Raw genomic sequence first — 57,272 nt, 5'->3', positions numbered from 1 at the left:
TCGACCCGTTGACCCTGGTCCATGCTCAGGCTGCCGGAGAGGCCGTCGATGCGGCTGTCTGGCAGTGCCTTGAGCTGGCCCAGGCGTGGCGCCAGGCGAAAGGCGTCGACACCCATGGCGTACAGGCGGCCCAGGCTGCCGGCGGCTTGTGGCCATTGCGCGGTCACCTGCTTGCGCAGCGGATCGTTGGCGTCCAGCAGCCACGGGGTTTCGCAGAAGCGAATGCCGTTCATGTCGTTGTACTGGTTGATGTCGCCGGTTGCACTGAACAGGTGAGAGGTGCCGTACACCGGTACGTCACCGGCGTACTGGAAGTTCAGGGTCGGTTTGATCTGCTGGGCCTGCTGCGGTGTGGCGGCAAGGAAGATGAACTCGATGTCCTGGCGACGCGAAGGCTGGGCGACAACCTGGCCACCCACGGTGCTTTGCAGGCTCTTGGCGCGACCTTCGCTCTGACGCAACTGGAACAGGTCGGCGATCTGTTGGGCCAGGGCTACCGGCTGGTCGACACGCTCGACACCGACCACGGTGCCGCCGTTGGCTTCCCAGTCCTGGCGGAAGGCCTTGAGTACGCGGTCGCCCCATTCACCTTTCGGCACCATGGCGGCAGCGCGGTGCAGGCCGTCGGCACGGGCGCGACGCGAAACTTCGCGGGCTTCGTCTTCGGCGGCGAGGCCGAACTGGAACAGTTGCGGCGGGTTCTGCGCGCTTTCGCTGTAGTTCAGTGCGAGGGTGGTGATCGGCAGTTGCGTACGAGCGCTGAGCTGCTTCACCAGGGGTTTTTCCAGCGGGCCGACGACCAGTTGCACGCCGGCGGCCTGGGCCTTGCGATAGAAATCGTCGAGGGAGGTCAGGCGCGAGCTGTCGTAGAACTCGATGGCCGGTGGCTTCTGTCCGGCTTGCTGGGCCTGGTACTGGGCCGCCATGAAACCCTCGCGCAGAGCCTTGCCGACCGAGGCCAGCTGGCCTTCGTTAGGCAGCAGCAGGGCGATCTTGTTCAGCGGCTGGCTGGCCAGTTCCTTGAGTTTCACCAGCGCCTGCGGCAGTTGCTGGGCTGCCGGGTGCTTGGGGTTCTGTGCCCGCCAGGTGTCGATCGCCGCCTGTTGCTGTTCCAGCGTGCCGGAAGTCTTCACCGCCAGGGCCAGGCCGAGCCAGCCGCTGAGGTCGTCGTTACCGCTGGGTTGCAACTGATCGGTCGGCAGTGCGGCGATCAGTGCCCAGATCGCTTCGTGGTTGGCGCGAGCGGCGTCGCCACTGAGCAGCGGGGCGATGAAGATGCGCTCGCGAGCGGCTGCCAGGGTCTGGCCGTCGGCTTCGAGGGCGCGGGCGCGAACGGTCTGGGTGCGGATCTGCTGGTCCACCGGCAATTCACCCAGGTGCTCCAGGCTCGGGTGGCTCAGGGCGGTGAGGGCCGCCTTCGGCTGATTGCGGGTCATCGCCAGTTCGGCGGCCAGTGTGCTGGCGAAAACCTGTTGGCCCGGCTTGAGCTGGTCCAGCTGCACCTGGGCAAGGATCTGCGCGGCGCGACCGGTGTCCTTCTGGCGGTAGGCCAGGTCGGCGGCGGTCAGGCGCAGCAGGGCGGCCTTGTCCGGTGTCTTGCTGGCGGAGGCCTGTTCGAGCAGTTGCTCGATGCTGGCATCCGGGGTCCGTGGGAGTTCGCCAAGGCTGGAAGAGGGCGAGCTGGCGCAGGCCGCCAGCAAGGCAGCGAGGCAGAGGGCAGAGAACAGCCGCAGGCAAGCGATCATGTAAGTGTTCCTGATACTCGATCAAATTAGCGTGGAATTGTACCCAAGCACTGGCCGGGGCGCGATGTCGCTGGCGTGAAACCGTCAATTTTGGTCGTACAAGGCGTGTCAGAGACCCGGCTCTTCGCGCCTGGGCGGGGTCATCGCGCCGTCGTGGAGCATATCGGCAGGGCTTCTACGCGCTACAATGGGTTTTTCGTTCTTCTTGAGGTGTGCGCTTTGACTGCTCCAGGTGCTTTGAATTCCGCGATGGGCTCGCTTTATGTGGTGGCGACGCCCATCGGCAACCTGGATGACATCAGTGCGCGAGCAATGAAGGTGCTGCGCGAGGTGGCGCTGATCGCGGCGGAGGACACCCGGCATTCGCTGCGGCTCTTGCAGCACTTCGGCATCAACACGCCACTGGCGGCCTGCCATGAGCATAACGAGCGTGACGAGGGCAGCCGTTTCATCGCCAAGCTGCAGGCGGGCGAGGATGTTGCCCTGATCTCCGATGCTGGCACGCCGCTGATTTCCGATCCGGGCTATCACCTGGTGCGCCAGGCGCGTGCCGCGGGGATCAAGGTGGTGCCGGTCCCGGGCGCCTGTGCGCTGATCGCGGCGCTGTCGGCGGCGGGTCTGCCATCCGACCGATTCATCTTCGAGGGCTTCCTGCCGGCCAAGGCGGCGGGGCGTCGTTCGCGTCTGGAACAACTGCGCGAAGAACCTCGGACGCTGATCTTCTATGAGGCGCCTCACCGCATCCTCGACTGTCTGCAGGACATGGAAGCGGTGTTCGGTGCCGAGCGCCCGGCGCTGCTGGCACGTGAGCTGACCAAGACCTTCGAGACGCTCAAGGGGCTGCCGCTGGCTGAATTGCGCAGCTTCGTCGAAGCCGACAGCAATCAGCAGCGTGGCGAGTGCGTGGTGCTGGTCGCCGGCTGGAGTGCCCCGGAAGGCGATGAGGCAGTCGGCGCCGAGGCCATGCGCATTCTCGACCTGCTGCTCAAGGAAATGCCGCTCAAGCGCGCCGCCGCCCTGGCGGCGGAAATCACCGGTGTACGCAAGAACCTGCTGTATCAGGTGGCGCTGGATAAGCAGAAAAATGACTGACGATTTTTTCGTGGGGCCATTCGGCTATTGATGTCGGAATGGTCCTGGGCGGCGCATCTTGTCCCGGCATGCCGGGGCGATGACGGCTTTAATGCTTGTCCTTCTGGCCATGTGCCGGTAACCTGCGCGGCGGAGAGTCGATTGGACAGTCGCTGCCCTTCATGAAAATTGGAGGGGGGAGGAAAGTCCGGGCTCCATAGGGCGGAGTGCCAGGTAATGCCTGGGGGGCGTGAGCCTACGGAAAGTGCCACAGAAAACAACCGCCTAAGCACTTCGGTGCCGGTAAGGGTGAAAAGGTGCGGTAAGAGCGCACCGCACGTCTGGTAACAGTTCGTGGCTAGGTAAACCCCACTCGGAGCAAGACCAAATAGGGTTCCAAGGCGTGGCCCGCGCTGGAACCGGGTAGGTTGCTAAAGATGTCCAGTGATGGCCATCGTAGAGGAATGACTGTCCTCGACAGAACCCGGCTTACAGATCGACTCTCCACTTTTTCCCCTCCCTGCCCGCAATCGCTGGCAGAAGCGCATTTGTAATATCGAAAAAATCTTAGTCTTAACAAACTACTTTAACTTCTGACCTCAAGTTTCTGAGGCGAGTCGAGTTTGCCCGGAAGAAACCTCTCCAAATTCTCGCAAAGTCTCCTTTTACGCTCCTAAATCTCCGTTCTGTAAGGGTTTTCCTTAAGACCGTGCCTTGACGGTGTGGTGGGCGCATTCCTATAGTGTGCGCAAGTGGAGGAAAGTGGCATGAAGTGGGTTTTTTGGACGTAAAACGCTAATATTTGGAGAAACGCAGCTGTGTTTCGCGGAGCCAACGCTATCAGTCTCGATGCCAAGGGCCGTCTCGCCATGCCGAGTCGGTACCGTGACGAGCTCGATTCGCGTAGTTCCGGACAACTGATCGTCACCATCGATGCGGTCGATCCCTGCTTATGTGTATATCCACTCGACGAGTGGGAACTGATTGAGACCAAGTTGCGTGCGCTGCCGTCGTTGCGGGAAGAGAACCGCCGTCTGCAGCGTTTGCTGATTGGTAATGCCGTCGATCTCGAACTCGATGGCAGTGGTCGTTTTCTGGTGCCGCCGCGCCTGCGTGAGTACGCGAAGCTGGACAAGCGCGCGATGCTGGTGGGCCAACTGAACAAGTTTCAACTGTGGGACGAGGACGCCTGGAATGCTGTTGCTGCAGCGGACCTGGCGGCCATTCAACAACCGGGCGCGATGCCTGATGAACTGCGTGATCTGATCCTGTGACTATTGATAGCGGCTTTAACCACATCACCGTACTGCTTGACGAAGCCGTCGAGGCTCTCGCCGTACGCCCTGATGGCTGCTATCTGGATGGCACCTTCGGTCGGGGCGGGCATAGCCGCCTGATTCTCAGCCGACTCGGACCTGATGGCCGACTTCTGGGTTTCGACAAGGATCCACAGGCGATTGCCACCGGGCAAGCGCTAGCGGCCGAAGACGGCCGCTTTGTCGTTGTGCAGCGCAGCTTTGCCGAGCTGGGGGCGGAGGTCGCCGAGCGGCAGATGGCGGGCAAGGTCAATGGCATCCTGCTCGACCTGGGCGTTTCCTCGCCACAGCTGGATGACCCGCAGCGCGGCTTCAGCTTCATGAATGACGGTCCGCTGGACATGCGCATGGACCCTTCGCGGGGGATCAGTGCCGCCGAGTTCATCGCCACCGCGCCGGTGGAGGAAATTGCCCGGGTCTTCAAGGAGTACGGCGAGGAGCGTTTCGCCGGTCGCATGGCCCGTGCCGTGGTCGAGCGTCGTGAAATCAGGCCTTTCGAGCGCACGGCCGATCTGGCCGAGGTGCTCAAGGTCGCCAACCCGGCCTGGGAGAAGGGCAAGAACCCGGCGACCCGGGCGTTCCAGGGCCTGCGCATTCACGTCAACAATGAGCTGGGCGATCTCGAAGCCGGCCTCGAAGCAGCGCTGGACGCCCTCGAAGTCGGCGGTCGCCTGGTGGTGATCAGCTTCCACTCGCTGGAAGACCGCATCGTCAAGCTGTTCATGCGCCGCCTGGTCAAGGGCGAGGAAGACAACCTGCCGCGTAACCTGCCGGTCCGCCACCAGGCATTCGAACCGCGCATCAAGGTGCACGGCAAGGCCCGGTTCGCCTCCGATGCCGAGCTCAAGGCCAACCCGCGTGCCCGTAGTGCCGTCATGCGTGTCGCGGAGAAATTGCGGTGAGCAAGCTCTACGCCAAGCCACTTCCGGGCGGAAGCTTTTTCATGTTCCTGCTATTTGTCGCCGTACTGGTGTCCGCCATCGGCGTGTCCTATAGCGCGCACTGGAACCGCCAACTGCTCAACTCGCTCTACAACGAGCTGAGCGTGCGGGACAAGGCCCAGGCCGAGTGGGGGCGACTGATCCTCGAACAGAGCACCTGGACCGCCCATAGCCGTATCGAGACCCTGGCCACCGAGCAACTGAAGATGCGCATTCCCAGCCCATCCGAGGTCAGGATGGTGGCGCCATGATGAAGCTCGAGGGCGCGCTCTATCCGTGGCGTTTCCGCGTCGTGCTCGGCGCGCTGGCGCTCATGGTCGGCTATATCAGCTGGAAGATCGTCGACCTGCAGGTCATCGATCGTGCGTTCCTGATCGGCCAGGGCGACGCGCGCAGCATGCGACACATTCCGATTCCCGCCCACCGCGGCCTGATCACCGACCGTAACGGCGAGCCCCTGGCCGTGAGCACGCCGGTGACCACGCTGTGGGCCAATGCCAAGGAAATGCAACTGGCCAAGGATCGCTGGCCGGCCCTGGCCCAGGCGCTTGGGCAGGATCCCAAGCTGCTGGCCGAGCGCCTGGAGCAGCAGGCCAACAAGGAGTTCATCTATCTGGTCCGCGGCCTGACCCCGGAGCAGGGCCAGGCCGTGCTCGATCTCAAGGTTCCCGGTGTCTACGGCATCGAGGAGTTCCGGCGTTTCTATCCGGCCGGTGAAGTGGCGGCGCACATGGTCGGTTTTACCGACATCGACGACCACGGGCGCGAAGGGGTGGAGCTGGCCTACGACGAGTGGCTGGCCGGGGTGCCCGGCAAGCGACAGGTGATCAAGGACCGGCGCGGCCGGCTGATCAAGGATGTCCAGGTAACCAAGAACGCCAAGGCCGGTAAGCCCTTGGCGTTGTCCATTGACCTGCGCCTGCAATACCTGGCCAACCGCGAACTGCGCAACGCCCTGGTGGAAAACGGCGCCAAGGCCGGCAGCCTGGTGATCATGGATGTGAAGACCGGCGAGATCCTCGCCATGGTCAACCAGCCGACCTACAACCCGAACAATCGTCGCAACCTGCAGCCGGCGATGATGCGCAACCGCGCGATGATCGACGTGTTCGAGCCGGGTTCGACCATGAAGCCGATCTCCATGAGTGCCGCCCTGGAAACCGGACGCTGGAAGCCCAGCGACACGGTCGAGGTCTATCCCGGCACCCTGCAGTTGGGCAAATACACCATCCGCGACGTTTCCAAAACCGAAGGTCCGGTGCTCGACCTGACCGGTATCCTGATCAACTCCAGTAACGTGGGGATGAGCAAGGTCGCCTTCGACATCGGTGGCGAGGCGATTTTCCGTGTCATGCAGAAAGTCGGCCTGGGCCAGGACACCGGTCTCGGCTTCCCCGGCGAGCGCGTCGGCAACCTGCCGAACTACCGTGAGTGGCGCAAGGCCGAAACCGCGACTCTGTCCTACGGCTATGGCCTGTCGGTGACCGCCATCCAGCTGGTGCACGCGTTCTCGGCCCTGGCCAACAACGGCAAGATCGTGCCGCTGACCCTGATCAAGACCGACAAGACGCCCGAAGGTACCCAGGTCATCCCGGAAAAGGTCGCCAAGACCATGCAGGGCATGTTGCAGCAGGTGATCGAGGCGCCGCGGGGTGTCTGGCGTGCCAAGGTCCCGGCCTATCATGTCGCCGGCAAGTCCGGTACCGCGCGCAAGACATCGGTCGGCACCAAGGGTTATGCCGAGAACTCCTATCGCTCGCTGTTCGCCGGTTTCGGCCCGATGAGCGATCCGCGTTACGCCATCGTGGTGGTGATCGACGAACCGAGCAAGGCCGGCTACTTCGGTGGCCTGGTTTCGGCGCCGGTCTTCAGCAAGGTGATGTCCGGCACTCTGCGGCTGATGAACGTCAGCCCGGATGACCTGTCGAGTATTCCGCAGCAGCAAGCCATCGCCGCGCCGGAACCTGTAAAAGGAGGGCGTGGTTAATGTCCCTGAGCCTGAACAAGATTTTCCCTCATGCCGGTCGCGATCTGCTGATTCGCGAGCTGGCGCTCGACAGCCGCAAGGTGCGCGCCGGTGACCTGTTCCTGGCGGTGCCGGGTGGCAAGGTCGACGGCCGTAACCATATCGCCGATGCGCTGCAGCGTGGGGCGGCGGCGGTTGCCTATGAAGCCCAGGGCGCTACCGTGCTGCCGATCACCGATGTCCCGCTGATTCCGGTCAAGGGCCTGGCGGCGCAGTTGTCGGAGATCGCCGGACGCTTCTATGGCGAGCCGAGCCGGCAACTGAACCTGGTGGGTGTCACCGGTACCAATGGCAAGACCAGCGTCAGCCAACTGGTGGCCCAGGCCCTCGACCTGCTTGGTCAGCGCTGCGGGATTCTCGGCACCCTGGGCAGCGGGTTTCATGGCGCGCTGAACAGCGGCATGCTGACCACGCCGGATCCGATCGCCGTGCAGGCGACCCTGGCCGACCTGAGGAACGCCGGTGCCAGGGCCGTGGCCATGGAGGTTTCCTCCCACGGCCTGGATCAGGGCCGGGTCAGTGCCCTGGCCTTCGACGTGGCGGTGCTGACCAATCTCTCGCGCGACCATCTCGATTATCACGGCACCATGGAAGCCTATGGTGCGGCCAAGGCCAAGCTGTTCGATTGGGCCAACCTGCGTTGCCGGGTGATCAACCTCGACGACGACTTCGGCCGGCGGTTGGCAACTGGCGAGCACGAATCGCGGTTGATCACCTACAGCCTGCAGGACAGCAGTGCCCACCTGTATTGCCGGGACGCCCAGTTCGGTGACGAGGGGGTGCGCGCGACGCTGGTGACCCCGCAGGGCGAACATCATTTGCGCAGCACGCTGCTCGGCCGCTTCAACCTGAGCAACGTCCTGGCAGCCGTGGGCGCCTTGCTAGGGCTGGATTACGCCCTGGATGAAATCCTGCGGGTGTTGCCGCAACTGGAAGGCCCGGCCGGCCGCATGCAGCGTCTGGGTGGCGGCACGCGCCCGCTGGTGGTGGTTGACTATGCACACACCCCGGATGCCCTGGAAAAGGTCCTGTTGGCCTTGCGCCCGCATGCCAAGGGGCAGTTGCGTTGCCTGTTTGGCTGTGGCGGCGACCGCGATCGCGGCAAGCGCCCGCTGATGGCCGAACTGGCCGAGCGTCTGGCCGACAGCGTGCTGGTGACCGACGACAACCCGCGCACCGAGGATCCCCAGCAGATCTTCGACGATATCCGTCCGGGCTTCAGTACCCCTGATGCCGTGCGTTTCGTGTCCGGTCGTGGCCTGGCGATTGCCGAGCTGATTGCCGCTGCCAGTGCCGACGACGTGCTCGTCCTGGCCGGCAAGGGGCATGAGGATTACCAGGAGATCAACGGCGTGCGCCACGCCTTCTCCGATCTGGTCGAAGCCGCCAAGGCTCTGGATGCCTGGGAGGCCGCCAATGCTTGAAGCCATGAAATTGAGTGAGGTCGCCAATGCCTTGTCCGGTCGCCTGAGTGCGGCCGATGCCAGTTTCTCCGGGGTGAGTATCGACAGCCGGTCGATTCAGCCTGGGCAACTGTTCGTTGCCCTGACCGGGCCGCGTTTCGATGGGCATGATTACCTGGACGACGTGGCGACCAAGGGCGCCGTCGCAGCGCTGGTGGAGCGCGAGGTGGCCGGCAGCCAACTGCCGCAACTGGTGGTTCGTGATACCCGCCTGGCCCTGGGGCAGCTTGGGGCGCTGAATCGGGCACTGTTCAAGCAGCCGGTGGCGGCGGTTACCGGTTCCAGCGGCAAGACCACGGTCAAGGAAATGCTGGCGAGCATTCTGCGTACCCGTGGCCTGGTCCTGGCGACCCGGGGCAACCTGAACAACGATCTGGGCGTGCCGCTGACCTTGCTCGAACTGGCGCCGGAGCACAGTGCCGCGGTGATCGAACTGGGTGCTTCGCGTATTGGCGAGATCGCCTACACCGTCGCCATGACCAGGCCACATGTCGCGATCCTGAATAACGCCGGAACCGCCCATGTCGGCGAGTTCGGTGGCCCCGAGAAAATCGTCGAGGCCAAGGGCGAAATCATCGAAGGGCTGCAGGCCGACGGTACTGCCGTACTCAACCTGGACGACAAGGCCTTCCCGATCTGGAAGGTCCGGGCTGGCGCCCGCAAGGTGCTGAGCTTTGCCCTGGACAATGACAGCGCCGATTTCCACGCCCGCGCGGTTTCCCGCGATCCACGCGGCTGCCCGCAATTCGAGCTGCACGCTCCCGACGGCTCGGCACCGGTTCAACTGAACCTGCTGGGCACGCACAACGTGGCCAATGCCCTGGCCGCCGCCGCCGCCGCCCATGCGCTGGGCGTGTCCCTGCCGGGCATCGTCGCCGGGCTGGAAGCGGTCCAGCCGGTCAAGGGCCGGACGGTGGCGCAATTGGCAATCAATGGCATTCGCGTGATTGACGATACCTACAACGCGAACCCCACCTCAATGTGCGCTGCCGTTGATATACTCGCCGGCTTTTCCGGCCGCACCGTTCTGGTGCTCGGAGATATCGGCGAGTTGGGCGAGTGGGCGGAGCAGGGGCATCGTGAAGTAGGGGCTTACGCCTCAGGCAAGGTTTCCGCGCTGTACGCGGTGGGACCGATGATGGCCCACGCCGTCGACGCATTTGGCCAAAACGCTCGTCATTTCGCCACTCAGGCCGATCTGATCGAGGCGCTTGGCGCCGAGCAAGACACCAATACCACCATTTTGATCAAGGGTTCGCGCAGCGCGGCGATGGAAAACATCGTGGCGGCCCTGTGCGGGCCTGCGCCTCATATCAAGGGAGAGACGCATTAATGCTGCTGCTGCTAGCGGAGTACCTGCAACAGTTCTACAAAGGCTTCGCGGTCTTCCAGTACCTGACCCTGCGCGGGATTCTCGGGGTGCTGACCGCGTTGTCTCTGTCGCTGTTCCTGGGCCCGTGGATGATTCGTACCTTGCAGAACCTGCAGATCGGCCAGGCAGTTCGCAATGACGGCCCGCAATCGCACCTCTCCAAGTCCGGCACGCCGACCATGGGAGGCGCGCTGATCCTGTCGTCCATTGGCGTCAGCACCCTGCTGTGGGCGGACCTGCATAACCGTTATGTCTGGGTGGTGCTGCTGGTCACCCTGCTGTTCGGCGCCATCGGCTGGGTCGACGACTATCGCAAGGTGATCGAGAAGAACTCCCGTGGGCTGCCAAGCCGCTGGAAGTATTTCTGGCAGTCGGTGTTCGGCCTGGGGGCGGCGATCTTCCTGTTCATGACCGCGCAGACCCCGGTGGAAACCACCCTGATCGTGCCGATGCTCAAGGATGTCAGCATTCCTCTGGGCGTGGGCTTCGTGGTCCTGACCTATTTCGTGATCGTCGGTTCGAGCAACGCGGTCAACCTGACCGACGGTCTCGACGGCCTGGCGATCATGCCGACGGTGATGGTCGGTGGTGCACTGGGTATCTTCTGCTACCTGTCGGGTAACGTGAAGTTCGCCGAATATCTGCTGATCCCCTACGTACCGGGCGCCGGTGAGCTGATTGTGTTCTGTGGTGCGCTCATCGGTGCCGGCCTGGGCTTCCTCTGGTTCAACACCTATCCGGCCCAGGTTTTCATGGGCGATGTCGGCGCCCTGGCGCTGGGCGCGGCCCTGGGCACCATCGCGGTGATCGTTCGCCAGGAAATCGTCCTGTTCATCATGGGCGGGGTGTTCGTCATGGAGACCCTGTCGGTGGTCATCCAGGTCGCTTCCTTCAAGATGACCGGTCGCCGGGTGTTCCGCATGGCACCGATTCACCACCACTTTGAACTCAAGGGCTGGCCTGAGCCACGCGTGATCGTCCGGTTCTGGATCATCACCGTGATTCTGGTGCTGATCGGCCTTGCCACCCTGAAGCTGAGGTAGAACCCGTGTCGCTGATCGCTTCTGACCACTTCCGCATCGTTGTCGGCCTCGGCAAGAGCGGCATGTCCCTGGTTCGCTTCCTGGCGAACCGGGGCGTTGCCTTTGCGGTGGCCGATACGCGGGAGAATCCACCGGAGCTGGCCACGCTGCGCCGTGACTACCCTCAGGTGGAAGTGCGTTGTGGCGAGCTGGATGTCGAGTTTCTCTGCCGTGCCGACGAACTCTACGTGAGCCCGGGCCTGGCCCTGGCGACCCCGGCGTTGCAGGCGGCTGCGGCCCGTGGCGTGAAACTGTCCGGCGATATCGAGCTGTTCGCGCGTAACGCGAAGGCGCCGATCGTCGCGATCACCGGCTCCAACGCCAAGAGCACCGTGACCACCCTGGTGGGCGAAATGGCGGCTGCTGCCGGCAAGCGCGTGGCGGTCGGTGGCAACCTCGGCACCCCGGCGCTGGACCTGCTCGGCGACGATATCGAACTGTATGTGCTGGAGCTGTCGAGCTTCCAGCTGGAAACCACCGACCAGTTGAACGCTGCGGTGGCGACCGTGCTCAACATCAGCGAAGACCACATGGACCGCTACAGCGGCCTGCCGGCCTATCACCTGGCCAAGCACCGGATCTTCCGCGGAGCGAAGCAGGTGGTGGTCAACCGCCAGGACGCCCTGTCCCGGCCGCTGATGAGCGAAGGCCTGCCCTGCTGGACCTTCGGTCTGGGCAAGCCGGACTTCAAGGCTTTCGGCCTGCGCGAGGAAGGCGGCGAGAAATACCTGGCCTTCGAGTTCCAGAACCTGATGCCGGTGCGCGAACTGAAGATCCGTGGTGCCCATAACCAGTCCAACGCCTTGGCCGCGTTGGCGCTGGGGCATGCCGTGGGGTTGCCGTTCGACGCGATGCTGTCGAGCCTGCGCACCTTCGGCGGCCTCGAACACCGCTGCCAATGGGTGCGCGAGCACAACGGCGTGAACTACTACAACGACTCCAAGGCCACCAACGTCGGTGCCGCGCTGGCGGCCATCGAGGGCCTGGGAGCCGATATCGACGGCAAGCTGGTGCTGGTCGCCGGCGGCGACGGCAAGGGCGCGGATTTTTCCGCCCTGCGTGCGCCGGTTGCGGCCCACTGCCGGGCGGTGGTCCTGCTGGGCCGCGATGCCGAACTGCTGGCCCGGGCGCTGGGTGACGAAGTGCCATTGATTCGTGTGCAGACCCTGGACGAAGCGGTGCGGCGTAGCGCCGAGCTGGCCCGGGACGGCGATGCCGTGCTGTTGTCGCCAGCCTGCGCCAGCCTCGACATGTTCAGGAACTTCGAAGAGCGCGGGCGCCTGTTCGCCAGTGCCGTGGAGGGCTTGGCATGAATTTCAATATCCTCAAGCCGTATCCGTCGCCGATCATCACCGGGCGTGGTGTCGACGTCGATTTCCCGATGCTCGCCGGCTGCCTGGCGCTACTCGGCCTCGGCCTGGTGATGATCACCTCGGCATCCTCCGAAGTGGCTGCCGTGCAATCGGGCAACGCGCTGTACCACATGATCCGCCACCTGATCTATCTGGTCATCGGCGTGGGCGCCTGCATCGCCACGATGATGGTACCGATCGCCACCTGGCAGCGCATGGGCTTCATGATGCTGGTGGGCGCCTTCGGCCTGCTGGTGATGGTGCTGCTGCCGGGTATCGGCCGTGAAGTGAACGGTTCGATGCGCTGGATCGGGTTCAGTTTCTTCAACGTGCAGCCTTCGGAAATCGCCAAGGTGTTCGTGGTGATCTACCTCGCCGGCTACCTGGTGCGCCGACAGAAGGAAGTGCGCGAGAGCTGGATGGGCTTCTTCAAGCCGTTCGTCGTGCTGCTGCCGATGGCCGGCCTGTTGCTGATGGAACCGGACTTCGGGGCCACCGTGGTGATGATGGGGGCAGCGGCGGCAATGCTGTTCCTCGGCGGCGTCGGGCTGTTGCGCTTCGGCTTGATGGTGTTGCTGGCCGTAGTCGCGGTGGTGGTGCTGATCAAGGCGCAACCCTACCGGATGGCCCGTCTGACCACCTTCACCGACCCCTGGGCCGACCAGTTCGGTTCCGGCTACCAGCTGACCCAGGCGCTGATCGCCTTCGGTCGTGGCGAGTGGCTGGGGGTCGGCCTGGGCAACAGCGTGCAGAAGCAGTTCTACCTGCCCGAAGCCCATACCGACTTCGTGTTCTCCGTACTCGCCGAAGAGCTGGGTGCGGTGGGCTCGCTGTGCACTGTCGCACTGTTCGTGTTCGTCAGCGTGCGGGCCATGTACATCGGCCTGTGGGCGGAGAAGGCCAAGCAGTTCTTTGCCGCCTACATGGCCTACGGCCTGGCGTTCCTGTGGATCGGCCAGTTCCTGATCAACATCGGCGTGAACGTCGGCCTGCTGCCGACCAAGGGCCTGACCCTGCCGTTCCTCAGCTACGGTGGCAGCTCCCTGGTGATCTGCTGCGCCTGTCTCGGCCTGTTGCTGCGCATCGAGTGGGAGAGTCGAACCCACCTGGGCAGCGAAGAGATGGAATTCGATGAAAGCGACTTTGCGGAGGACACTCCCTATGGCCGCTAACGTGCTGATCATGGCCGGCGGCACCGGCGGCCACGTGTTCCCGGCGCTGGCGTGTGCCCGCGAGTTCCAGGCGCGGGGCTTCACCGTGCACTGGCTGGGCACGCCGCGCGGTATCGAAAACGAACTGGTGCCCAATGCCGGGTTGCCGCTGCACCTGATCAACGTCGCCGGCCTGCGTGGCAAGAGCAAGCTGTCGCTGCTCAAGGCGCCGTTCGTGCTGCTGCGGGCGATCTGGCAGGCGCGCAAGGTGATCCGCCAACTGAAGCCGGTCTGCGTGCTGGGCTTTGGTGGTTATGTCACCGGTCCTGGTGGGGTCGCCGCGCGCCTGGCTGGCGTTCCGGTGATCGTGCACGAGCAGAATGCCGTGGCGGGTACCGCCAATCGGCTGCTGGTGCCGCTGGCGGCACGGGTCTGCGAAGCTTTCCCGAATACCTTCGGCGCCTCGGACAAGCGTCGTACCACTGGCAACCCGGTGCGCCCGGAGCTGTTCCTGGAGACTCCGCGCCAGGCCCTGGGCGGCCGTCCGGCACGCCTGCTGATCCTCGGTGGCAGCCTTGGCGCCGAACCGTTGAACAAGCTGCTGCCCGAGGCCCTGGCCCAGGTACCGGCCGAGTACCGCCCGGAGGTTTTCCACCAGGCCGGTCGCAACCACGACCAAGTGACCGCCGAACGCTACCAGGCGGCGGGTGTCGAGGCGCAGGTGGCGCCCTTTATCAAGGACATGGCCCAAGCCTATGGCTGGGCCGACCTGGTGGTCTGTCGCGCAGGCGCCTTGACCGTCAGTGAACTGGCTGCTGCCGGTCTGCCCTCGTTGCTGGTGCCTCTGCCCCATGCGATCGACGACCACCAGACCCGCAATGCCGAATATTTGGCCGGGGAGGGCGCTGCCTTCCTGCTGCCGCAAAGAACGACTGGCGCCGCCGATCTGGCGGCACGCCTGACAGAGGTTTTGATGCAACCGGAACGACTGAACACCATGGCGAGCACCGCACGCCGCCTGGCCAAGCCCGATGCTACCCGCACCGTCGTCGAGATCTGCCTGGAGGTGGCCCATGGTTGAGAGTCAGAAAGCCATCCCGCAACCGGAAATGCGCCGCATCCGTCGCATCCACTTCGTCGGGATCGGCGGCGTGGGCATGTGCGGGATCGCCGAAGTACTGCTGAACCTGGGCTATGAAGTGTCCGGTTCCGACCTGAAGACCTCGCCGGTCACCGACCGGCTCGAGTCGTTTGGCGCGAAGATCTTCATCGGCCATCGTTCCGAGAACGCCGCCAGCGCCGACGTGCTGGTGGTGTCGAGCGCCGTGAACAAGTCCAACCCGGAAGTCGCGACCGCCCTGGAACGTCGTATTCCGGTGGTGCCGCGGGCCGAGATGCTCGCCGAACTGATGCGTTATCGCCACGGCATCGCCGTGGCCGGTACCCATGGCAAGACCACCACCACCAGCCTGATCGCTTCGGTGTTCGCTGCTGGCGGCCTCGATCCGACCTTCGTCATCGGCGGCCGGCTGAATGCCGCGGGTACCAATGCCCAGCTCGGTACCAGCCGCTACCTGATCGCCGAAGCCGACGAAAGCGATGCCAGCTTCCTGCACCTGCAGCCGCTGGTCGCCGTGGTCACCAACATCGACGCCGACCACATGGACACCTACGAGGGTGACTTCAGCAAGCTGAAGAAGACCTTCGTCGAGTTCCTCCACAACCTGCCGTTCTACGGCCTGGCCGTGGTCTGCCTGGACGATCCGGTGGTGCGCGAGATTCTCCCGCAGATCGCGCGTCCGACCGTGACCTACGGGGTTCACGAAGACGCCGACGTGCGCGCGATCAATATCCGCCAGGCCGGCATGCAGACCCACTTCACTGTGCTGCGCCGCGATCGCGAGCCGCTGAACGTGTCGGTGAACATGCCGGGCAACCACAACGTGCTGAACGCCCTGGCCACCATCGCCATTGCCACCGACGAGGGCATCAGCGATGAAGCCATCGTCCAGGGCCTGTCGGGCTTCCAGGGTGTCGGTCGGCGCTTCCAGGTCTACGGCGAACTGCCGGTGGACGGCGGCAGCGTGATGCTGGTCGACGACTACGGCCACCACCCGACCGAAGTCGCGGCAGTGATCAAGGCCGTGCGTGGTGGCTGGCCGGAGCGCCGCCTGGTAATGGTCTACCAGCCGCACCGCTATACCCGTACCCGCGACCTGTACGACGATTTCGTCCAGGTCCTGGCCGACGCCAACGTGCTGCTGCTGATGGAAGTCTATCCGGCGGGCGAAGAGGCCATTCCCGGTGCGGACAGCCGCCAGTTGTGCCGCAGCATCCGCCAGCGTGGCCAGCTCGACCCGATCTACATCGAGCGTGGCGTGGACCTGGCGCCGCTGGTCAAGCCACTGCTGCAACCGGGCGACATCCTGCTGTGCCAGGGCGCCGGTGATATCGGTGGCCTCGCGCCGCAATTGCTCAAGAGTTCGCTGTTCGCAGGCGCGGTTGCCGCTGCCGGCGCGGAGAAATCGAAATGACCGCCGCCTACGCCAACCTGTTTTCGACCCTTGAGCCGAAGGACTTCGGTCGCGTCGCCGTGCTGTACGGCGGCAAGAGCGCCGAGCGTCCGGTTTCGCTGAAATCCGGCGCCGCCGTGCTTGAGGCACTGCAGGGCGCTGGCGTCGACGCCTTCGGTATCGACGTCGGCGACGATCTGTTGCAGCGCCTGCTGAACGAGAAGATCGACCGGGCCTTCATCATTCTGCATGGTCGCGGTGGTGAAGACGGCAGCATGCAGGGCCTGCTGGAGTGCCTGGAGATTCCCTACACCGGTAGCGGCATCCTGGCCTCGGCCCTGGCCATGGACAAGTTGCGCACCAAGCAGGTGTGGCACAGCCTGGGTATTCCAACCCCGCGCCACGCCGTGCTGGGCTGCGAAGCCGACTGTATTTCAGCCGGTGCGGAACTGGGTTTCCCTTTGATCGTCAAACCTGCCCATGAAGGCTCCAGTATCGGGATGGCCAAGGTGACCAGCGTCGACGAATTGATCGCCGCCTGGAAAGCCGCCGCCACCTACGACTCGCAAGTGTTGGTCGAACAGTGGATTCACGGTCCGGAGTTCACCATTGCGACGCTGCGTGGCCAGGTTCTGCCGCCGATCGCCCTCGGCACCCCGCATTCGTTCTACGACTACGACGCCAAGTACCTGGCATCCGATACCCAGTACCGGATTCCTTGTGGCCTCGACACTGCCAAGGAAAAGGAACTGATGGACCTCACGGCGAAAGCCTGCGAGGCGCTCGGTATCGCCGGTTGGGCGCGTGCCGACGTGATGCAGGACGCCGATGGCCAGTTCTGGTTCCTGGAAGTCAACACCGCCCCGGGCATGACCGACCACAGTCTGGTGCCCATGGCGGCACGTGCGGCCGGCCTCGATTTCCAGCAACTGGTGCTGGCGATCCTGGCGGAAAGTGTCGCCAGCAATCCAGGACCGAGAGGTTAACGAGCCATGCACGGCGCGCAGATTCGTCATCAGCCACCCGGTTCCGGCCGTAACAAGCCGGTGCCGCGGGGCGCCAGTCGAATGGTGGCCAAGGAGCCGGTGTCGGCGCGTCTGCCGAAAGCCAATTTCGGCTTCCTGAAGCGCCTGATGTGGCCGGTCCTGCTGGTGGCACTGGGCTTTGGCACTTATGAGGGAGCCCAGCGCCTGCTGCCCTATGCGGATCGGCCGATCAGCAAGATCAACGTTCAGGGCGACCTGAGCTACATCAGCCAGCAGGCGGTGCAGCAGCGGATCGCGCCGTACGTGGCGGCGAGCTTCTTCACCATCGACCTGGCGGGTATGCGCGCCGAGCTGGAAACCATGCCGTGGATCGCCCACGCCGAAGTCCGCCGGGTCTGGCCGGACCAGGTGGTGATCCGCCTGGAAGAGCAGTTGCCGGTGGCCCGCTGGGGCGACGAGGCGCTGCTGAACAACCAGGGCCAGGCGTTCGCGCCGCGGGAACTGGCGAACTACGAACATCTGCCGCAGTTGTTCGGCCCGCAGCGGGCCCAACAGCAGGTGATGCAGCAGTACCAGGTCCTGAGCCAGATGTTGCGCCCGCTGGGGTTCTCCATCGCCCGGCTGGAACTGCGGGAACGGGGCAGCTGGTTCCTGACCACCGGCGCGGGCAGCGCGGGGCCGGGCATCCAGTTGTTGTTGGGCCGCGACCATCTGGTCGAGAAGATGCGCCGTTTCATTGCCATTTATGAAAAAACGCTGAAAGAACAGATTACGAACATTGCCAGCATCGATCTGCGCTACGCCAACGGCCTGGCCGTCGGATGGCGGGAACCTGTGGCACCCGTAGCGGACAAACCCGCCGTTGCGAAGAATTAAGAAGAGGCAGGACCATGGCAAACGTGCAAAGCGGCAAAATGATCGTCGGACTGGATATCGGCACCTCCAAGGTGGTGGCGCTGGTGGGCGAGGTTGCGGCCGATGGCACAGTGGAAATCGTCGGTATCGGTACCCATCCCTCCCGCGGCCTGAAGAAGGGCGTGGTGGTGAATATCGAGTCGACCGTTCAGTCGATCCAGCGGGCGGTGGAAGAGGCGCAGTTGATGGCCGGCTGCCGGATCCACTCGGCGTTCGTCGGCGTGGCGGGCAATCACATCCGCAGCCTGAACTCCCATGGCATCGTCGCCATCCGTGATCGCGAAGTCAGTTCGGCTGACCTGGAGCGCGTGCTCGATGCGGCCCAGGCCGTGGCGATCCCGGCCGACCAACGGGTACTGCACACCCTGCCGCAGGACTACGTGATCGACAACCAGGAAGGCGTGCGCGAGCCCCTGGGCATGTCCGGCGTGCGTCTGGAAGCCAAGGTCCACGTGGTCACCTGTGCGGTGAACGCGGCACAGAACATCGAGAAATGCGTACGTCGTTGCGGTCTGGAAATCGACGACATCATCCTCGAACAGCTGGCCTCGGCCTATTCGGTACTGACCGACGACGAGAAGGAACTGGGCGTGTGCCTGGTGGACATCGGCGGCGGTACCACCGACATCGCCATCTTCACCGAAGGTGCGATCCGCCATACCGCGGTGATCCCGATCGCCGGCGACCAGGTGACCAACGATATCGCCATGGCGTTGCGCACTCCGACCCAGTACGCCGAAGAGATCAAGATCCGCTATGCCTGCGCCCTGGCCAAGCTGGCCGGTGCCGGCGAAACCATCAAGGTCCCGAGCGTGGGTGATCGTCCGCCGCGCGAGCTGTCGCGCCAGGCCCTGGCCGAAGTGGTCGAGCCGCGTTACGACGAACTGTTCACGCTGATCCAGGCCGAGCTGCGCCGCAGCGGCTACGAAGACCTGATTCCGGCCGGCATCGTGCTGACCGGTGGTACCTCGAAGATGGAAGGCGCGGTCGAGCTGGCCGAAGAAATTTTCCACATGCCGGTCCGCCTGGGTGTTCCGCACACCGTCAAGGGGCTGTCCGACGTGGTCCGCAATCCAATCTATTCAACTGGGGTGGGGCTGTTGCTGTACGGGCTGCAAAAGCAGTCGGACGGCATTTCCCTGTCCGGTTACAACGGCGGCAACAGAAACGACTATCGCGATGAAGAGCAGAAAGCTCCTGTATTCGAGCGCCTGAAGCGCTGGGTCCAGGGCAACTTTTAAAGTTTCAAAGCAGTAGAAGTAGGCGAAAAAACTAGAGAAATGAAAGGAGAGGGAACATGTTCGAACTCGTAGACAACGTCCCACAAAGCCCGGTAATCAAGGTTATCGGTGTCGGCGGCGGCGGCGGCAACGCCGTCAACCACATGGTCAAGACCAACATCGAAGGCGTCGAATTCATCTGCGCCAACACCGATGCCCAGGCGCTGAAGAACATCGGCGCGCGGACCATCCTGCAACTGGGCACCGGCGTGACCAAGGGCCTGGGTGCCGGTGCCAATCCGGAAGTTGGCCGCCAGGCCGCTCTGGAAGACCGCGAGCGCATCGCCGAAGTGCTGCAGGGCACCAACATGGTGTTCATCACCACCGGCATGGGCGGTGGTACCGGTACCGGTGCAGCGCCGATCATCGCCGAAGTGGCGAAGGAAATGGGCATCCTCACCGTTGCGGTGGTAACCCGTCCGTTCCCGTTCGAAGGGCGCAAGCGCATGCAGATCGCTGACGAGGGCATCCGTGCCCTGAGCGACAGCGTCGACTCGCTGATCACCATTCCCAACGAGAAGCTGCTGACCATCCTGGGCAAGGACGCCAGCCTCCTGTCGGCTTTCGCCAAGGCCGACGACGTGCTGGCCGGTGCCGTTCGCGGTATCTCCGACATCATCAAGCGTCCGGGCATGATCAACGTCGACTTCGCCGACGTGCGTACCGTGATGAGCGAGATGGGCATGGCGATGATGGGCACTGGCTGCGCCAGCGGTCCCAACCGTGCACGTGAAGCCACCGAGGCGGCGATCCGCAACCCGCTGCTCGAAGACGTCAACCTGCAGGGCGCGCGCGGTATCCTGGTGAACATCACCGCCGGTCCCGACCTGTCCCTGGGCGAGTACTCCGACGTGGGTAGCATCATCGAGGCCTTCGCTTCGGAAGCGGCGATGGTCAAGGTCGGTACCGTTATCGATCCGGACATGCGCGACGAACTGCACGTGACCGTGGTCGCCACCGGTCTGGGTGCCCGCATCGAGAAGCCTGTGAAGGTCATCGACAACACCCTGCAGACCGCCGCCAGCCAGCCGGCCGCCACCCAGGCACCTGCTGCCGCGCGTCAGGAACTGCCGTCGGTGAACTACCGCGACCTGGATCGTCCGACCGTCATGCGCAACCAGGCCCAGGCCGGTGCTGCGACTGCCGCGAAGATGAACCCGCAGGACGATCTGGACTATCTGGATATCCCGGCCTTCCTGCGTCGTCAGGCCGATTGATGGAATGTATCAGGAGTATTAGGGTGATTGGTGTTCAGCAAAGGTCTGGTCTGATATTATCGCCAGCCTTTGTTGATACCTGTTCGCAATTTGCGCTGAAGCGGCCAAAGCCATGATTAAACAACGCACCCTGAAAAATATTATCCGTGCTACAGGTGTCGGCCTGCACTCGGGCGAGAAGGTCTATCTGACCCTCAAACCAGCGCCCGTGGATACCGGCATCGTGTTTTGTCGTGCCGACCTCGACCCTGTGGTGCAGATTCCTGCGCGCGCGGAAAACGTTGGTGAAACCACCATGTCGACCACCCTGGTCAACGGTGACACCAAAGTGGACACGGTGGAGCACTTGCTCTCGGCCATGGCTGGCCTGGGCATCGATAACGCCTACGTCGAGCTCTCCGCGTCCGAAGTTCCGATCATGGACGGCAGCGCTGGACCCTTCGTATTCCTGATTCAATCCGCCGGCCTGGAAGAACAGGACGCAGCTAAGAAGTTCATCCGCATCCTGCGCGAAGTCACAGTGGAAGACGGCGACAAGCGCGCCACTTTCGTGCCTTTCGACGGGTTCAAGGTGAGCTTCGAGATCGATTTCGATCACCCGGTGTTCCGTGACCGCACCCAGAGTGCCAGCGTGGATTTCTCCAGCACGTCGTTCGTGAAGGAAGTCAGCCGCGCCCGTACCTTTGGCTTCATGAGTGATATCGAGTACCTGCGCAAGCACAACCTCGCACTCGGCGGCAGCGTGGAAAACGCCATCGTGGTCGACTCGGACGGTGTACTGAACGAAGACGGCCTTCGTTACGAAGACGAATTCGTCAAGCACAAGATCCTCGACGCCATCGGTGACCTCTACCTGCTGGGCAACAGCCTGATTGGTGAGTTCAAGGGCTTCAAGTCCGGTCACGCGCTGAACAACCAGCTCCTGCGCAAGCTCATCGAGCAGAAGGATGCCTGGGAAGTGGTGACTTTCGAAGACGCCAGCACGGCGCCGATCTCGTACATGCGTCCCGTTGCGGCCGTGTAACGACTTTCTCCTTTTGTTGTTCTTCAAAGGCTGCCCCCGGGCAGCCTTTTTTTATGCCGCGAGTTCGATGTCCGCGGCGTGAACCACCTGGTCGCGGCCGTTGTGCTTGGCCTGGTACAGCGCCTGGTCGGCAGCCTGTAGCAGTTGCTCGATGTTGGCCCCGGCGCTGACGGCTTCGCGGGAAACCAATCGGGTGCTGGCGCCGATACTGACGGTTAGAGGGCAGGCCCCGGCGACCGGCGCCGGCATCTGCCGGATGGCATTCAGAATCTTCCCGGCCAGGCAACGGGCGCCGTTCTCGTCGGTTTGGGGCAGGATCACCGCGAACTCCTCGCCGCCATAACGCGCGAGCAGGTCAGCCGGGCGGCGAATGTTCTCGCCGATCACCCGGGCGATTCGACGCAGGGCTTCGTCGCCCATCGGATGCCCATGGCGGTCGTTGAACACCTTGAAATGGTCGGCATCGATCATCAGCAGCGACAGCGGCTGGCCTGAGCGTTGTGCCCGGTTCCATTCGTGCAGCAACGACTGGTCCAGGGCCCGGCGGTTGGCGACGCCCGTAAGGCTGTCGGTGGTGGCCAGCTCGGCCAGTTCCTGCTCGGCCCGCTGGCGTCGGCGCAGTTCCCGCGCCAGCAGCCAGCTCAGCCACAACAGGCCGGCGCACAACCCGCCGGTGGCGCTGCCCACCAGCCAGGTGGTACGCCACCAGGCGGCATAGACTTCTTCCTCCGATAGTGCCACCACCACGATCAGCGGCAATTCGCCGACCCGGGAAAAGGTATAAAGCCGCTGCTTGCCGTCGACACCGGAGATCGCGCTGAAACTGCCATTGCCCTCATGCACGATGCGCAGGAAGTTGGGACGCTGGCTGAAGTCCTTGCCGACCATGTCGGCACTCATCAGCGGCTCCTGGGCGAGCAGGATGCCATCGCTGCTGAGCAGGTTGACCGTACTGCTGGCACCGATATTCAGGGTCTTGAACAGTTCGTTGAAGTAGCTCAGGCGTATCGCGGCCCGGGCCACGCCGAGAAATTCGCCTTCGGGCGACGAAACCCGGCGGCTGAAGCCGATGCGCCAGTCGATCATGCGCCCGCGGGCGAGGAACGGATGGCTGACCATCATTGTCGGGCTGGGGTTGTCGATATGGGCCTTGAAGTATTCGCGGTCGGCGAAATTGCCTGGCCGGGGCTCCACCGAGGACGAGTCGGCAATCACCTCGCCATGCTTGTCGAGCAGCAGGATATCGCCCTTCTGCGGGGACGCCGTGGCGCTGTCGAACAGCGCCAGGTGGCGAACCTGCGGCGAGACGTGCTTGAGGTCCTCGCGCCGCGCCGCGGCAATCAGGTCCTGCAGTGACTTGTCGTAGAGTTCGGCATTGCGCAGGACATCGGCGTCGATCAGTTGCACGATGTTCGTGGCGGCACGCGTGGCGACCAGTTCCGCGCTGCCCCGTTCGCGGATCAGCAGATAGATGACGATGCCGAGGATCGCGCTGACGCTCAGGCCGCTGCCCAGTACCAGCAGCAGGCGAGGCATTGCCGAAAGGTTCGAAGAGTGATTGATGGCAAACCTCATGCAGCTCGGGGGTGTCGGGGCCCGTATAAAGCCCCAGCGTAAAAAAGGCCAGCCTCCGCCAGCTGGCCCTTTACCGAATGCTAGAAGATATTCACCGGGTAGTCGACGATGACCCGATACTCGTCGACCGCCGAACAGCCCGCACTGCTACGGTTGCTCGCCCACCGCAGGCGGATCGCCACTGGCCTCCTGCACCACGTAGCGGACGTTCGCTGGCAGGATGCTGGAGCCATCGCCAGCCTGGGTGGCGTTCGACATCGTTGCAGCCGGAGCAATGAAGATTTGCCTGAGTGAGAGGGCGATCTTCATGACTGTCGAGCTACTTGAATCGATGAGACGGTCGTTCCTGTTGCGTGACGCAGGAGGCAGGCGACAATAAAGAAAGCCGCTGTATCAGCGGCTTTTGAAGCCATCGACCCCGGGCAGGAAACTGGATCGATGGAGAGGGAAACGTTCTGCGGGCAGCTTTCAGCTATCCCTGGCGCTGTCCGGCTGAGCCGGATTTACCGAGCTGTGCCGCTCTGGCGTGCGGCTTTGGGCCTTGGCGGTCATTTCGACGTGATCCTGGCGGGCAGCGGCCCGGGCGGCGTTCTGCGCGACGAAAGACTGGGACTCCTCGGCGTGGGCCAGAGGCGACAACATGACAGCGGACAGGACAAAGAGACTGGCCATACCCATGGAACTGGACATTTTAAAGAACCTTCTTGCTGAGCAAGTGCTGTTGGTTGAGGCAAGGTTAAATGCCCTGGGGGCCTGGAAAAAGACCGGCCCGCTTGAAGGACTGTTACGTTCTGGGCAACAGTCCCTGTCGGGAGAGCGTCAGGCGGGGAGATGGATGCCGAAGGTATTGACGCCGTCGCCGCTGTGTACGAACACATCGCCGCCGTGCATCAGCGCGATCGCCTTGACGATCGCCAGGCCCAGTCCATGGTTGGCACCACTGTTGCTGCGCGAGGCATCGACTCGATAGAAGCGTTCGAACAGGCGCGACAGATGCTCGCTGGCGATGGTTTCCCCGGGGTTGGACACCGCGATCGTCACCTGCCCGCCCTCCTGCTCGATGCGTACCAGAATCACCTGCTCGGGCGCGGTATGTTGCACCGCGTTGCTCAGCAGGTTGATCAGCGCCCGACGCAGGTGGGCGATCTCGATCCGCACCAGGGCATCGCCACTGACCTCGACCCGGACCCGGGCGTCCTCGAGAATGAAATCCAGGTAGTCGAGGGTCGTCGCCACCTCTGCCGCCAGCGAGGTACTGATCAGCTTGGTGGCCTTGCTGCCCTGGTCGGCGCTGGCCAGGAACAGCATGTCGTTGATGATCGAGCGCAGGCGCTCCAGTTCCTCGAGGTTCGATTGCAGCACCTCGAAGTAATGTTCGGCGGAGCGTCCGCGGGTCAGTGCCACCTGGGTCTGGCCGATCAGGTTGGTCAGCGGCGAGCGCAGTTCGTGGGCGACATCGGCGTTGAACGATTCCAGTCGCGAATAGGCCTGTTCCACCCGCTCCAGGGTCGAGTTGAAGGCATTGACGAACTGGCTGAGCTCCGGCGGCAGCGGCGACAGCTGCAGGCGTCCGGTCAGGCGTGGCGGTGCCAGCTTGCCGGCCTCCTGCGACAGCTTGATCAACGGCTTGAGGCCGATCCGGGCGACCCAGTAGCCCAGGGCCGAGGCCAGCAGCACACCGACGATCGCCAGGCTGACCAGGGCGATCAGCAACTGGTGCTGGGTCTGACGGAAGGTCTCGGTGTCGATGGCGATCAGGAACTGCAGGGGCGGCCGCTGGTCCTTGGCCGGCATGGTATTGAGCAGCACCTTGAACGGGTAGGCGTGCCCCGGCAACTGCAGGTCACGCATGCCCCTGGGGCCGGCGGCGAAGGCGCGGATCTGCGCATCGGGCGCGCCGTATTCATAGTTCGGGTCGCTGCTGACCACCCAGAAGCGGATGCGCTTGTCCTCCTCGCCCAGTTGCTTGAGCTTGGCGCTGAACTTGGCCCAGTGATCCGGCGTGCCGAAACGGTTGATCGAGGATTCGAGCACGCTGTAGCGCGCATCCAGTTCAGCTTCGGGCAGCAGACCCAGGCCCTTTTCCACCTGCAGGTACAACGCACCGCCGATCAGCAGGAACACCAGCAGCGCCACCAGGCTGAACAGGGTGCTCAGGCGCAGGGCGATGGAGTTAGTCGACACCGCGGCTCTCCAGCACATAACCCATGCCGCGGATGGTGTGCAGCAGTTTCTGTTCGAACGGGCCGTCGAGCTTGGCGCGCAGGCGCTTGATCGCCACCTCGACGACGTTGGCATCGCTGTCGAAATTGATATCCCAGACCATCTCGGCAATCGCCGTCTTCGAGAGGATTTCGCCCTGGCGCCGGGCCAGCACACTGAGCAGCGAGAACTCCTTGGCGGTCAGGTCCAGGCGCTGGCCGGCACGGCTGGCCTTGCGGCTGATCAGGTCGACCCAGAGGTCGGCGACGCTGATCTGCACGGGCTCATGGCCGCCGCCGCTGCGCCGGGTCAGGGCCTGCAGGCGGGCCACCAGTTCGAGAAAGGAAAACGGTTTGCCCAGGTAGTCGTCGGCGCCATCGCGCAGGCCACGGATGCGGTCCTCGACCCGCTCGCGGGCGGTGAGCATGATCACCGGGGTCTGCTTGCGTGCCCGCAGGGCCTTGAGCACGCCGAAGCCGTCGAGTTCCGGCAGCATCACGTCGAGGACGATCACCGCGTAATCGCTTTCCAGCGCCAGGTGCAGGCCGCCGACGCCATCGCGCGCGAGGTCGACGGTGTAGCCCTGCTCGGTCAGGCCGCGATGCAGGTAGTCGGCGGTTTTTTCTTCATCTTCGATAATCAGGACTCGCATGGCTCAGCCTCAATGTGTGATCGCCGGCACGGCTGCCGGTTGGGGCCGATGGAAAAGCCGCTCGAGCCACAAGTATATGACGGGCGTGGTGAACAGCGTCAGCGCCTGGCTCACCAGCAGGCCGCCGACCACGGCGATCCCCAGTGGCTGGCGCAGTTCGGCGCCGGTACCGTGGCCGAGCATCAGCGGCAGGGCGCCGAGCAGGGCTGCCAGGGTGGTCATGATGATCGGTCGGAAGCGGGTGACACAGGCCTTGTAGATGGCTTGCTCGGGCGTCAGCCCGCCCCGTTGGGCCTCGAGGGCGAAGTCGATCATCAGGATGCCGTTCTTCTTCACGATACCGATCAGCAGCACCAGGCCGATCAGCGCCATGATCGAGAAATCCTGGCCCAGCAGCCAGAGCATGATCAGTGCGCCGAGGCCGGCGGAGGGCAGGGTGGAGATGATCGTCAGCGGGTGCACGAAACTCTCGTAGAGCACGCCGAGAATGATGTACACCGCCACCAGTGCCGCGAGGATCAGCCACGGCTGGCTGGCCAGGGAGCTCTGGAAGGCCTGGGCCGCGCCCTGGAAGTTGCCGCTGATGGAGGCCGGCATGCCGATCTCGTTCTTCGCCTGGTCAAGCAGCAGCACCGCGTCGCCCAGGGCCACGCCGGGGCTGAGGTTGAACGACAGGTTGGCGGCCGGGAACATGCCATCGTGGGCGATCGACAGCGGCCCGCTGGTGGGCGCATCGAAGCGCGCCAGGGCCGACAGCGGCACCATCTCGCCGGTCAGCGGCGAACGCAGGTAGAAGTAGTTCAGGCTCTCGGCCTTGCCTCGCTGGGCGGTGTCCAGCTCGAGGATCACGTTGTACTGGTTGGTCTCGGTCTGGTACTCGTTGACCTGGCGCTGGCCGAACGCATCGTAGAGCGCTTCGTCGACATCGCTGGCAGTCAGGCCGAAGCGCGCGGCGGCCCGCCGGTCGATGGTGATGTGGGTGATGCTGCCACCCAGTTGCAGGTCGTTGGACAGGTCGCGGAACGCCGGGTTGGCCCGCAGCTTTTCCGTCAGGCGCTGGGTCCAGGTGTTCAGCAGGTCGCCGTCGTTGCTCTTGAGCACGTACTGGTACTGGGCCCGGCTCGGCCCGGAGCTGAGGTTGATGTCCTGGCCGGCGCGCAGGTAGAGCACGATGCCGGGGATCCGCATCAGCTGCGGCCGGATCCGGTCGATGAAGGCACTGGCGGAAACGTCGCGCTGGTCCTGTGGCTTGAGCGCGATCCAGAAGCGGCCGTTGGCGATGGTCTGGTTGCTGCCCGAGACGCCCACCGAATGGGAGAACGCCTGCACCGCCGGGTCGGCGGCGACGATCTCGGCAAGGGCCTTGTGCTTGGCCACCATGTCGTCGAACGAGACATCGGCGGCGGCCTCGGTGGTGCCCAGCACGAAGCCGGTGTCCTGCACCGGGAAGAAACCCTTGGGAATGAATACGTAGCCGGCCACGGCAAGGCCGAGGGTCAGGCAGAAAATCCCGAACATCAGTTTCTGGTGGTCCAGCGCACGGCGCAGCCCGCGCTCGTAGAGCGCCAGCAGGCGCTCGCCGAAGGTTGCCTTGGCGTGTTCGTGATGCACCGGCGCGCGCATGAACAGCGCGGCCAGGGTTGGCGCCAGGGTCAGCGAGACCACCACTGAAATCAGGATGGTCGAGGTCGCAGTCAGGGCGAACTCCTTGAACAGCCGGCCCACCACCCCGCCCATGAACAGCAGCGGGATGAAGGCGGCGATCAGCGAGAAGCTGATGGAGACCACGGTGAAGCCGATCTCCCCGGCACCCTTGATGGCGGCTTCGCGCATGCCGTCGCCGGCCTCCAGGTGGCGGTGGATGTTTTCCACCACGACGATCGCGTCGTCGACCACGAAGCCGACGGCAATGACGATCGCAACCAGGGTCAGATTGTTCAGGCTGAAGCCCATCACGTACATCAGTGCGAAGCTGGCTACCAGCGACACGCCGAGCACCGCCGAGACGATCAGGGTCGCCGACAGCTGGCGCAGGAACAGCGCCATTACCGCCACCACCAGCAGGATGGCGATCAGCAGCGTCATTTCCACTTCATGCAGCGAGGCGCGGATGGTCTGGGTGCGGTCGATCAGTTCCCTGACCTGCACCGAGGCCGGCAGCATGGCCTCCAGGCCCGGCAGGGCGGCCTTGATCCGCTCCACGGTTTCGACGATGTTCGCCCCCGGCTGGCGCGAGATCACCAGGTTCACCCCCGGCACATCGCCGGACCAGGCCTGCACATAGGCGTCTTCGGAGCCACGGACCACCCGGGCGATATCCTTGAGCTGCACCGGCGCGCCGTTCTTGTAGGAGACGATCAGCTCACCGTACTCCTGCGGCTGGAACAACTGGTCGTTGGTCGACAGGGTGGAGATGCTCGATTTGCCGTACAGCGCGCCCTTGGCCAGGTTGAGGCTGGTCTGCTGGATCGCCAGGCGGAGGTCGGCCAGGGTCAGGCCGATGGCCGCCAGGCGGTCCGCCGAAGCCTGCACGCGGATGGCCGGACGCTGCTGGCCGGTGATGTTGATCTGGCCGACGCCATCGATCTGGCTGAGCTGGCGGGCCAGCAGGGTCTCGGCATAGTCGCTCAGTTCGGTGCCGGGCATCTGGCTGGAACTGACACTGAGGATCAGCACCGGACTGTCGGCCGGGTTGACCTTGCGCCAGGTGGGCAGGGTCGGCATGTCCTTGGGCAGCTTGCCCGAGGCGGTGTTGATCGCCGCCTGGACCTCCTGTGCGGCGGTATCGATGCTTTTGCTCAGGGTGAATTGCAGGGTCAGGGTGGTGGTACCCAGGGCACTGCTGGAGGTCATCTGGGTCACGCCGGGGATGGCGCTGAACTGCACTTCCAGCGGTGTCGCCACCGAAGACGCCATGGTCTGCGGACTGGCACCGGGCAGTTGCGCGGACACCTGGATGGTCGGGAATTCGGCCTCCGGCAACGGTGCCAGCGGCAGCCGCGGGAAGGCGATCAGCCCGAGCAGGACCAGGGCGAAGGTGAGCAGGATGGTCGCCACCGGGTGATTGATGCACCAGGCCGAGACGCCGCGGCTGTCCTTGATCATGGCTTGGGTTCTCCGGCCACGGCCTGCCCGGCCAGCCTGGGCGCACCGAGTATCTCGACCAGGGCGCCGGGCTTGAGTCGCGACTGGCCGTCGCTGACCAACTGATCGCCGGCCTGCACGCCCTGGATGATGTTCTGTTCGCTGTCCTGGTAAGGCACCTGGACCGGCACCACTTCCACGCCCTTGTCCTTGACCCGGTAGACGAAGTAGCCGTCCAGGCCGCGTTGCACCACCGTCGGAGGCACCACCAGGGCGCCGCGGTCGAGGGCGGTCTGGATCTTGATATTGACCAGTTGGCCCGGCCACAGCTTCTGACCCGGGTTGTTGAACTCGGCCTTGGCCTTGATGGTGCCGGTGGTGGCCGAGACCTGATTGTCGATCAGCGTCAGATGACCGGAGCCGAGCAGGCTGTCACCGTGGCCTTCGTCGCCCAGGTAGGCTTTCACCGCTGCCGGCCTGTCGGCGCCAAGCAGCCCCTGCAGGGTTGGCAGCATCTGTTGCGGGAGGGAGAACTCCACGGCGATCGGATCGATCTGGGTCACGGAAAACAGGCCCTGGGCATCACTCATGCGCAGGAAGTTGCCCTCATCGACGGAGCGGATACCGACCCGGCCGGTCACCGGCGAACGGATCCGGGTATAGGACAGTTGCACCTGCGCCGCGTCAATCGCCGCCTGGTTGCCGAGGGTGGTGGCCTTGAGCTGGTTGACCAGGGCCTGCTGCTGGTCGTAGGTCTGCTTCGAGATCCCGTTGTCGACGGTCAACTGCCTGTAGCGCTTGAGGTCGACCTCGGCCACCTGCAATTGCGCCTGGCTCTGCGCCAGTTGTGCCTTGGCCTGGGACAGGCTGGCCTGGATCGAGCGGTCGTCAAGGGTCGCCAGCAGGTCGCCTTCCTTGACCAGTTGCCCTTCCTTGACCAGCAGGCGGGTGAGGATGCCATCGATCTGTGGGCGGATCACCACGCTGTGCAGTGACAGGGCCGTACCGATGCCGCTGGCATAACGCGGGACGTCCTGTTGCACCACGTGGATGACCTTGACCGGGATCGGCGCGCTGCCGGCGTGCCGGACGGGAGCGGTGCGGGTCAATGTCCAGGTGGCACCGGCGGCCGCCACCAGGATCGCGGCAAGGCCCAACAGGGTTTTCTTCGGGATGTGCATGGTGTCAAAACGCCGGTACGAATGGAAGGAAGGCCAATGCTGGCAGAACAGTAGCCTCTTTATAACCCCGCTATCCGGTCAGCACGGTGACGGCTAACTGACACGGCTGTCAGCTACGGCCCGCCTGGACAGTCATTAAAGAAATAAGTGTTGCAGACGATAAAGCGGGATATAGACCGGGTTATCGGCTGCCTGCTTTTTAATGGACATGTCTGTGCAGGCGTTGTGTTCCGGGGTCGTATGTTTAATTGAATATAAGAAGTCCTACGGATATTCCTCGTTTTTTCGGTGGAGTGCGCTCGCGTGGGCTTTAATTGATATGGGGGTCACCCTGTTTGGGAGTGGTTGATATGAAATACACACTATCGGTATTTGGTGTCCTGTTGTTGATGGGAGTTTGCTCCAGTGTGGCGGCGGCCAATGCCGGGCAAATTCGTTTCAGTGGCCAGATTGTCGAGGCGGCGTGTGAGGTGACATCGGCCTCGGTACATAACCATGGCGTTTCTGAACGTCTCAAGGTCGCACCCGGTGTAACACTGTGGGTTGATACTGCGGATAATGCCTGTGGTAATGGCATATTGCCCTTTAGCACTCGCTTCCAACCCTTGCCAGGCAAGGCTCCCAGCGTGAAAAAGCTGTCCCCGCAGGGAGTCGTGACAATCACGTATCTATAGAACTGAACGTGTGGCATGACATCAGTATTATCCTGGCCGTATAAAGGCGGGTGCAGTATTGCGAAATATCCGGCATCAAGTTGACATTGCCTCACTCTCTTCGCGATCGGCCTGCCTAACCTGTTGATCGATATAATTAAAAAGATATCGATGATTTTGCTTTTGTGCTTTTCGTGAGTTTGCTGATGGCGGCTTTCATCGATAGTCTTTTTAATCTTAAACACTGTCGTGGTCACTTTTCTGTGTCCGTCGAATGACATTTTCTTCTGACGGAGGCAGATGTCCTGGCGGCGGGTTGAATCGGCCCCTTGAATAAGGCCGGATCTGATAGTTCGAATGACGATCCCCGACTATATTGGCCGCCACCCAAGTGATGGGTGCAAACGATTAACTCGAAGGATTGTGTTCGCATGAAAAAGATTTCCGTGATGTTGGTTCTATTGGGTTCAGCCCTTGGCGTGGCGGGCTCCGCCCACGCGGCCAACGGTGGCACGCTGAACTTTACCGGTGCACTGACCAACACCAGTTGCGAGGTGTCTTCCGGGGGCGGTTCGGCCGACAATATCCCGGTCGATCTCGGACGGGTTTCCTTTGCCGATATTGGCAACCGTACCGAGTCCCGCCTGGGCACGGCCAAGGATATCGACCTGCTGGTGACCTGCCTGCAGCCGGCGGCTGAAAGCACCGTGCACATGTCATTCCGCCCGGCCCAGGTCGATCAGGGCGACCCCTACCTGCTGCCGACCAGCGGTGCCGCCAGAGGCGTTGGTATCGGCCTGGTTCGTCGGGATAACGATAACTTCCTGAATATCCAGGACCCCACCGACACCATCGACGGCATTCTGCAACCCAGCGGCAGCGGCTCCAGCGGCACCCTGTCGCTGCGTGCACTGTTCGTGAAGAACGGCGTGTCCACCGTGCCTGGCGCAGCCACGGGCACCGTGCCCTTCGTGCTGACCTACAACTGAGTCATGGGCCTGAACGGAGCTGCAAGGCTCCGTTTCTTCCGAACAGATGGAACGCAACATGCGCAAGTTGACGAGATCGATGATCGGCGTGGCGCTGGTCGCGTGGGCGTGGGGGCATGCCCAGGCCGGGATCGTGCTGAACAGCACCCGGCTGGTGTACCCGGCGCAGGACAGGGAAGCGGTGCTCAGTGTGTCGAACCGCAACAAGTCCACCATCCTCTTGCAGTCCTGGCTGGAGGCAGACGATGCGACAGCGGCGGACCTGCCGTTTGCCGTCGTCCCGGCCCTGGTGCCGTTGTCGGGTGGCGGGCGGCAGACGGTACGGATCATTCACTCCGGGGCCGACATGCCGACTGACCGGGAGTCGCTGTTCTGGCTGAATGTCCAGGAGATACCCCAGGCCAGCGAACAGGAGAACACGCTGCAGATCGGTATTCGCCAGCGTATCAAGGTGTTCTATCGCCCCCGCCAGTTGATGGCCGACCCGGAACTGGCGCCCCGGCAAGTCCGTTGGCGCCTCAAGCCCGGAGGTGTCCTGGTGGCGAGCAACCCCGGGCCGTTTCACGTCACTCTGGTGGATATCGAGCTGTTCGGTGATGAGAGCAGACTGCTGCATCACCGCAACTCGATGCTGGCGCCCGGACAGGCGCGGGAGTTCAGCCTGCCGGTGTCGGTGACGCCGCAGCAGGCTCGGCTGAGTTTCAAGAGTATCAACGACCACGGTGCCGTCGTGGCCTATCGACTTTCCGACTGGAAAACCGGCCAGGCCCTGTGGGTCGAGGATTAGCGCCGCCGTCTCCCACCCACCCCTTTTTGAAAATGGCCGCACCCTCGCAAGAGCCTGTGCGCGGAGGCGTTCGCCTTTAACAAATATCTCAAGACATTGAGTGAAGGTTGCAAATGGACTGGCTCTATCGAAGAACAAAGGAAGTTCTGGTGTCATCGTGTCGCGGGAAAACGGAGGCCGCGACATTCCCCCTGTTGCAGAACGTGAATCGGCAGGCACGCCTGCCACTGTCCCTGGGGCTGTTCCTGCTGGTGCCGGACGTGGCGCTGGCCGAGCCGGTCGAAGAGGGCCTGCGGTTCAATACCGCGTTCATCCATGGTGGCGAGCAGCCGGCGGATATCCGCGCGTTTCTGGAGGGTAACAGCGTACTGCCGGGCCTCTATCGGGTGGATATCTACCTGAACCGGGTCCTCAGTGCCCGTCGTGATGTGCGTTTCAATCGGGACAGCTCCAGCGGGCGGGTCGAGCCCTGCCTGACCCCGGACCTGCTGCGGGACCTGGGGCTGGATACCGAACGCCTGGCCAGCCTGGGCAGGGTGTCGCCGGAGAGTGCGGGCGAGCAGTGTTTCGACCTCGGCCAACTGGAGCGGGCCAGTGTCGACTACCAGCCCAACAGCCTGGCCCTCAACCTCAGCGTGCCGCAGGTCGCCCTGCGGCGCGATGCCCGTGGCTACCTGTCGCCGGAGCTGTGGGACCAGGGCGTCAACAGTGCTTTCGTCAGCTATTCCTTAAACGGCAATCGCCGCGAGTTCGATCGGCAGAAGACCGACAGCTACTACCTGGGCCTGCGCAATGGCCTGAACCTCGGGCCCTGGCGCTTGCGCAACGAATCCTCGCTGGTCCATGGCGACTTGCAGTCCACCCGCTTCACCAGCAACCAGACCTACGCCCAGCGCGACCTGACCGCCTGGAAGGGCCAACTGACCCTGGGCGAGACCTACACCGACTCACGGGTGTTCGACAGCGTACGTTTCCGTGGCGTCCAGGTGGCATCGGACGACGGCATGCTGCCCGACAGCGAGCGGGTCTATGCGCCGGTCATCCGGGGCGTCGCCGAAAGCAACGCCACCGTGGAGATTCGCCAGGCCGGTTACCTGCTGTACAGCGCGAACGTGCCGCCCGGCCCGTTCGAGATCAGTGACTTCTATCCCAGTGGTTCCAACGGCGACCTGCTGGTAACGGTGATCGAGGCGGATGGCCGGCAACGTACCTTCGTCCAGGCATTCGCCTCGCTGCCGTTGATGCTGCCCAAGGGCTCCTTCAGCTACAGCGTCGAGGCCGGCGAGTACGACAGCAACGACAGTCGGCAGATGAACCCCGGATTTGCCAGTACCACCCTGATCTACGGCTTGAGTGAACGGCTCAGCGGTTTTGGTGGGGTGCAGGTGGCGGACGGGTTCGAGGCCAGCAACCTCGGGGTGGGGGTCAACACCGGCGTGGGCGCGGTGTCGGCCGACCTGACCCATTCGGTCAGTCACCAGGGCGCTACCGACCTGGGCGGCAAGAGCCTGCGCCTGCGTTATGCCAATACCCTGAATGCCACCCGGACCACCTTCGCCCTGGCCGGTTATCGTTACTCCAGCGAGCACTACCGCAGCTTCGAGCAGCACGTGGAGGAACGCAGCAATCTGACGCGCACTTCGCTCGGCCGGGCCCGTGACCGTTTCGACATCACCCTCAGCCAACCCCTGGAAACGGGGACCTTCAGCTTTACCGCCCTGGAGCAGCGCTACTGGAACCTGCCGGGCAAGTCGCGCCAGTTCAACGCCACCTATGGCGGCTACTGGCGCGATCTGAGCTACAGCCTGTCCCTGGATCGCACCCGTTCGGCCGATCTCGACGGCCGGGTCGCCACTGACCACCAGTTCACCCTGACCCTGTCGTTGCCGCTGGGCCGGCATGAGCGCTCGACCCGCGCCTCGCTGACGGCAGTGCGCGACAACCAGGGCGACTCCAGCGTGATGGCCGGCCTGACCGGGCGCGTGCTCGACCGGAATGCCTTCTACTCGGTCCTGGCCGGCAATGACGGCAGCGGTGCCCGTGCCGGTTCCGCCAGTGTGAATGCCACCACCTCCGTCGGTCGTTTCGAGGCCGGCTACAGCCATGGCCAGGATTTCAACAGCTGGAACCTGGGCGCGCGTGGGTCGCTGGTCGCCCATGCCGGCGGAGTGAACCTGGGGCAGTCCCTGGGCGACACCTTCGTGCTGGCCGAGGTACCGGGTGTGCGCGGTGCGCATTTCAACAACTTCGGTGGCGTCGAGACCGGGCGCAACGGCTTTGCCGTGGTGCCGTACGTGCAGCCCTATCGGGCCAACTGGGTCAGCCTGGACACGCGCCGCCTGGGCGCCGATGTCGAGGTGGACAACGCCGTCGTGCAGGTGGTGCCACGTCGTGGTTCGTCGACCCACGCGCTGTTCAAGGCCAGTGCCGGGCGCCGGGTGCAGTTCGAACTGAGCCTGGCCGATGGCAGCGCCCTGCCGTTCGGTGCCAGCGTCCAGGATGCCCAGGGCAAGGTGCTCGCCGTGGTGGACCCGACCAGTCGCGCCCTGGTGCTCAGCGAGCAGGAACAGGGAACGCTGCAGGTCCGCTGGTCGGGGCATGGCTGCCAGTTCCAGTTCCGTCTGCCGCCGCGGGACCCGCAACTGACCTACGACCGGGTCAGGGAGGTGTGCCGGTGAACGGTCTGCGGATATTCGGCCTGCTGCTGGGCCTGGTCGTGGCGGCGCCGGTGCTGGCAAGCGTGTCCCTGAGTGGCACACGCCTGGTGTTCGACGGGCGCTTTCGCGATGTGAGCATCGAGGCGCGCAATCGCGGTCGCCAGGAGGTGTTGCTGCAGGCCTGGCTCGAGGGGCACGAAGACAGCCACCCCAATCACCTGCCGTTCGTGCTGACGCCGCCGATCGCGCGGCTGGCGCCCGAAGGCCGGCAGGCGCTGCGGTTGATGTACGAAGGACGGGGCATGCCGGCCGGACGGGAGTCGCTGTTGCACCTGTACGTCATGGAAATCCCCCGGACGCAGGCCGGTGACAGTCGCTTGAGCATCGCCATCCGCCAGCGGATCAACGTGCTGTTCCGCCCGGCGGGTCTGGCCGGTGATCCGGCACAGACCCCGCAACGCCTGCGCTGGAGACTGGAGCGCGATGCCAGCGGCGTGCCCCGCCTCAAGGTGGAGAACCCGACGGACTTCCATGCGGCGCTGCTGGGCCTCGAACTGGCCGGCGAGCAGGGCCGCCACCCGCTCGGTGATGACCTGCTCATACCGCCGGGCGGGCGCCGTGAACTGCTGCTCAGCTCCCGCGCCCTGGCGGTCCGTCCGGCCTGGCTGCGGTTCAACGCGCTGACCGATTACGGTGGCCAGCGTGCCTACCGTGCCCGATGCGATTTCGGTGCACCTTTCAACGCGTCGCTGGTCGGCGACGCTTCTCTTTCCCGGAACGGATCCGCCCATGATTAGGATGTCTCGCATGACCTGGCGACGCTGCCTGTTGCTGCTTGGCCTGCTCAGCCCCGCCAGTTGTTTTGCCCTCACCTGTACCCTGCAAGGCAGCGGGGCGCTGGTGGCCAGTGCCGATCTCGGCAGCAGCGTGGCGATTCCGGCGTCGTCGCCCAACGGCACGCTGGTCTGGCGTTCGGAGCCGCTCAATCTGGCGGTCGAGTGCATCAGGGAGGGGGCGGGCGCCACGGAGGAGGTCTATCTCTACCTCAATCCGGCTCGCCAGGTGGTCGGCCAGGGCATTCGCCTGGGGTTGACTCTCGACGGGGTCGACCATCGCCAGAGCCATGGCCGCATCGCCACCGGCCGCAGCCTGCCGGCCTGCGGCAACGCCCAGGCCTGTGCGCCGCTGAGTTTCAATCTGGGCTTCTCGCTGTTCATCGAAAAGTTCGGCCCGACGCCACCCTCGGGCGTGGCCAGCCAATTGCAGGATTACCGGCTGTTCCAGCTCGATGGCGGCAGTGGGTCGGGCAGCGACGGCAATTCGCTCAACTACGTGATCAACAACCTCGGCGGCCTGCGCTTCGTGGCCTGTGACGCGCAATTGCAGGTCATCCCCGAGACCGTCGATTTCGGGCGGGTCGCGATCCAGAACGTGGTCGTTGGGCAGGTGATCGAACGGCGTCCGTTTGCCCTGCACACCAGCCGTACCTGCGACAGTGCCTTCAGCCTGGATGCGCGACTCAAGCCGGTGTCGGGCACCCTGGCCGGCGAGTTGCTGATCCCCAACGGCAACGACGGCGTCGGCATTCGTATCGTCAGGGCCGGTGGCGGGGCGCCGATCCCGTACAACCGTTCCTTCCACCTGGCCGAACTGCTGGGCAGCACCCATGCCGCCACGGCCAGCTTCGATGCCGAACTGGTGTGGAACAGTGACCGCCCCAGGGCCGGGCCGTTCTCCGCCGAGGTGGTCGTCGATCTGTTCTACAAGTGACGGTTGGCTGGCGCGTTCGCCGTGTGCCCTAAAGCTGATCTGGATCAGTGTTTTGGATTTTGGTCCGCTTAGAGTCGACGCCCTGCCGACTCTTCCCAATAATTCGAGCGCGCCTTCCATGAAGATCAATCTCCCGGTTACCGGCCGAAACGTCGAGGTTGCCCGCGACGCCAATATCCTTTCGACCACCGACCTGAAAGGCGCCATCACCTACGCCAACCCGGACTTCATGAAGATCAGCGGCTACAGCCGCGAAGAGTTGCTGGGCTCGCCGCATAATCTGTTGCGCCACCCCGACATGCCGCCGGAGGCGTTCGCCCATATGTGGCAGACCCTCAAGGCCGGTCGCTCGTGGATGGGCATGGTGAAGAACCGCTGCAAGAACGGTGATCACTACTGGGTCAGCGCCTATGCCTCGCCGGTGAGCCGCAACGGCCAGACGGTGGAGTACCAGTCGGTACGGACCCAGCCCGGGGCCAGGCAGATCGAGGCGGCCGAGCGCTGTTATGGCGAGTTGCGTAGCGGGCGTCGGTCATGGCGCCAGCGTCTGCCCAGGGTTGGCTTGACCGGGCGGTTGACGCTGCAGTCCAGCCTGGCGTTTGCCGCGACCCTGGCGTTGGGCGACTGGTTGTCGCCGCAGCCGCTGCTGGTCGAACTGGGGCTCTGGGGCCTGGGCAGTGCCCTGTGCGGCGCCATCTTTCACGGGGCCCTGCGACCGTTCGCCCGCCTGACGGTGCGGGCCCGCAACCTGGCCGACAACCCGTTGAGCCAGGCGATCTATACCGGACGCAGTGACGAATTCGGCCAGATCGAGTTTGCCTTGCGCATGCTCGAAGCCCAGGTCGGCTCGGTGGTCGGGCGCATCGGCGACGCTTCGCTGCGCCTGTCCGGGCATGCCCAGGAGCTGGTGCGCCATATCGAGAGCAGCCACAGCAGCACCCTCGACCAGCAGGCCGAAACCGATCAGGTCGCGGCGGCGATTCATGAGATGGCGGCCAGTGTCGCCGAGGTCGCGAGCAATGCCCAGCAGGCTTCGGTGGCCGCCGACCTGGCCGGCAGCGAAACCCGCGACGGTCATCAACTGGTGGGCGAGAGCCGCAGCTCGGTGTTGCGCCTGGCCGGGGAACTGGCCCGGGCGACCGAGGTGATCCATCAACTGGAGAGCCACAGTATCGAGATTTCCAGCGTGCTCGAGGTGATCCGCGGCATTGCCGAGCAAACCAACCTGCTGGCGCTGAATGCGGCCATCGAGGCGGCGCGCGCGGGCGAGCAGGGGCGTGGCTTTGCGGTGGTGGCGGATGAAGTGCGCGGGCTGGCCCAGCGTACCCAGCAGTCGACCAGCGAGATCCAGCGGATGATCAGCAACCTGCAGGACGGTGCGCGCGAGGCGGTGCTGGTCATGCGCCACAGCAGCCAGCATGCCGAGGACAGCGTGCAGCAGGTGCAGCAGGCGGCCGAAGCGCTGAGCGGGATCAGCGAGCGGGTGAACCGGATCACCGAGATGAGCCTGCAGATTGCCGCGGCGGTCGAGGAGCAGAGTGCGGTGAGCGAGGACATCAACCGCAACATCATGAGCATTCGCAATGCCTGCGAAGTGACTGTCAGTGCGGGTCGGCAGAGTCACGCCAATTCGGGTGACGTGGCCGGGCTGGCGGATGACCTGCGCTCGCTGGCGCAGGAGTTCTGGGGACGCAGCAGCCGGGTGTAGTGGCCTGTGTGGCGAAACGGGTGACCAGCGGCCCGGCGCTCAGGCCGCCCGCAATGGAATGAAGGTGTAGGTCAGCGGTGTATCGCTGACCACTCGCGCCCCGGCCGCGCGCAGTTGCTCGGCGATGTCATGGCCGGAAACATGAAAGGCCCATTCCGCTTCGGGGGACCATTGCGACTGTCGTTCGACTTGCGCGATGGCTTCGACGAACGCAGGCATCTGCGGCAGATAGGCGGTGAAGCCATCGCCCTTGAGCGCGGTGGTGTAAATGCCCAGGCGTGCGCAGATGGCTTGCTTGGCGCGGATGTCGTCACGGTCGGCCTGGCGCGAATCCTCGATGAGTTGCGCCAGCCCGGCGTCCACCAACTGGCCACCACTGATCAGCAGCGGCTGGTCCGGCAGCCATGATTCCGGCGGGCAGTCCTTGGCTTGCGGCCTGAGCGGGATGTGCGGGTTGATCTCCATCGGATAGATACGGCACACCAGGGGGCGACGTTCGTAGATCCGGCAGAGCAGGCGTTCGTCAAGATTCCGGCAGGGGCCGACATTGTAGGCGGCGAAAGTGATGGCCACGCGTGCCTCGGTGCTGCCGCAGGGCACGCCCCAGGAGCGGCGTTGCGCATGTTCGCGCTGCTGCGGCGCAATACCGGTGCCATCCGCCAGGAACGCCTCCACCAGCACGATCACCTGGCCGCCGTCGTCCGCCCACTGCCGGGCTTCGGCCAGGGTCAGCGGTACATGGTGATCGGTGCAGCATTTGCCGCAACCTACGCAGGAAAAATGGGTGTTCATGGCTTGACCGGCAGCAAGGGAAAAGGCGCGGTGACACCAATCCGACAGGCCGTCACCACATGAACCCGGAACGAAGCAAGTTGTGCGCCAGCCACTCAGTTGCTGCGGGCCGGCATCACCGAGTCCCATTCGGTCACGCTGGCGCTCTTGCTCTTGCGGTTGTACAGGCACAGTTCGGTGCCCGCCTGGTTTTTCATATGGACCTGAGGGTAATGGCCGCGCAGCAGGACGGCGGTGTAGCCGAGCTTGTCATCGAACAGGGCCGGACTGCCCACCGGCTTCACGTTCTTGAGGTGGCTGGCCTTGGTGCAACTGGCCAGCACCGCCTTGTCGTGGGCGATCCACTGATCGGGGCTGGATGCCTGGGCCTGGGCGGTCACTGCGGTGAGGCTGATGAAGATCAGGGTGGAGGCTTTCATGGCAGGTCTCCTGAAGGTGCATCCGGCAAAACAACGATTATGCCTGAGCCGGGCCGACTTCATAGCGCTGGATGAAGCGCATGCCGGCGTCGTCGTACAGACGCCGCGCCGGCAGGTTGTTTTCCATGACCTTGAGATCGACGAAGGCTTCGCCCCGCGAGGCGAAGACCTGGAAGGCATGGCGCAGCAGCGCCTGGCCCAGGCCCTCGCCGCGGCGGCGCGGGTGGACCACCAGGTCCTTGATGTAGGCGCTGGTCCAGCACTGGGCGACGCCTGCCAGGCCGTGTGGGTCCGTGGCGATCAGGCACAGGGTCGGATCGAATTCGGCATCGCGGGTGAAACGCTCACGCCAGTGGGGGAAGTCGTCGACCGCGATGTCGCTGTCGCGATAGCCCTCCACCAACAGTGCGTGGACGGCCTCCAGTTGCTCCGGGCGCAGTATCCCCAGGCGGATGTCCTTGGGCCAGTGCGGCACGTCGAGCAAGCCGTCGAGGTCCTTGCGCAGCAGCAGGCAGTGGCACCGGGACATGTCAGAGACCCTGCTCGGCGACGGTCCTGGCGGCCTGGATCAGGCACTTGGTCAGCTCCGGCGAGGAAAACTTCGTCAGTACCGCGTTGGCCCCTGCCTGACGGGCCTTTTCAGCGTTCATGGCGCTGTCCAGGGAGGTGTGCAGCAGGATGTAGAGGTCCTGGAAGTCCGGGGTTTCGCGTACGGTACGGGTGAAGGCGTAGCCGTCCATTTCCGACATCTCGATGTCCGAGACGACGATGTTGATCTGTTCCGCGGTGCCTTGCAGGTCGAGCAGGCAGCCGATGGCTTCCTTGGCGCTGCGGGCGGTGTGGCAGGTCAGGCCGAGATTGCGCAGGGTATGGACCGATTGCTGCAGCGCCACCTGGCTGTCGTCGACCACCAGGATCCGGGCATTGCCGAGCAGTTCGGCTTCTTCCATGGTCAGTTCGGTCGGTGCGACTTCGATCTGTGTCGGAGCGATGACATGGATGACCTTTTCGATATCCAGCACCTGCACCAGCGTGCCGTCGACCTGGGTCACCCCGGTGATGAACGCCTTGGGGCCACCGGAGCCGAAGGGGGGCGGGCGGATATCGGTGGTCAGGCAGTGGACGATCTTGCTCACGGCCTGCACATGCAGGCCCTGCTTGGAACGACTGACATCGGTGACGATCAGGCAGCCGCCGTCGGGATCCGCCAGTGGGCGCTCGCCGATGGCCCGGCTCAGGTCGATCACCGAGAGCGAGGCGCCGCGCAGGGTGGCGATGCCCCTGACATGCGGGTGCGACTCGGGCAGTTTGGTCAGCGGCGGACAGGGGATGATTTCGCTGACTTTGAGCAGGTTGATCGCCATCAGCTTGCCGCTGCGCAAGGTGAAGAGCAGTAGCGACAGCGAATCTGCGCGAGCTTTGTTGGAGGACATAAAAACCTTCTGTACAAAGAGCTGCGTCAGGGCAGGTCGGCCCCGAACGGGTATCTATAAAGCATTATCGACCCGAGACGGTCGGGCTTTAGGTGAATCTTGCCGCTGACCACGCTGCCCTGTTCGCGGGCAAGCCCGCTCCTGCACACGTTCGCTGCCGACGCCCGGGGCTGGTGGCCTGTTGCTCACTTGAGCCCCAGGCGCCTGGCCAGCCGGCCCAGGTTCGCCCGGTCCAGGCCCAGCTCCCGCGCCGCGCCCGCCCAGTTCTGCTGGTGCCGCTCCAGGCAGGCAGTGATCAACTGCCGTTGATACTGCTCCGTGGCCTGGCGCAAGTCGAGCCCGGCTTGCCGGTGCAATGGAGTACTGGCCTGTGTCTCGGGCGTTTCGTCGGCGGCCGTCGGCAAATCCAGGTCGACAGCGCTCAGGCTGAGAATCTTCGGCCGCTCCCGGCAACTGCCGAGGGCCTTGAGGGCGCTGCGCCCGAGCAGATGCTCCAGCTCCCGGACGTTGCCCGGCCAGTCGTAGGCCAGCAGCGCGGCCTGGGCATCCGGGCTCAGGCGCAGGCTGCCCAGGCCCATGCGCGAGCGGTTCTGCTCGAGAAAGTAGCCGCTGAGCAGCAGTACATCGCGACCGCGCTCGCGCAGTGGCGGTACCTGCAACGGGTAGACGCTCAGGCGGTGGTAGAAGTCCGCCCGGTAGCGTCCGTTGCGCACCTCCTCGGCCAGGTCGCGGTTGGTCGCGGCGATCAGGCGCACGTCCACCTGGTGCTCGCGGTCCGAGCCCAGCCGCTGCAACTGGCCGCTCTGCAGCACCCGCAGCAGTTTTGCCTGGACGCTCAGCGACAGCTCGCCGACTTCATCGAGAAACAGGGTACCGCCGTTGGCCAGTTCGAACTTGCCGCGCCGATCGCCCACCGCCCCGGTGAAGGCACCTCGGACATGACCGAACAGTTCGCTTTCCACCAGGGTCTCCGGCAGGGCGGCGCAGTTGAGGCTGATGATGGGCTTTTCCGAACGAGGCGAGGCGGCGTGGATCGCCTGCGCCACCAGTTCCTTGCCGACCCCGGTTTCGCCGGTGATCAGCACGGTCAGGTCACTGGCGCCGACCAGGTTGATCTCTTCCACCAGGCGCTTGTGCGCCTTGCTCTGGCCGATCATCTCGGGTTGCCGGGAGCTGTTGGCCTGGCGATAGAGTTCGGCGCGCTGATGTTCGTCCTCGGCCCGTAGGGCCAGGCGTTCGATGCGTTCGGCGGCGCTCACGGTGGCCGCCGCCAGGCTGGCGAAGGCCTGCAGGGCATCGAGGTCGATCCGTTCGAAGCGTTCCGGGTCGAGGGCGTCGAGGGTCAACAGGCCCCAGGGGCGCTCGTCGATGAACAGGGGGCAGCCCAGGCAGTCATGCACTTCCAGGTGTTCGGTCAGGCCGTCGACCAGGCCGTCATATGGGTCGGGCAGCCCGCTGTCGCTGTCGAAACGCACGGGGCCCCGGGCATCGAGCAGGATCTGGAAGCGCGGGTGCTCGCTGACCCGGAAGCGCCGGCCGAGGGTGTCCGCGCTCAAGCCGTCTACCGCCAACGGTACCAGCGCTTCGCCATCCAGACGCAGCAGGGCGGCGGCGTCACAGGGCAGCAGCGCACGCAGGGCATCGAGCAGGCGCCGATAACGTTCGCTTTCGGGCAGTTCCCGGGAGAGATCCGCCACCAGTGGCAGCAGGGCGGTCAGCAACGGCTTTGCGGTCATATTGACTCCATTGGTGTCGAAATGACTATAGAATGGTTGTGGTCATTATGACCAATGATATTTTAAGTTATTGATTTTTAATGGTTTAAATCTTGGCATGGAGTGTGATTGAGACAGGTCAATTCAGGTAATCCTCATGTCCAGGAGTTGACCCATGCTGAGCGCCCAAGACCGTGCCATCGTCAAATCGACCGTCCCTTTGCTGGAAAGCGGTGGTGAGGCACTGACCACCCATTTCTACCGGATGATGCTGTCCGAGTACCCGCAGGTGCGTCCACTGTTCAACCAGGCCCACCAGGCCAGCGGCGACCAGCCCCGGGCCCTGGCCAACGGCGTGCTGATGTATGCGCGGCACATCGACCAGCTCGACCAGTTGGGCGACCTGGTGGCGAAGATCATCAACAAGCATGTTGCGCTGCAGATTCTGCCGGAGCATTACCCGATTGTCGGCGCCTGCCTGCTGCGGGCGATCCGTGAAGTGCTCGGCGAGGAAATCGCCACGCCCGAGGTGCTCGCGGCCTGGGGCGCGGCCTACAACCAGCTGGCCGACATCCTGATCGGTGCCGAGGCGGCGATCTACGACGAAAAGGCCCTGGCACCGGGTGGCTGGCGTGGCAGCCGGCCATTCAGGCTGGTGGCCAAGGTCGAGGAAAGCGCGGAAATCACTTCCTTGCACTTCGAACCGGTCGACGGCCAGGCCATCCTGAGCTTCGAGCCGGGTCAGTACATCGGCATGAAGCTGGTCATCGATGGCGAGGAGCTACGGCGCAACTACTCCCTTTCGGCGCTGGCCAATGCCCGGCAATACCGCATCAGTGTCAAGCGCGAGGCGGGCGGCCGGGTGTCGAGCTACCTGCATGACCAGTTGGCGGTCGGCGCGACCCTGGATCTGTTCCCGCCAGCGGGAGACTTCACCCTGACCGCCAGCGACAAGCCGCTGGTGCTGATCAGCGGCGGTGTCGGTATCACCCCGACCCTGCCGATGCTGGAAGCGGCGCTCGCCACACGGCGGCCGGTGCACTTCATTCACTGCGCGCGCAATGGGGCGGTGCATGCGTTCCGTGACTGGGTCGATGGGTTGGCCGCGTGTCATCCGCAGCTCAAGCGCTTCTACTGCTACGCCGAGGATGACGGGGTGAGCCCGGCGGCGGACAAGGTCGGCCTGTTGAGCCAGGAACAACTGGCCCGGTGGCTGCCGGAACAGCGCGACCTGGATGCCTACTTCCTCGGGCCGAAAGGCTTCATGAGTGCGGTCAAGCGCCACCTCAAGGCCCTCGGTGTGCCGGAAAAGCAGAGCCGCTACGAGTTCTTCGGCCCGGCTGCGGCCCTGGAATAAGCCCTCGGTCCGAGTTCCCCCGAGCGCTGGGGGACGTGTTGTGAGAGCTGGATTGATCTGCGGAATCCGGCTCTCACAGATTGTCTACTTCGATGAGACAGTCAAACCGATTTGAGCCGCTTTTTCCTTTTCCGGCGGCTCATTAATCTGGTCACACATTGAACGACACAGCTTCCCACCACTTAAACGAAAAAGGATCCCCCCATGAGCAAGCCAACCTACAACCGCCTGAACAAAGACGACGCCGTAGTCCTGCTGGTCGACCACCAGACCGGTCTGATTTCCCTGGTGCAGGACTTCTCGCCGAACGAGTTCAAGAACAACGTGTTGGCGTTGGCCGACCTCGCCAAGTTCTTCAACCTGCCCACGATCCTGACCACCAGCTTCGAGCAGGGCCCCAACGGCCCGCTGGTTCCAGAGCTGAAAGAGATGTTCCCGGACGCGCCGTACATCGCCCGCCCCGGCCAGATCAACGCTTGGGACAACGAGGATTTCGTCAAGGCGATCAAGGCCACCGGCCGCAAGCAACTGATCATCGCCGGGGTGGTGACCGATGTTTGCGTGGCGTTCCCGACGCTGTCGGCGCTGGCTGAAGGTTTCGATGTGTTCGTGGTGACCGATGCTTCCGGCACTTTCAACACCACCGTGCAGCAGGCCGCGTGGAACCGCATGACCCAGGCCGGTGCGCAGATGATGAACTGGTTCTCGGTGGCCTGTGAGCTGCACCGCGACTGGCGCAACGATATCGAAGGCTTGGGCAACCTGCTGTCGCAGCGGATCCCCAACTACCGCAACCTGATGAACAGCTACGCGGCGCTGACGGCCCGTTAATCCACCCGGAACCACAAGGCCCGCCTTCGAGCGGGCCTTTTGCTTTTTTGGCGGCCGGACAGCCTCTCGGAATACCGGCCGTGATGATCCCAGAAAGGCTGTTCCTACAAGAGAATCGGCACTCTCCTGCATATCCCTTCTGCAAAATCCCGCCACGGTTAATCCGCCTTTAATCGACTTCGCGTTAATTCGCCGCAGCTGCGGCGAGTACCGGTCTTTATCGGGTGTTGAATACGCTCAAAGGTCATCTGCTGCGTGTAGACTGGCGAACCAGGGATCGACCATGCCCGGATGGCGCCAGGTGCGCCGAACGCAGGCAACCTCGGCCTGATGCAGCGGCTGTCAGCGCTGCCCTTCGGCTGATCCAATAACGAGTCACAAGGGAAACGGGATGAATGACGAAATGATGCGGTTGGGACGGGAAAAGCGCTTTCTCGTCCTGCTGGGGGTGATCTGCCTGGCCTTGATCGGCGGGGCGCTGTACATGCAGGTGGTGCTCGGCGAGGCACCTTGCCCGCTGTGCATCCTGCAACGTTATGCCTTGCTGTTCATCGCGATCTTCGCTTTCATCGGCGCGGCCATGCCGACCCGGCGCAGTCTTTCGGTGCTGGAAGTGCTGGTGTGGCTGAGCGCGATCGGTGGCCTCGCCGTGGCCGGCCGGCATGTGTATATCCAGGCCTTTCCCCAGGTCAGTTGTGGCATCGATGTGCTGCAGCCGATCGTCGACGGCTTGCCGCTGGCCAAACTGTTCCCGCTGGGCTTCCAGGTCGACGGTTTCTGCGAAACGCCATACCCGCCGGTGCTCGGCCTGTCCTTGGCGCAATGGGCTCTGGTAGCCTTTGTGCTGACTGTGGTGCTGGTGCCGCTGGGGATCTACCGCAACCGTAAAAACGCTCGCTGAGCGGCCTCTCGGGCGCCCCGGTTCCGATGCCCGGAATCGGGGCGCTTTCGCATTTGCGCAGCGGTAAAAAAGGCCGTGATGGAAGGCAACAAAAGGCCTGAAAAAACTGCGACATATTGTCACGTCGCAGCGGTCGCAGGGAGCGTTTTCGACTCACCTGGGCCTCTGCAATCGACAACAATTCCCGGGAAAGTTCCCTCGGCCGTTTTTTCTCCCCAGGCCCCGCCGCCAGTACCTTCGACGCTCCCCAAGAGTCGCCGTGGGCCCCGTTTTACAGGGGCTGGACCGGCCTCGGCGGGTGCTTCAGGAAGGCTGGAAGAGCCAGTCAGGTTGTCCGGTAGAAGGGGGTGTCAGTGCTTCTTGTTGATAATGAAAAGCGATACGATTCTGTATCATTGCAAAATCGGTGAATGATTGTTGCGTCACTTGATAAAAAATATTTCAGGATGAGACATGGTTTATAAAACCCGACATATCTACAATCGCCCGCACTGAGTGTCCTGCGTCGTTCATTTTTTGAGCGAGCACAGGGGCCAAAAGGTGCCATGCGATCCCGGGTGCAGGCAACCTTCCAAGTATCCGCACCAAATGGAATTGGTCTGTAACAAGGCCTTTGACCGACGAAATCGAATAAGACTCACTGCCAGCTCCGGATGTGCCGATCTGCGATCAGCGCGAAGGGCAGGCCCTTATTCAATTGAAGAAAAATGCCAACCCTTGGCAGGGTGAAGTGTTGGCGATCAAAACCCAACTGCATTGCGCAAGCTGCTTTAGAGGTCGTGAGATGAGTAAAACTAGGTACCCCAGATTGCTAGGCTTATTGCCGCTGCTCGGCACGTTGTTGCTGGGAGGGTGCAACATGACCTTGCTTGACCCCAAAGGTCAGGTAGGCCTGGACGAACGTAACCTGATCATCACCGCCACGCTGCTGATGCTGTTGGTCGTGGTGCCGGTGATCTTTATGACCCTTGCCTTTGCATGGAAATATCGTGCATCGAACAAGGACGCCACCTACGCGCCGAAATGGAACCACTCGACCAAGATCGAAATCGTGGTCTGGGCTGTTCCGGCCATCATCATCCTGTTCCTGGGCATCGTGACCTACAAGTCGACCCACGCCCTGGACCCTTATCGTCCGCTGGAATCCGACGTCAAGCCGATCAACGTCGAAGTGGTTTCGCTGGACTGGAAGTGGCTGTTCATCTACCCGGACCAGGGTATCGCCACCGTCAACAAGCTGGTGTTCCCAGCCAACACCCCCGTCAACTTCCGGATCACCTCCGACTCCGTGATGAACTCGTTCTTCATCCCGGGCCTGGGTGGCCAGATCTACGCGATGGCTGGCATGCAGACCAAGCTGCACCTGATCTCCAACGAGAATCACGTGTACGAGGGCATCTCCGCCAACTACAGCGGTGCCGGCTTCACCGGTATGAAATTCAAAGCGATCGCAACCAGCCAGGCGGATTTCGATGCCTGGATTGCTGAGGTCAAGCAGTCACCTAAAAAGCTTGAACAAGCCGAATACGCAGAACTTTCCAAGCCGAGCCAGGACAACCCGGTCGAGCTTTATTCTTCCGTTACGCCGAACCTGTTCCAGGTCATCGTTGACAAGTACGAAGGCATGAAACCAGGCAAGCCGGTCGAGCACGAGAAGAAGGAAGTGGCCGCAACGGAAGGTTCGCATTCAGCTGCCGGGGCAGAGGAGTAAACGATGTTTGGTAAATTAAGCTGGGACGCGGTCCCGTTCCACGAACCGATCGTCATGGTGACTCTCGCCATGATCGCGATCGGTGGCCTGGCGGTCTTCGCGGCCATCACCTACTTCAAGAAGTGGACCTACCTGTGGTCCGAGTGGCTGACTTCGGTCGACCACAAGAAAATCGGCGTGATGTACATCATCGTCGCCATGGTCATGCTGCTGCGCGGCTTCGCCGACGCGATCATGATGCGTTCCCAGTTGGCCATGGCCACCGAGGGTTCGCCTGGCTACCTGCCTCCCCATCACTATGACCAGATCTTCACCGCCCACGGTGTGATCATGATCATCTTCATGGCGATGCCATTCTTCACCGGCCTGATGAACATCGTCGTGCCGCTGCAGATCGGCGCGCGTGACGTTGCCTACCCGTTCCTGAACTCCCTGAGCTTCTGGCTGCTGGTGTCCGGCGTGGTGCTGATCAACCTGTCCCTGGGCGTTGGCGAATTCGCCAAGACCGGCTGGGTTGCCTATCCGCCGCTGTCGGGGCTGCAATACAGTCCGGGCGTGGGTGTGGACTACTACATCTGGGCGCTGCAGCTATCGGGTCTGGGTACGACGTTGACCGGGGTCAACTTCCTGGCCACCGTACTGAAGATGCGTACCCCTGGCATGAAACTGATGGACATGCCGATCTTCACCTGGACCTGCACCTGGGCCAACGTCCTGATCGTGGCTTCGTTCCCGATCCTGACCGCTACCCTGGCACTGCTGACCCTCGACCGTTATCTGGATTTCCACGTGTTCACCAATGAACTCGGCGGCAACCCGATGATGTACGTCAACCTGTTCTGGGCCTGGGGTCACCCCGAGGTTTACATCCTGATCCTGCCGGCTTTCGGTGTCTTCTCCGAAGTCATCTCGACCTTCTCCGGCAAGAAACTGTTCGGCCACCACTCGATGATCTACGCCAGTGGCGCGATCTCGGTGCTGGGCTTCATGGTTTGGCTGCACCACTTCTTCACCATGGGTTCGGGTGCCAACGTCAACGCCTTCTTCGGCCTGGCGACCATGCTGATCTCGATCCCGACCGGGGTGAAGCTGTTCAACTGGCTGTTCACCATCTACCGTGGTCGTCTGCGTTTCACCAGCCAGGTCCTGTGGACCCTGGGCTTCATGGTGACCTTCGCCATCGGTGGCATGACCGGCGTTCTGCTGGCCGTTCCAGGTGCCGACTTCGTGCTGCACAACAGCCTGTTCGTAATCGCGCACTTCCACAACGTGATCATCGGCGGTGCGGTATTCGGTTACATCGCCGGCTTCAGCTTCTGGTTCCCGAAAGCCTTCGGCTTCAAGCTGCATGAAGGTTGGGGCAAGGCTGCCTTCTGGTTCTGGATCACCGGCTTCTTCGTTGCGTTCATGCCGCTCTACGCTCTGGGCTTCATGGGCATGACCCGTCGCCTGAACGCCACCACCAACCCTGAGTGGGTACCGTACCTGTACGTTGCCTTCGTCGGTGCGATCCTGATCGCCTTCGGTATCGCTTCGCAACTGATCCAGATCTACGTCAGCGTGCGTGATCGCAAGCAGAACCTGGACGTGACCGGCGACCCATGGAACGGCCACACCCTGGAATGGTCGACCTCGTCGCCACCGCCGTTCTACAACTTCGCCGAACTGCCGAAAGCCGACGCTGTCGACGCGTTCACCGAAGCCAAGGAAAACGGTACCGCCTACAGCGTGCCCAAGCGTTACCAGCCGATCCACATGCCGAACAACACCGCGACCGGCCTGGTCATGGGTGCTCTGCTGACCGTCTTCGGTTTCGCGATGATCTGGCACATCTGGTGGATGGCGATCGCCAGCCTCGCAGGTACCGTGATCTATTTCATCATCCACGCAGCCCGTGATGATCAGGGCTACATGGTGCCGGTCGAGACCATCGAACGCATCGAAGCCGAACAGCACAAGGTGCTGGTCGCGGCCAAGGTGATTCCGGCCTCCCGTGTTGAAACCTCGTTGGAAAAGGCTTAAACCATGTCGAATGCAGTGACTCATGCTGGACACGCCCATGGTCATGACCATGGGCACGATGACCACCACCACGACTCGGGCGAGATGACCGTATTCGGTTTCTGGCTCTACCTGATGACCGACTGCATCCTGTTTGCGTCGATCTTCGCAGCGTACGCGGTGCTGGTTAACAACGTAGCGGGTGGCCCGTCGGGCCACGACATCTTCGAACTGCCATACGTGCTGGGCGAAACCGCCTGCCTGTTGCTCAGCTCGATCACCTACGGCTTCGCCATGCTGGCGTTGTTCAAGGGCAAGAAAGGCCAGGTACTGGGCTGGTTGGCGATCACCTTCCTGTTCGGCCTGGGCTTCATCGGCATGGAAATCAACGAATTCCACAAGCTGATCGAAGAAGGCTACGGTCCGAACCGCAGCGGCTTCCTGTCCGGTTTCTTCACCCTGGTCGGGACCCACGGTCTGCACGTTACCAGTGGCCTGATCTGGATGGCCGTGATGATGTACCAGGTCTGGAAAAACGGCCTGACGCCGACCAACACCACCCGCCTGAGCTGCCTGAGCCTGTTCTGGCACTTCCTGGACGTCGTGTGGATCTGCGTATTCACCGTTGTTTACCTGATGGGGACCCTGTAAATGGCTAATGCACACCATTCCAGTGATGCCAACCATGGCAGCGTGAAGTCCTACATGATCGGCTTTATCCTGTCGATCATCCTGACTGCCATCCCGTTCGGCCTGGTGATGTACCCGTCGCTGCCAAAAGCCGCGACCCTGTGGATCATCCTGATCTTCGCCGTGATCCAGGTGCTGGTGCACCTGGTGTACTTCCTGCACCTGGACCGTTCCGCCGCGCAGCGCAACAACGTGATCGCGTTCATTTTCGCGGCGCTGGTGATCGTCCTGCTGGTAGGTCTGTCGCTGTGGATCATGTTCACCATCCACGCCGTCATGATGGCGAAGTGAGGTAAACCCGATGTCGCTCAAGCACTTTATCCAAATCACCAAACCGGGGATCATTTTCGGTAACGTGCTTTCTGTGGCGGGTGGTTTCTTCCTGGCCTCCAAGGGGCATGTCGATCTGGCCATCTTCCTGGCGGCCATGATCGGCACTTCGCTGGTGGTAGCGTCCGGTTGCGTGTTCAACAACTGCATCGACCGTGACATCGACCTGAAGATGGAGCGCACCAAGAACCGCGTGCTGGTCCAGGGTCTCATCTCCCTGAAACTGGCACTGGTCTACGCGACCGTCCTCGGCGTTGCCGGCGTAGCCTTGCTGTACCGCGTCGCCAACCCGTTGGCGGCGCTGTTCGCAGTGATCGGCTTCGTCATCTATGTCGGTCTCTACAGCCTGTACTTCAAGCGCAAGTCGGTTCACGGCACGCTGATCGGCAGTCTGTCGGGGGCGATGCCACCGGTGATCGGTTACGTTGCGGTCAGCAACAGCTTCGACATGGCGGCATTGACGCTGCTGGTGATGTTCAGCCTGTGGCAGATGCCGCATTCCTACGCCATCGCGATCTTCCGCTTCAACGACTACCTGGCCGCATCGATTCCGGTGCTGCCGGTGAAGCGTGGGATCGTCGTGGCCAAGAAGCACATCCTGCTCTACATCCTGGCTTTCGTCGCCGCGACGCTGATGCTGACCTTCAGCGGCTATGCCGGCATGAGCTACCTCGCCGTGGCCGCGGCCATGGGCATGTACTGGTTGTACATGGCCTGGACCGGCTACAAGGCGGTGGATGACACGGTCTGGGCACGCAAGCTGTTCGTGTTCTCGATCTTCACCATTACCGCCCTGAGCGTGATGATGTCCCTGGATTTCAAAGTGCCGACCGAGTTGTTGCTGACTTATGCGCACTGAGTGACCCGCATGACGGAAAAGCCCCGCCTTCTCAGGAAGTGCGGGGCTTTTTTTTGCGACATGCCCGGCGATTCAGTCGCCGAGCAAGCGCAGGAAGCGTTCCCGCACACGTTCATCATCGCTGTGGGCGACATTGAACCGCAGGAAACTCGTCGCATCGTCGGCCACGCTCAGCAAGGTGCCCGGCGCCAGCACAATGTCATTTTCCAGCCCCTTGCGGGCCAGCACTTCGGCGTCGATACCGGCGGGCAGGCGGGTCCAGAGAAACAGCCCCTCTCCCGGGCAGGAGGAAACCGCGCAACCGGCTTCACCCAGCCACTGCGCCACCCGTGCGTTCGACTCGTAGAGGCGATCGACCAACCGTCGGGCGTGCTTGGTGTAGCTGCCGTCGCTGAGCATCCGGTAGGTCATCTGCTCGGCCAGCTCCGAGGTCACGCCACCGCTCATCATCTTCAGCGCGATCATGCGCGCCGCCAGTTCCGGTGTCAGCACGGCGTAACTGACCCGGCTGTTGGCGCTCAGCGTCTTGGTGAAGCCCGAGACATAGCTGATGTTTTCCAGCCCGCCGGCCGCGGCCAGGCGCGGTGTGCGCTTGTGCTGGATATCGCAGTACAGGTCGTCCTCGACGATATGGAAGCCGTACCGGTGACTCAACTCCAACAGGCGATAGACCTGGGCCGGGGAGAAGGAGTGCCCGGTCGGGTTGTGCAGCGTGGTGTTGGTCAGGTACAGCACCGGACGGTGCTGCTCGAGCAGTTGTTCCAGGTGGGTGAAATCCAGCCCCTCGCAACCGCGGGCGATGCTGACCACCCTGGCGCCATGCAGCGACAGGTTCGAGCGCAGGTTGAAATAGCAGGGATCGTCCAGCAGCACCGTATCGCCCGGTTTGATCAGCAGGCGCATCAGCATGTCGATGGCTTGCACCGTGTTGGCGGTGGTCACGACCTGCTCCACCGGAACTTCGATACCGAAGGTCGCCAGTTTGACCCGCAGGGCCTGGCGCAGCGGAACATAGCCGGCCGGCACGCCGGCCTCGCCCATGCGAAGGGTGGTCGAGCGCAGGGTACCGCGGGCGGCCTTGAGCAGTTCTTCGCCCGGCAGCCAGGAGGAGGGCAGGAAACCGCAGCCCGGACGCAGGGCGCCGTTGTCCAGCAGCAGGGCGCGCCGTACCACGCTGAGGGTGTCCTGTGGCAGCAGGTCACGGCCGACGCCGGCATGGGCGGCCGCGCTCAGGCGCGTGACATAGTGCCCCGAGCCCTGCCGGGAGGCGACCAGCCCCTTGGCCCGCAAGCGGTCCAGGGCTTCGACGACTGTCGACTTGCCTACGCCCATCAGCTCGGACAGTTCACGGATCGGTGGCAGCTTGGCGCCGTGTTGGAGGGCGCCCTGGCTGATGGCTGAGGTGAAGCGTTCGACGATCTGCTGTACCAGCGGGGCTCCACGCTCGAACTCGATGGCAGCGATCACGGCTCTCTGCGCCTGCATTTTACTGGTCATCCGAGCAATAAAGTTCGGAGGATTCTAGTCCAACTTGCTCTGATCAAGAAGACCTCCGCTCTCTAGTATCGACGCCATCATCCAGTGCGTCGTTCTGATTGAAGAGGTTCTCCATGAGTGTTGAAACAACTGCCGGGATTGCCAAGCCGGCCGTTAACGTCCGTTTGTTCATCATTCGGATCATTACCGCGGTGTCGCTGTTCGCGGTACTGGGCAAGGCCAACGTCTGGCTCGACACCGCCACCAACAGTGTCCTGGCGCTGGGCTATCGCGCGTTGCTGCTGCTGTTGCCGTTGACCCTGCTGCTGCTCGGCCGGCGCTCCCTCGGCGTCACCCTGCTGTGCGCCGGAGCGGGGTTGATCCTGCTGGCCTTGACCCGCAACCAGGGCATCGTCATGTTCGGCGCGGCCCTGTTCGCCTACGGGATAGCCATCGCCGGCTACCTGATCAAGAGCGAGGCGGCGCAGACCAAGGAAGGCGCGGCGTACAACCGCGTGGCCATGAACATGGGCAGCCTGATCGCCGGCCTGATCCTGCTGTCGCCGCAGTTGACCCCCACCCTGTTCTTTCTCGGCGCCGCCGGTTTCGTCCTGATGTGCCTGCCGGTCGCCATGGGCGCGAGCCTGCAGCTCCCGGTCATTTCCACCCCGGCGAAGAGCCAGGGCGGAGCCGGCTGGCTCGGCAAGCTGCCGTGGGTGATCGCCGGGATCATCATGGGCATCAAGCTGTTCGGCGTGTTTTCGATCCTGCCCCAGGCGATCCTGCGGGAAACCGGCGAATTACCCTCCTGGTATGGCCTGATGCTGATCCTCAACAGTGCCGTGGTGGTGTTCCTGCAGGTGCCGGTGATGCGTGTCATCGAGGCCACCGGCCGGTTCAAGGTGTTTACCGTGATCGGCATCATCTTCGCCGGCTTCCTCGTGCTTTCCTCGCCAGCGCTGTTCCATGTGCAGACCCTGGTCGGCGCGTTCATCTGGGTCACCCTGCTGTCCATCGCCGAGTGTGCGTTCAGCTACCTGGACTACTTCTCCGTGAAGCAGAACAGCATGTTCGCCAAGGAAGTCTCCCTGGGCGTCGGTGCCGGCGTGACCGTGCTGCTGATGCGGGCCCTGCCCGATCCCTACAACGCCTACGTGCTGGGGTTGATCGGTGCCCTGGGGATCCTGGCCTGGTACGGCCTCAACCGTAAACTCAACGCACCGCTGCATGACTGAGTTCGCAAGGGAGATCCGAGATGAGTGCAAAACCCTGTGTGATCGTGGTCGGCTATAACGGCAACCGCGTACGTGACATCGCCAAGCTGCGCCAGCTGTGCCAGTCGCTGTATCAGGCCAAGCTGATTCTGCTGGTGGAAAAGGTCCAGTTGGAAGACTACGAAGTGGCGGACTATGTCTGGACCACATCGCTGGCCGCCGAGCACCTGGATTCGGCCCTGAATGCAGTGTGTGGCTGCCTGGAGCTCGAACAGTGGAACCTGATCGGTGTCCTGCCGTTTTCCGATCGTGGGGTCCTGCTCGGTGCCGCCCTGGCCACGCGCCACGGCTTGCCGGGGATTACCCCCGACGAGGCCCGTGCCGGGCTGGACAAGGAAATCTTCCGCCAGCTGGAAGCTGCCGCGCCCAGCTCACCGGCGAGTTATCAGCCGGTGTTTTCCTGCCGCGTCGAGCGACTGGAGGAGTTGCTTCAGCGCGTGCAGGCCCTGGGCGGCAAGGCCTTCATCAAGCCCGCCTGCGAGGGGGCCAGCCGCGGTTGCCGGGTCATTCACTCGCTGGACGAATGTGCGCCGGCCTGGGCGGCGCTGGAGCCTTATCGCTCGGGGGGGATCATCGTCGAGGAGTTGGTGGAGGAGGCCCGCGAGTACAGTTGGGACTGCGTGGCGGGGCGTTCCTGGATCACCGAGAAGACCACCACCGAAGGTGCCTATCGTGCCGAGATCCAGCAGGTGGTCCCGGCGCCGCTGAGTGGCGACGCCCTGCTGGCCATCGCTGCCGCCGGCGAACATATGCGCCAACTGGTGTCGCCCCGCAATGGGGCTTACCACAACGAGGTGTTTTTCAAGGGCAATGGCCTGACCTCGGCCGTGGAAACCAACATGCGCCCCGGTGGCATGCACATCTGGGACCTGGCGCGTAAAGCCTTCGCCGCGTACAACCCCTGGGAAAGCTGGGTGCGCTGGGCGGTGGAAGGGCGGATGGAGGAGCGGCAGCCGACTGCGCAGGGCTATTGCGGCATCCGGCTGCTGAGTGCTCCGGCCCATGGTTCCCTGCACTATCTGCCGGATATCCGCGAGCTGGCGGCCGAGCTCGGTATCGAGGTGATCGAGGCGGTGTACAGCAAGGGCGTGGGCGAGCGCGTCTCGGCCCTGGTGACCGACAACACCTCGTTCATCGGTCACGTCATTCTCTTCAACAGCGACTATTCCACGCTCAGCGAGCAACTGCTGCGGCTGGTCAGGGCCATCGAGTCGGCGATCGTGGTGTCACCGCTGGAGGTGGAATCTTCCGTTCGCCTTGAAGAGGCCCTGTCGTGAACCCCGCTGCCTCATGGCCTGAATCTTCTATCCCGGAGCTGGCCCAGCCACAGAAGGAAGTGATGTCGATGTCGTGTGATGAACGTTTTATCGCCATTGCCCAGGAACTGGGTTATGACATCTATGGTGAAAATACCGCTGGAGGGCACTACTCGCCAGCCTTGCGGCTGCATGACCAGGTGTTCGTCAGCGGGCTCGTGCCGATGATGAGCGGCAAGGTGATCCTCCCCGGTCGCGTCGGCGTCAACCTGACCCTGCAGGAGGCGCAGAAAGCTGCCGGCATCAGCGCCATGCGCGGGCTGGCATTGATTCTGCAAACCATTGGTTCGCTGGATCGCATAAAGTCCCTTGCGCGGGTGACGGTCTACGTCAAGTCGACGGAAGAGTTCCCCGATCTCAGTGAGGTCGCCAACGGTGCCTCGGATGTATTCCATCGGGTACTGGGGGATGCCGGCCGGCATACCCGGACGACGGTGGGGGTGTACCAACTGCCGAAGAATGCCGCGATCGAAGTCGATATCATTGCCGCGGTTAACGAAGGGGCTTTGCGCCAGCTATAAAATCAATGTCTGCGCGATGGGAACGTCTCGCCGCAAAAATGGAATGACACATGGACACCTTCAAGGGCAGCTTTTTCACCTATCAGGATTTTCGCGACAGCCTGCAGGGCGAGTCACCTCGACCGCAGGTGTGGAAGGGCACGGACCTGGCCAGCCTGCAACGCGAGATGCAACCAAGTGATACCGACATCGTCGCCCTGTCGAGCGAGTCGAGTATCGGCGGTTGCGAGATCCTGCCGGGCACCGTGATCTCGATGCAATGGCTGAACCCCGGCACCACCTTGAACCAGCATGCCCATACCTGGTGGCACCTGTTCATCATCCAGTCGGGCCAGGGCCAGCTGACCCTCGGCGATGCCCAGCCCGTGCCGATCGGCGGCGGTGACGTGATCGTCGTGCCGGCGTGGAACGCCCATGGATTCATCAACGGTTCCACGCAGGAGCCGTTGGTCATGCTCAATATCAGCAACATGCCGCAGGTGGCGGCGCTGTCGAACTTTGCCGATCAGAACGGCCGGATCGGCAAGACCGGGTAGGTAACCCTCTCCACCATTTTCCTTCATCGTTCTCCCAGGCAGGGAGCCAGCGTTCGCTGGCTCCCTGCCTGCGTTTGTGCCTGCCTTTTTCGTCGCTCGGCAGGCTGCCGGTGGTGTCCCCCTTCTCCCGGTCACTCTCTTGCATCGATATCTGCAAGCATTCTGTCATCCTGCGGTCATCTGTATCGATACAAACTGGCATTTTCTGTATCTATCGAAGCGTCATTCAGTTATTTACGATCCATTTCGTAGGCAGTGTCTCTGAGTTAATTCGAGTGATGGGCAATCAGCTGTACACCTGTACGCTGCCCGCTCGCCTGTCTGACGGTTTTTTCGGTCGAGCAATTCGGCTGAAAGTTCACATGTATATGGAAATGGAAGGGAATATCCTGTGGCTG

Annotated in this window: 49 protein-coding genes, 1 other RNA gene and 2 pseudogenes (2 of these 52 cut by a window edge); 39 read left to right on the top strand and 13 right to left on the bottom strand. The window is 63.3% G+C overall.

The window, feature by feature from the left end:
* A protein-coding gene (locus PF66_RS03995; RefSeq protein WP_054061937.1) for a penicillin-binding protein activator crosses the window boundary here: on the bottom strand, positions 1-1,745 show its 5' portion. It extends 67 nt beyond the left edge of the window; 1,745 of the gene's 1,812 nt are visible here — the first part of the coding sequence; the start codon lies at positions 1,743-1,745; the stop codon falls past the left edge of the window.
* A gap of 249 nt (positions 1,746-1,994) precedes the next feature.
* Here PF66_RS03995 and rsmI point away from each other — a divergent pair, with 249 nt between their 5' ends.
* From rsmI to lpxC, 18 genes are all read left to right on the top strand, one after another.
* Complete coding sequence (gene rsmI / locus PF66_RS03990) at positions 1,995-2,837, top strand: 16S rRNA (cytidine(1402)-2'-O)-methyltransferase (protein ID WP_162491331.1); 843 nt, start codon at positions 1,995-1,997, stop codon at positions 2,835-2,837.
* Positions 2,838-2,970: 133 nt separating this feature from the next.
* An RNA gene (gene rnpB / locus PF66_RS04015) (RNase P RNA component class A) lies at positions 2,971-3,324 on the top strand.
* 310 nt (positions 3,325-3,634) lie between these two features.
* Positions 3,635-4,090, top strand: a complete 456-nt coding sequence (gene mraZ, locus PF66_RS03985) for a division/cell wall cluster transcriptional repressor MraZ (RefSeq protein ID WP_054059869.1) — start codon at positions 3,635-3,637, stop codon at positions 4,088-4,090.
* Positions 4,087-5,034, top strand: coding sequence for a 16S rRNA (cytosine(1402)-N(4))-methyltransferase RsmH (rsmH, locus tag PF66_RS03980; protein WP_054059868.1), 948 nt, complete (start codon positions 4,087-4,089; stop codon positions 5,032-5,034). Before mraZ ends, rsmH begins: the two co-directional genes overlap by 4 nt.
* On the top strand, positions 5,031-5,324 hold the full coding sequence (ftsL, locus tag PF66_RS03975) for a cell division protein FtsL (protein WP_017904835.1): 294 nt from the start codon (positions 5,031-5,033) through the stop codon (positions 5,322-5,324). Before rsmH ends, ftsL begins: the two co-directional genes overlap by 4 nt.
* Positions 5,324-7,060, top strand: a complete 1,737-nt coding sequence (locus tag PF66_RS03970; protein WP_192842759.1) for a peptidoglycan D,D-transpeptidase FtsI family protein — start codon at positions 5,324-5,326, stop codon at positions 7,058-7,060. The genes ftsL and PF66_RS03970 overlap by 1 nt, the downstream gene beginning before the upstream one ends.
* Positions 7,060-8,523: a UDP-N-acetylmuramoyl-L-alanyl-D-glutamate--2,6-diaminopimelate ligase gene (locus tag PF66_RS03965; protein ID WP_054059866.1), complete on the top strand. Its 1,464-nt coding sequence runs from the start codon at positions 7,060-7,062 to the stop codon at positions 8,521-8,523. Before PF66_RS03970 ends, PF66_RS03965 begins: the two co-directional genes overlap by 1 nt.
* Positions 8,516-9,895 carry a UDP-N-acetylmuramoyl-tripeptide--D-alanyl-D-alanine ligase gene (locus PF66_RS03960; RefSeq protein ID WP_054061935.1) on the top strand — a complete coding sequence of 460 codons (1,380 nt, stop codon included), beginning with the start codon at positions 8,516-8,518 and terminating at the stop codon, positions 9,893-9,895. The genes PF66_RS03965 and PF66_RS03960 overlap by 8 nt, the downstream gene beginning before the upstream one ends.
* A complete protein-coding gene (gene mraY, locus PF66_RS03955) occupies positions 9,895-10,977 on the top strand; it encodes a phospho-N-acetylmuramoyl-pentapeptide-transferase (RefSeq protein WP_054059864.1) in 1,083 nt (360 codons plus the stop codon). Before PF66_RS03960 ends, mraY begins: the two co-directional genes overlap by 1 nt.
* Before the next feature lie 5 nt (positions 10,978-10,982).
* The gene (gene murD / locus PF66_RS03950; RefSeq protein WP_054061934.1) at positions 10,983-12,329 is read left to right on the top strand and encodes a UDP-N-acetylmuramoyl-L-alanine--D-glutamate ligase; all 1,347 of its coding nucleotides are present in this window, start codon (positions 10,983-10,985) and stop codon (positions 12,327-12,329) included.
* The gene (ftsW, locus tag PF66_RS03945; RefSeq protein WP_054059862.1) at positions 12,326-13,540 is read left to right on the top strand and encodes a putative lipid II flippase FtsW; all 1,215 of its coding nucleotides are present in this window, start codon (positions 12,326-12,328) and stop codon (positions 13,538-13,540) included. Before murD ends, ftsW begins: the two co-directional genes overlap by 4 nt.
* Positions 13,530-14,600, top strand: a complete 1,071-nt coding sequence (gene murG / locus PF66_RS03940; protein WP_054061933.1) for an undecaprenyldiphospho-muramoylpentapeptide beta-N-acetylglucosaminyltransferase — start codon at positions 13,530-13,532, stop codon at positions 14,598-14,600. Before ftsW ends, murG begins: the two co-directional genes overlap by 11 nt.
* A complete protein-coding gene (murC, locus tag PF66_RS03935) occupies positions 14,593-16,053 on the top strand; it encodes a UDP-N-acetylmuramate--L-alanine ligase (RefSeq protein WP_054059860.1) in 1,461 nt (486 codons plus the stop codon). The genes murG and murC overlap by 8 nt, the downstream gene beginning before the upstream one ends.
* The gene (locus PF66_RS03930; protein WP_054061932.1) at positions 16,050-17,018 is read left to right on the top strand and encodes a D-alanine--D-alanine ligase; all 969 of its coding nucleotides are present in this window, start codon (positions 16,050-16,052) and stop codon (positions 17,016-17,018) included. Before murC ends, PF66_RS03930 begins: the two co-directional genes overlap by 4 nt.
* Positions 17,019-17,024: 6 nt before the next feature.
* Positions 17,025-17,894 (top strand): cell division protein FtsQ/DivIB, encoded by an 870-nt coding sequence (locus tag PF66_RS03925; protein ID WP_054059858.1) that lies wholly within the window; start codon positions 17,025-17,027, stop codon positions 17,892-17,894.
* Positions 17,895-17,908: 14 nt separating this feature from the next.
* On the top strand, positions 17,909-19,174 hold the full coding sequence (ftsA, locus tag PF66_RS03920) for a cell division protein FtsA (RefSeq protein WP_017904846.1): 1,266 nt from the start codon (positions 17,909-17,911) through the stop codon (positions 19,172-19,174).
* Between the two features lie 56 nt (positions 19,175-19,230).
* Positions 19,231-20,430, top strand: coding sequence for a cell division protein FtsZ (ftsZ, locus tag PF66_RS03915; protein WP_054059857.1), 1,200 nt, complete (start codon positions 19,231-19,233; stop codon positions 20,428-20,430).
* Positions 20,431-20,542: 112 nt separating this feature from the next.
* Positions 20,543-21,454: a UDP-3-O-acyl-N-acetylglucosamine deacetylase gene (gene lpxC, locus PF66_RS03910; protein ID WP_010452622.1), complete on the top strand. Its 912-nt coding sequence runs from the start codon at positions 20,543-20,545 to the stop codon at positions 21,452-21,454.
* A gap of 51 nt (positions 21,455-21,505) precedes the next feature.
* On the opposite strand, the gene PF66_RS03905 is transcribed toward lpxC, so the two are convergent.
* From PF66_RS03905 to PF66_RS03880, 6 genes are all read right to left on the bottom strand, one after another.
* Positions 21,506-22,990 (bottom strand): sensor domain-containing diguanylate cyclase, encoded by a 1,485-nt coding sequence (locus PF66_RS03905; RefSeq protein ID WP_054059856.1) that lies wholly within the window; start codon positions 22,988-22,990, stop codon positions 21,506-21,508.
* A gap of 507 nt (positions 22,991-23,497) precedes the next feature.
* Positions 23,498-23,719, bottom strand: a complete 222-nt coding sequence (locus PF66_RS03900; RefSeq protein ID WP_054059855.1) for a hypothetical protein — start codon at positions 23,717-23,719, stop codon at positions 23,498-23,500.
* 129 nt (positions 23,720-23,848) lie between these two features.
* A complete protein-coding gene (locus PF66_RS03895; protein ID WP_054061931.1) occupies positions 23,849-25,213 on the bottom strand; it encodes a heavy metal sensor histidine kinase in 1,365 nt (454 codons plus the stop codon).
* Positions 25,203-25,883, bottom strand: a complete 681-nt coding sequence (locus PF66_RS03890; RefSeq protein ID WP_017904851.1) for a heavy metal response regulator transcription factor — start codon at positions 25,881-25,883, stop codon at positions 25,203-25,205. The genes PF66_RS03895 and PF66_RS03890 overlap by 11 nt, the downstream gene beginning before the upstream one ends.
* Positions 25,884-25,892: 9 nt before the next feature.
* Positions 25,893-28,988, bottom strand: coding sequence for a multidrug efflux RND transporter permease subunit (locus tag PF66_RS03885; protein ID WP_054059853.1), 3,096 nt, complete (start codon positions 28,986-28,988; stop codon positions 25,893-25,895).
* Positions 28,985-30,148 (bottom strand): efflux RND transporter periplasmic adaptor subunit, encoded by a 1,164-nt coding sequence (locus tag PF66_RS03880; RefSeq protein WP_054061930.1) that lies wholly within the window; start codon positions 30,146-30,148, stop codon positions 28,985-28,987. The genes PF66_RS03885 and PF66_RS03880 overlap by 4 nt, the downstream gene beginning before the upstream one ends.
* A gap of 350 nt (positions 30,149-30,498) precedes the next feature.
* On the opposite strand from PF66_RS03880, the gene PF66_RS32990 reads away from it, so the two are divergent.
* The 8 genes and pseudogenes from PF66_RS32990 to PF66_RS33770 all read left to right on the top strand — a co-directional run.
* Complete coding sequence (locus PF66_RS32990; protein ID WP_160320648.1) at positions 30,499-30,822, top strand: type 1 fimbrial protein; 324 nt, start codon at positions 30,499-30,501, stop codon at positions 30,820-30,822.
* Between the two features lie 410 nt (positions 30,823-31,232).
* Positions 31,233-31,790: a fimbrial protein gene (locus tag PF66_RS03875; RefSeq protein ID WP_054059851.1), complete on the top strand. Its 558-nt coding sequence runs from the start codon at positions 31,233-31,235 to the stop codon at positions 31,788-31,790.
* Between the two features lie 58 nt (positions 31,791-31,848).
* The gene (locus PF66_RS03870) at positions 31,849-32,577 is read left to right on the top strand and encodes a fimbrial biogenesis chaperone (RefSeq protein ID WP_239688052.1); all 729 of its coding nucleotides are present in this window, start codon (positions 31,849-31,851) and stop codon (positions 32,575-32,577) included.
* A 221-nt stretch (positions 32,578-32,798) separates the two neighbouring features.
* On the top strand, positions 32,799-35,255 hold the full coding sequence (locus PF66_RS03865; protein WP_425357883.1) for a fimbria/pilus outer membrane usher protein: 2,457 nt from the start codon (positions 32,799-32,801) through the stop codon (positions 35,253-35,255).
* On the top strand, positions 35,252-36,031 hold the full coding sequence (locus PF66_RS03860) for a fimbrial biogenesis chaperone (protein ID WP_054061929.1): 780 nt from the start codon (positions 35,252-35,254) through the stop codon (positions 36,029-36,031). The genes PF66_RS03865 and PF66_RS03860 overlap by 4 nt, the downstream gene beginning before the upstream one ends.
* Positions 36,024-37,004 carry a fimbrial protein gene (locus PF66_RS03855; protein WP_054061928.1) on the top strand — a complete coding sequence of 327 codons (981 nt, stop codon included), beginning with the start codon at positions 36,024-36,026 and terminating at the stop codon, positions 37,002-37,004. The genes PF66_RS03860 and PF66_RS03855 overlap by 8 nt, the downstream gene beginning before the upstream one ends.
* Positions 36,901-37,404, top strand: a pseudogene (locus PF66_RS33775) (PAS domain-containing protein); the annotation flags it as partial. The gene PF66_RS03855 and the pseudogene PF66_RS33775, both read left to right, overlap by 104 nt.
* Positions 37,405-38,181: 777 nt before the next feature.
* Positions 38,182-38,712 (top strand): annotated as a pseudogene (locus tag PF66_RS33770) (methyl-accepting chemotaxis protein); the annotation flags it as partial.
* 39 nt (positions 38,713-38,751) lie between these two features.
* On the opposite strand, the gene PF66_RS03845 reads toward PF66_RS33770, so the two are convergent.
* From PF66_RS03845 to norR, 5 genes are all read right to left on the bottom strand, one after another.
* Complete coding sequence (locus PF66_RS03845; RefSeq protein WP_054061927.1) at positions 38,752-39,504, bottom strand: YkgJ family cysteine cluster protein; 753 nt, start codon at positions 39,502-39,504, stop codon at positions 38,752-38,754.
* 95 nt (positions 39,505-39,599) lie between these two features.
* Positions 39,600-39,923, bottom strand: a complete 324-nt coding sequence (locus PF66_RS03840; RefSeq protein ID WP_054059845.1) for a hypothetical protein — start codon at positions 39,921-39,923, stop codon at positions 39,600-39,602.
* A gap of 37 nt (positions 39,924-39,960) precedes the next feature.
* Positions 39,961-40,452: a GNAT family N-acetyltransferase gene (locus PF66_RS03835; protein WP_054059844.1), complete on the bottom strand. Its 492-nt coding sequence runs from the start codon at positions 40,450-40,452 to the stop codon at positions 39,961-39,963.
* A 1-nt stretch (position 40,453) separates the two neighbouring features.
* Positions 40,454-41,356: a chemotaxis protein CheV gene (locus PF66_RS03830; RefSeq protein WP_054059843.1), complete on the bottom strand. Its 903-nt coding sequence runs from the start codon at positions 41,354-41,356 to the stop codon at positions 40,454-40,456.
* Positions 41,357-41,541: 185 nt separating this feature from the next.
* Positions 41,542-43,092 carry a nitric oxide reductase transcriptional regulator NorR gene (gene norR / locus PF66_RS03825; RefSeq protein ID WP_054061926.1) on the bottom strand — a complete coding sequence of 517 codons (1,551 nt, stop codon included), beginning with the start codon at positions 43,090-43,092 and terminating at the stop codon, positions 41,542-41,544.
* Between the two features lie 154 nt (positions 43,093-43,246).
* Here norR and hmpA point away from each other — a divergent pair, with 154 nt between their 5' ends.
* The 8 genes from hmpA (at position 43,247) to cyoE (ending at position 51,751) form a co-directional block, all read left to right on the top strand.
* Complete coding sequence (gene hmpA, locus PF66_RS03820; RefSeq protein ID WP_054061925.1) at positions 43,247-44,428, top strand: NO-inducible flavohemoprotein; 1,182 nt, start codon at positions 43,247-43,249, stop codon at positions 44,426-44,428.
* Between the two features lie 204 nt (positions 44,429-44,632).
* A complete protein-coding gene (ycaC, locus tag PF66_RS03815) occupies positions 44,633-45,259 on the top strand; it encodes an isochorismate family cysteine hydrolase YcaC (RefSeq protein WP_054061924.1) in 627 nt (208 codons plus the stop codon).
* Between the two features lie 391 nt (positions 45,260-45,650).
* Positions 45,651-46,160: a disulfide bond formation protein B gene (locus PF66_RS03810; RefSeq protein WP_054060162.1), complete on the top strand. Its 510-nt coding sequence runs from the start codon at positions 45,651-45,653 to the stop codon at positions 46,158-46,160.
* Positions 46,161-46,944: 784 nt separating this feature from the next.
* Positions 46,945-47,871, top strand: a complete 927-nt coding sequence (cyoA, locus tag PF66_RS03800) for a ubiquinol oxidase subunit II (protein WP_054060161.1) — start codon at positions 46,945-46,947, stop codon at positions 47,869-47,871.
* 3 nt (positions 47,872-47,874) lie between these two features.
* The gene (gene cyoB / locus PF66_RS03795) at positions 47,875-49,893 is read left to right on the top strand and encodes a cytochrome o ubiquinol oxidase subunit I (protein ID WP_054060160.1); all 2,019 of its coding nucleotides are present in this window, start codon (positions 47,875-47,877) and stop codon (positions 49,891-49,893) included.
* A 3-nt stretch (positions 49,894-49,896) separates the two neighbouring features.
* On the top strand, positions 49,897-50,523 hold the full coding sequence (locus PF66_RS03790) for a cytochrome o ubiquinol oxidase subunit III (protein ID WP_054060159.1): 627 nt from the start codon (positions 49,897-49,899) through the stop codon (positions 50,521-50,523).
* Positions 50,524-50,853 carry a cytochrome o ubiquinol oxidase subunit IV gene (gene cyoD / locus PF66_RS03785; RefSeq protein ID WP_017904871.1) on the top strand — a complete coding sequence of 110 codons (330 nt, stop codon included), beginning with the start codon at positions 50,524-50,526 and terminating at the stop codon, positions 50,851-50,853.
* Positions 50,854-50,863: 10 nt separating this feature from the next.
* Positions 50,864-51,751 (top strand): heme o synthase, encoded by an 888-nt coding sequence (gene cyoE / locus PF66_RS03780; protein WP_054060158.1) that lies wholly within the window; start codon positions 50,864-50,866, stop codon positions 51,749-51,751.
* A 72-nt stretch (positions 51,752-51,823) separates the two neighbouring features.
* Here cyoE and PF66_RS03775 read toward each other — a convergent pair whose 3' ends face one another.
* Positions 51,824-53,236 (bottom strand): PLP-dependent aminotransferase family protein, encoded by a 1,413-nt coding sequence (locus PF66_RS03775; RefSeq protein ID WP_054061923.1) that lies wholly within the window; start codon positions 53,234-53,236, stop codon positions 51,824-51,826.
* A gap of 125 nt (positions 53,237-53,361) precedes the next feature.
* Between PF66_RS03775 and PF66_RS03770 the strand changes: the two genes are divergently transcribed.
* The 5 genes from PF66_RS03770 to yfcF form a co-directional block, all read left to right on the top strand.
* Positions 53,362-54,462, top strand: coding sequence for a hypothetical protein (locus PF66_RS03770; protein WP_054061922.1), 1,101 nt, complete (start codon positions 53,362-53,364; stop codon positions 54,460-54,462).
* A gap of 20 nt (positions 54,463-54,482) precedes the next feature.
* The gene (locus PF66_RS03765) at positions 54,483-55,778 is read left to right on the top strand and encodes an ATP-grasp domain-containing protein (RefSeq protein ID WP_054060155.1); all 1,296 of its coding nucleotides are present in this window, start codon (positions 54,483-54,485) and stop codon (positions 55,776-55,778) included.
* Between the two features lie 68 nt (positions 55,779-55,846).
* Positions 55,847-56,338, top strand: coding sequence for a RidA family protein (locus PF66_RS03760; RefSeq protein ID WP_054060154.1), 492 nt, complete (start codon positions 55,847-55,849; stop codon positions 56,336-56,338).
* A gap of 50 nt (positions 56,339-56,388) precedes the next feature.
* Positions 56,389-56,874, top strand: coding sequence for a cupin domain-containing protein (locus PF66_RS03755; protein WP_054060153.1), 486 nt, complete (start codon positions 56,389-56,391; stop codon positions 56,872-56,874).
* Between the two features lie 391 nt (positions 56,875-57,265).
* Positions 57,266-57,272 carry the start of a glutathione transferase gene (gene yfcF, locus PF66_RS03750; protein ID WP_081009784.1) on the top strand. Its footprint extends 647 nt past the window's final position, so 7 of the gene's 654 nt are visible here — the first part of the coding sequence; it begins with the start codon at positions 57,266-57,268; the stop codon falls past the right edge of the window.

It is taken from the genome of Pseudomonas asplenii, assembly GCF_001293465.1.
GTDB classification, from domain to species: domain Bacteria; phylum Pseudomonadota; class Gammaproteobacteria; order Pseudomonadales; family Pseudomonadaceae; genus Aquipseudomonas; species Aquipseudomonas fuscovaginae_B.
Note: the sequence above shows the minus strand (reverse complement) of the source record. Positions and strands in the feature narration are given on the sequence as shown.

Bases quoted from the DNA above. Each gene is read 5' to 3' on its own strand.
- rsmI (WP_162491331.1), top strand. From the start codon at position 1,995: ATGGGCTCGCTTTATGTGGTGGCGACGCCCATCGGCAACCTGGATGAC.
- PF66_RS03970 (WP_192842759.1), top strand. From the start codon at position 5,324: ATGAAGCTCGAGGGCGCGCTCTATCCGTGGCGTTTCCGCGTCGTGCTC.
- PF66_RS03965 (WP_054059866.1), top strand. From the start codon at position 7,060: ATGTCCCTGAGCCTGAACAAGATTTTCCCTCATGCCGGTCGCGATCTG.
- PF66_RS03960 (WP_054061935.1), top strand. From the start codon at position 8,516: ATGCTTGAAGCCATGAAATTGAGTGAGGTCGCCAATGCCTTGTCCGGT.
- mraY (WP_054059864.1), top strand. From the start codon at position 9,895: ATGCTGCTGCTGCTAGCGGAGTACCTGCAACAGTTCTACAAAGGCTTC.
- ftsW (WP_054059862.1), top strand. From the start codon at position 12,326: ATGAATTTCAATATCCTCAAGCCGTATCCGTCGCCGATCATCACCGGG.
- murG (WP_054061933.1), top strand. From the start codon at position 13,530: ATGGCCGCTAACGTGCTGATCATGGCCGGCGGCACCGGCGGCCACGTG.
- murC (WP_054059860.1), top strand. From the start codon at position 14,593: ATGGTTGAGAGTCAGAAAGCCATCCCGCAACCGGAAATGCGCCGCATC.
- PF66_RS03930 (WP_054061932.1), top strand. From the start codon at position 16,050: ATGACCGCCGCCTACGCCAACCTGTTTTCGACCCTTGAGCCGAAGGAC.
- PF66_RS03925 (WP_054059858.1), top strand. From the start codon at position 17,025: ATGCACGGCGCGCAGATTCGTCATCAGCCACCCGGTTCCGGCCGTAAC.
- ftsA (WP_017904846.1), top strand. From the start codon at position 17,909: ATGGCAAACGTGCAAAGCGGCAAAATGATCGTCGGACTGGATATCGGC.
- ftsZ (WP_054059857.1), top strand. From the start codon at position 19,231: ATGTTCGAACTCGTAGACAACGTCCCACAAAGCCCGGTAATCAAGGTT.
- lpxC (WP_010452622.1), top strand. From the start codon at position 20,543: ATGATTAAACAACGCACCCTGAAAAATATTATCCGTGCTACAGGTGTC.
- PF66_RS03905 (WP_054059856.1), bottom strand. From the start codon at position 22,990: ATGCCTCGCCTGCTGCTGGTACTGGGCAGCGGCCTGAGCGTCAGCGCG.
- PF66_RS03900 (WP_054059855.1), bottom strand. From the start codon at position 23,719: ATGTCCAGTTCCATGGGTATGGCCAGTCTCTTTGTCCTGTCCGCTGTC.
- PF66_RS03890 (WP_017904851.1), bottom strand. From the start codon at position 25,883: ATGCGAGTCCTGATTATCGAAGATGAAGAAAAAACCGCCGACTACCTG.
- PF66_RS03885 (WP_054059853.1), bottom strand. From the start codon at position 28,988: ATGATCAAGGACAGCCGCGGCGTCTCGGCCTGGTGCATCAATCACCCG.
- PF66_RS03880 (WP_054061930.1), bottom strand. From the start codon at position 30,148: ATGCACATCCCGAAGAAAACCCTGTTGGGCCTTGCCGCGATCCTGGTG.
- PF66_RS32990 (WP_160320648.1), top strand. From the start codon at position 30,499: ATGAAATACACACTATCGGTATTTGGTGTCCTGTTGTTGATGGGAGTT.
- PF66_RS03875 (WP_054059851.1), top strand. From the start codon at position 31,233: ATGAAAAAGATTTCCGTGATGTTGGTTCTATTGGGTTCAGCCCTTGGC.
- PF66_RS03870 (WP_239688052.1), top strand. From the start codon at position 31,849: ATGCGCAAGTTGACGAGATCGATGATCGGCGTGGCGCTGGTCGCGTGG.
- PF66_RS03855 (WP_054061928.1), top strand. From the start codon at position 36,024: ATGATTAGGATGTCTCGCATGACCTGGCGACGCTGCCTGTTGCTGCTT.
- PF66_RS03845 (WP_054061927.1), bottom strand. From the start codon at position 39,504: ATGAACACCCATTTTTCCTGCGTAGGTTGCGGCAAATGCTGCACCGAT.
- PF66_RS03840 (WP_054059845.1), bottom strand. From the start codon at position 39,923: ATGAAAGCCTCCACCCTGATCTTCATCAGCCTCACCGCAGTGACCGCC.
- PF66_RS03835 (WP_054059844.1), bottom strand. From the start codon at position 40,452: ATGTCCCGGTGCCACTGCCTGCTGCTGCGCAAGGACCTCGACGGCTTG.
- PF66_RS03830 (WP_054059843.1), bottom strand. From the start codon at position 41,356: ATGTCCTCCAACAAAGCTCGCGCAGATTCGCTGTCGCTACTGCTCTTC.
- norR (WP_054061926.1), bottom strand. From the start codon at position 43,092: ATGACCGCAAAGCCGTTGCTGACCGCCCTGCTGCCACTGGTGGCGGAT.
- hmpA (WP_054061925.1), top strand. From the start codon at position 43,247: ATGCTGAGCGCCCAAGACCGTGCCATCGTCAAATCGACCGTCCCTTTG.
- ycaC (WP_054061924.1), top strand. From the start codon at position 44,633: ATGAGCAAGCCAACCTACAACCGCCTGAACAAAGACGACGCCGTAGTC.
- PF66_RS03810 (WP_054060162.1), top strand. From the start codon at position 45,651: ATGAATGACGAAATGATGCGGTTGGGACGGGAAAAGCGCTTTCTCGTC.
- cyoA (WP_054060161.1), top strand. From the start codon at position 46,945: ATGAGTAAAACTAGGTACCCCAGATTGCTAGGCTTATTGCCGCTGCTC.
- cyoB (WP_054060160.1), top strand. From the start codon at position 47,875: ATGTTTGGTAAATTAAGCTGGGACGCGGTCCCGTTCCACGAACCGATC.
- PF66_RS03790 (WP_054060159.1), top strand. From the start codon at position 49,897: ATGTCGAATGCAGTGACTCATGCTGGACACGCCCATGGTCATGACCAT.
- cyoD (WP_017904871.1), top strand. From the start codon at position 50,524: ATGGCTAATGCACACCATTCCAGTGATGCCAACCATGGCAGCGTGAAG.
- cyoE (WP_054060158.1), top strand. From the start codon at position 50,864: ATGTCGCTCAAGCACTTTATCCAAATCACCAAACCGGGGATCATTTTC.
- PF66_RS03775 (WP_054061923.1), bottom strand. From the start codon at position 53,236: ATGCAGGCGCAGAGAGCCGTGATCGCTGCCATCGAGTTCGAGCGTGGA.
- PF66_RS03770 (WP_054061922.1), top strand. From the start codon at position 53,362: ATGAGTGTTGAAACAACTGCCGGGATTGCCAAGCCGGCCGTTAACGTC.
- PF66_RS03765 (WP_054060155.1), top strand. From the start codon at position 54,483: ATGAGTGCAAAACCCTGTGTGATCGTGGTCGGCTATAACGGCAACCGC.
- PF66_RS03760 (WP_054060154.1), top strand. From the start codon at position 55,847: ATGTCGTGTGATGAACGTTTTATCGCCATTGCCCAGGAACTGGGTTAT.
- PF66_RS03755 (WP_054060153.1), top strand. From the start codon at position 56,389: ATGGACACCTTCAAGGGCAGCTTTTTCACCTATCAGGATTTTCGCGAC.